This window comes from Streptomyces sp. HB132 (genome assembly GCF_016909575.1).
GTDB lineage: Bacteria > Actinomycetota > Actinomycetes > Streptomycetales > Streptomycetaceae > Streptomyces.
On the sequence record NZ_JAFBGA010000017.1, the window covers coordinates 115,344 to 168,000 of the forward strand.

The 52,657-nt window shown below is 70.1% G+C and carries 56 protein-coding genes, 7 pseudogenes and 1 riboswitch (1 of these 64 running past the window's edge); of the genes and pseudogenes, 25 read left to right on the forward strand and 38 right to left on the reverse strand.

The features are described 5' to 3' along the window. Together sigJ and JOC24_RS28255 are read left to right on the forward strand one after the other, a co-directional pair. A protein-coding gene (sigJ, locus tag JOC24_RS28250) for an RNA polymerase sigma factor SigJ (RefSeq protein WP_205023240.1) crosses the window boundary here: on the forward strand, window positions 1–247 show its final stretch. The gene continues 638 nt to the left of window position 1, outside the view; 247 of the gene's 885 nt are visible here — the last part of the coding sequence; its start codon lies off the left edge, out of view; it ends in the stop codon at window positions 245–247. 270 nt (window positions 248–517) lie between these two features. After that, window positions 518–1,285 carry a GntR family transcriptional regulator gene (locus JOC24_RS28255; protein WP_205023241.1) on the forward strand — a complete coding sequence of 256 codons (768 nt, stop codon included), beginning with the start codon at window positions 518–520 and terminating at the stop codon, window positions 1,283–1,285. Between the two features lie 211 nt (window positions 1,286–1,496). On the opposite strand, the gene JOC24_RS28260 is transcribed toward JOC24_RS28255, so the two are convergent. The 3 genes from JOC24_RS28260 to JOC24_RS28270 form a co-directional block, all read right to left on the reverse strand. Further along, window positions 1,497–2,654: an ROK family transcriptional regulator gene (locus JOC24_RS28260; protein ID WP_205023242.1), complete on the reverse strand. Its 1,158-nt coding sequence runs from the start codon at window positions 2,652–2,654 to the stop codon at window positions 1,497–1,499. Window positions 2,655–2,774: 120 nt separating this feature from the next. Further along, window positions 2,775–3,425 carry a response regulator gene (locus JOC24_RS28265; protein ID WP_205023243.1) on the reverse strand — a complete coding sequence of 217 codons (651 nt, stop codon included), beginning with the start codon at window positions 3,423–3,425 and terminating at the stop codon, window positions 2,775–2,777. Window positions 3,426–3,429: 4 nt separating this feature from the next. Further along, on the reverse strand, window positions 3,430–4,599 hold the full coding sequence (locus JOC24_RS28270; protein ID WP_205023244.1) for a sensor histidine kinase: 1,170 nt from the start codon (window positions 4,597–4,599) through the stop codon (window positions 3,430–3,432). Window positions 4,600–4,707: 108 nt separating this feature from the next. Here JOC24_RS28270 and JOC24_RS28275 point away from each other — a divergent pair. The 3 genes and pseudogenes from JOC24_RS28275 to JOC24_RS28285 all read left to right on the forward strand — a co-directional run. Then, a pseudogene (locus JOC24_RS28275) lies at window positions 4,708–5,504 on the forward strand (ATP-binding cassette domain-containing protein); the annotation flags it as partial. 9 nt (window positions 5,505–5,513) lie between these two features. Then, window positions 5,514–6,215: pseudogene (locus JOC24_RS28280) on the forward strand (ABC transporter permease); the annotation flags it as partial. 129 nt (window positions 6,216–6,344) lie between these two features. Then, window positions 6,345–6,782: a hypothetical protein gene (locus JOC24_RS28285; protein WP_205023291.1), complete on the forward strand. Its 438-nt coding sequence runs from the start codon at window positions 6,345–6,347 to the stop codon at window positions 6,780–6,782. A 162-nt stretch (window positions 6,783–6,944) separates the two neighbouring features. Here the strand turns inward: JOC24_RS28285 and mug are convergent. The 6 genes and pseudogenes from mug to JOC24_RS28315 form a co-directional block, all read right to left on the reverse strand. Then, window positions 6,945–7,484 (reverse strand): annotated as a pseudogene (mug, locus tag JOC24_RS28290) (G/U mismatch-specific DNA glycosylase); the annotation flags it as partial. Between the two features lie 19 nt (window positions 7,485–7,503). Further along, a complete protein-coding gene (purB, locus tag JOC24_RS28295; protein ID WP_205023246.1) occupies window positions 7,504–8,946 on the reverse strand; it encodes an adenylosuccinate lyase in 1,443 nt (480 codons plus the stop codon). A gap of 220 nt (window positions 8,947–9,166) precedes the next feature. Continuing rightward, complete coding sequence (locus tag JOC24_RS28300; RefSeq protein WP_205023247.1) at window positions 9,167–10,006, reverse strand: SGNH/GDSL hydrolase family protein; 840 nt, start codon at window positions 10,004–10,006, stop codon at window positions 9,167–9,169. A 277-nt stretch (window positions 10,007–10,283) separates the two neighbouring features. Continuing rightward, window positions 10,284–11,303, reverse strand: a complete 1,020-nt coding sequence (locus tag JOC24_RS28305; RefSeq protein WP_205023248.1) for a hemolysin family protein — start codon at window positions 11,301–11,303, stop codon at window positions 10,284–10,286. Further along, complete coding sequence (locus JOC24_RS28310) at window positions 11,300–12,637, reverse strand: hemolysin family protein (protein ID WP_205023249.1); 1,338 nt, start codon at window positions 12,635–12,637, stop codon at window positions 11,300–11,302. The genes JOC24_RS28305 and JOC24_RS28310 overlap by 4 nt, the downstream gene beginning before the upstream one ends. 209 nt (window positions 12,638–12,846) lie before the next feature. Then, complete coding sequence (locus JOC24_RS28315) at window positions 12,847–13,266, reverse strand: GNAT family N-acetyltransferase (protein WP_205023250.1); 420 nt, start codon at window positions 13,264–13,266, stop codon at window positions 12,847–12,849. A 323-nt stretch (window positions 13,267–13,589) separates the two neighbouring features. Between JOC24_RS28315 and JOC24_RS28320 the strand changes: the two genes are divergently transcribed. Both JOC24_RS28320 and JOC24_RS28325 read left to right on the forward strand, forming a co-directional pair. Then, window positions 13,590–13,817, forward strand: a complete 228-nt coding sequence (locus JOC24_RS28320) for a hypothetical protein (protein ID WP_014157595.1) — start codon at window positions 13,590–13,592, stop codon at window positions 13,815–13,817. Beyond that, on the forward strand, window positions 13,814–14,185 hold the full coding sequence (locus JOC24_RS28325; RefSeq protein ID WP_031094113.1) for a hypothetical protein: 372 nt from the start codon (window positions 13,814–13,816) through the stop codon (window positions 14,183–14,185). The genes JOC24_RS28320 and JOC24_RS28325 overlap by 4 nt, the downstream gene beginning before the upstream one ends. Before the next feature lie 10 nt (window positions 14,186–14,195). On the opposite strand, the gene JOC24_RS28330 is transcribed toward JOC24_RS28325, so the two are convergent. From JOC24_RS28330 to bioB, 4 genes are all read right to left on the reverse strand, one after another. Next, window positions 14,196–14,891 (reverse strand): class I SAM-dependent methyltransferase, encoded by a 696-nt coding sequence (locus JOC24_RS28330; RefSeq protein ID WP_205023251.1) that lies wholly within the window; start codon window positions 14,889–14,891, stop codon window positions 14,196–14,198. Between the two features lie 79 nt (window positions 14,892–14,970). Then, the gene (gene bioD, locus JOC24_RS28335) at window positions 14,971–15,660 is read right to left on the reverse strand and encodes a dethiobiotin synthase (RefSeq protein ID WP_205023252.1); all 690 of its coding nucleotides are present in this window, start codon (window positions 15,658–15,660) and stop codon (window positions 14,971–14,973) included. Window position 15,661: 1 nt separating this feature from the next. Beyond that, window positions 15,662–16,966, reverse strand: a complete 1,305-nt coding sequence (locus tag JOC24_RS28340) for an adenosylmethionine--8-amino-7-oxononanoate transaminase (RefSeq protein WP_205023253.1) — start codon at window positions 16,964–16,966, stop codon at window positions 15,662–15,664. Then, window positions 16,959–18,122 carry a biotin synthase BioB gene (bioB, locus tag JOC24_RS28345; protein WP_205023254.1) on the reverse strand — a complete coding sequence of 388 codons (1,164 nt, stop codon included), beginning with the start codon at window positions 18,120–18,122 and terminating at the stop codon, window positions 16,959–16,961. Before bioB ends, JOC24_RS28340 begins: the two co-directional genes overlap by 8 nt. 144 nt (window positions 18,123–18,266) lie before the next feature. On the opposite strand from bioB, the gene JOC24_RS28350 reads away from it, so the two are divergent. Further along, window positions 18,267–19,415, forward strand: coding sequence for an 8-amino-7-oxononanoate synthase (locus tag JOC24_RS28350; RefSeq protein WP_205023255.1), 1,149 nt, complete (start codon window positions 18,267–18,269; stop codon window positions 19,413–19,415). On the opposite strand, the gene JOC24_RS28355 is transcribed toward JOC24_RS28350, so the two are convergent. Both JOC24_RS28355 and JOC24_RS28360 read right to left on the reverse strand, forming a co-directional pair. Next, entirely contained in the window at window positions 19,408–19,614 is a 207-nt protein-coding gene (locus JOC24_RS28355) for a DUF397 domain-containing protein (protein ID WP_205023256.1), read from the reverse strand. The two genes, JOC24_RS28350 and JOC24_RS28355, sit on opposite strands and share 8 nt — an antisense overlap. Continuing rightward, on the reverse strand, window positions 19,551–20,501 hold the full coding sequence (locus JOC24_RS28360) for a helix-turn-helix domain-containing protein (RefSeq protein ID WP_205023257.1): 951 nt from the start codon (window positions 20,499–20,501) through the stop codon (window positions 19,551–19,553). Before JOC24_RS28360 ends, JOC24_RS28355 begins: the two co-directional genes overlap by 64 nt. A 222-nt stretch (window positions 20,502–20,723) precedes the next feature. On the opposite strand from JOC24_RS28360, the gene JOC24_RS28365 reads away from it, so the two are divergent. Further along, on the forward strand, window positions 20,724–21,155 hold the full coding sequence (locus JOC24_RS28365) for an ATP-binding protein (RefSeq protein ID WP_205023258.1): 432 nt from the start codon (window positions 20,724–20,726) through the stop codon (window positions 21,153–21,155). 35 nt (window positions 21,156–21,190) lie between these two features. On the opposite strand, the gene JOC24_RS28370 is transcribed toward JOC24_RS28365, so the two are convergent. Continuing rightward, window positions 21,191–22,105, reverse strand: a complete 915-nt coding sequence (locus JOC24_RS28370; protein ID WP_205023259.1) for a LysR family transcriptional regulator — start codon at window positions 22,103–22,105, stop codon at window positions 21,191–21,193. A gap of 72 nt (window positions 22,106–22,177) precedes the next feature. On the opposite strand from JOC24_RS28370, the gene JOC24_RS28375 reads away from it, so the two are divergent. Further along, entirely contained in the window at window positions 22,178–22,819 is a 642-nt protein-coding gene (locus JOC24_RS28375; protein ID WP_205023260.1) for a LysE family translocator, read from the forward strand. A gap of 18 nt (window positions 22,820–22,837) precedes the next feature. Here JOC24_RS28375 and JOC24_RS28380 read toward each other — a convergent pair whose 3' ends face one another. The 3 genes from JOC24_RS28380 to JOC24_RS28390 all read right to left on the reverse strand — a co-directional run bounded on the left by JOC24_RS28380 (window position 22,838) and on the right by JOC24_RS28390 (window position 24,800). Beyond that, complete coding sequence (locus JOC24_RS28380) at window positions 22,838–23,308, reverse strand: C40 family peptidase (RefSeq protein ID WP_205023261.1); 471 nt, start codon at window positions 23,306–23,308, stop codon at window positions 22,838–22,840. Between the two features lie 28 nt (window positions 23,309–23,336). Then, a riboswitch (cyclic di-AMP (ydaO/yuaA leader) is annotated at window positions 23,337–23,415 on the reverse strand. A 433-nt stretch (window positions 23,416–23,848) separates the two neighbouring features. After that, window positions 23,849–24,157, reverse strand: coding sequence for a hypothetical protein (locus JOC24_RS28385; RefSeq protein ID WP_205023262.1), 309 nt, complete (start codon window positions 24,155–24,157; stop codon window positions 23,849–23,851). 7 nt (window positions 24,158–24,164) lie between these two features. Then, complete coding sequence (locus JOC24_RS28390; protein ID WP_205023263.1) at window positions 24,165–24,800, reverse strand: ATP-dependent Clp protease proteolytic subunit; 636 nt, start codon at window positions 24,798–24,800, stop codon at window positions 24,165–24,167. A gap of 86 nt (window positions 24,801–24,886) precedes the next feature. Here JOC24_RS28390 and JOC24_RS28395 point away from each other — a divergent pair, with 86 nt between their 5' ends. Beyond that, window positions 24,887–25,195 carry a type II toxin-antitoxin system Phd/YefM family antitoxin gene (locus tag JOC24_RS28395; protein WP_205023264.1) on the forward strand — a complete coding sequence of 103 codons (309 nt, stop codon included), beginning with the start codon at window positions 24,887–24,889 and terminating at the stop codon, window positions 25,193–25,195. A gap of 243 nt (window positions 25,196–25,438) precedes the next feature. On the opposite strand, the pseudogene JOC24_RS28400 reads toward JOC24_RS28395, so the two are convergent. Together JOC24_RS28400 and JOC24_RS34070 are read right to left on the reverse strand one after the other, a co-directional pair. Next, window positions 25,439–25,908, reverse strand: a pseudogene (locus JOC24_RS28400) (thioesterase family protein); the annotation flags it as partial. Window positions 25,909–25,911: 3 nt separating this feature from the next. After that, window positions 25,912–26,229, reverse strand: a pseudogene (locus tag JOC24_RS34070) (helix-turn-helix domain-containing protein); the annotation flags it as partial. 69 nt (window positions 26,230–26,298) lie between these two features. Here JOC24_RS34070 and JOC24_RS28405 point away from each other — a divergent pair. Continuing rightward, complete coding sequence (locus JOC24_RS28405) at window positions 26,299–26,817, forward strand: SMI1/KNR4 family protein (protein WP_205023292.1); 519 nt, start codon at window positions 26,299–26,301, stop codon at window positions 26,815–26,817. Between the two features lie 510 nt (window positions 26,818–27,327). Here JOC24_RS28405 and JOC24_RS28410 read toward each other — a convergent pair. The 3 genes and pseudogenes from JOC24_RS28410 to JOC24_RS28420 form a co-directional block, all read right to left on the reverse strand. Continuing rightward, a pseudogene (locus JOC24_RS28410) lies at window positions 27,328–27,747 on the reverse strand (transposase); the annotation flags it as partial. Window positions 27,748–28,003: 256 nt separating this feature from the next. Continuing rightward, the gene (locus JOC24_RS28415; protein ID WP_205023265.1) at window positions 28,004–28,798 is read right to left on the reverse strand and encodes a nucleotidyltransferase domain-containing protein; all 795 of its coding nucleotides are present in this window, start codon (window positions 28,796–28,798) and stop codon (window positions 28,004–28,006) included. Window positions 28,799–29,105: 307 nt separating this feature from the next. Continuing rightward, a complete protein-coding gene (locus JOC24_RS28420; RefSeq protein WP_205023266.1) occupies window positions 29,106–30,035 on the reverse strand; it encodes an NADP-dependent oxidoreductase in 930 nt (309 codons plus the stop codon). Window positions 30,036–30,234: 199 nt separating this feature from the next. On the opposite strand from JOC24_RS28420, the pseudogene JOC24_RS34075 reads away from it, so the two are divergent. Then, window positions 30,235–30,684 (forward strand): annotated as a pseudogene (locus tag JOC24_RS34075) (cupin domain-containing protein); the annotation flags it as partial. After that, complete coding sequence (locus JOC24_RS34080) at window positions 30,670–31,056, forward strand: helix-turn-helix transcriptional regulator (RefSeq protein WP_307792769.1); 387 nt, start codon at window positions 30,670–30,672, stop codon at window positions 31,054–31,056. The pseudogene JOC24_RS34075 and the gene JOC24_RS34080, both read left to right, overlap by 15 nt. Window positions 31,057–31,347: 291 nt before the next feature. On the opposite strand, the gene JOC24_RS28430 is transcribed toward JOC24_RS34080, so the two are convergent. Together JOC24_RS28430 and JOC24_RS28435 are read right to left on the reverse strand one after the other, a co-directional pair. After that, window positions 31,348–31,677 carry a branched-chain amino acid transporter permease gene (locus tag JOC24_RS28430; protein WP_205023267.1) on the reverse strand — a complete coding sequence of 110 codons (330 nt, stop codon included), beginning with the start codon at window positions 31,675–31,677 and terminating at the stop codon, window positions 31,348–31,350. Further along, complete coding sequence (locus JOC24_RS28435) at window positions 31,670–32,425, reverse strand: AzlC family ABC transporter permease (RefSeq protein WP_205023268.1); 756 nt, start codon at window positions 32,423–32,425, stop codon at window positions 31,670–31,672. Before JOC24_RS28435 ends, JOC24_RS28430 begins: the two co-directional genes overlap by 8 nt. Before the next feature lie 62 nt (window positions 32,426–32,487). Between JOC24_RS28435 and JOC24_RS28440 the strand changes: the two genes are divergently transcribed. Then, the gene (locus tag JOC24_RS28440) at window positions 32,488–32,946 is read left to right on the forward strand and encodes an Lrp/AsnC family transcriptional regulator (protein WP_239581104.1); all 459 of its coding nucleotides are present in this window, start codon (window positions 32,488–32,490) and stop codon (window positions 32,944–32,946) included. A gap of 344 nt (window positions 32,947–33,290) precedes the next feature. Here the strand turns inward: JOC24_RS28440 and JOC24_RS28445 are convergent, their stop codons facing one another. After that, complete coding sequence (locus JOC24_RS28445; RefSeq protein WP_205023269.1) at window positions 33,291–34,286, reverse strand: ABC transporter permease; 996 nt, start codon at window positions 34,284–34,286, stop codon at window positions 33,291–33,293. Between the two features lie 107 nt (window positions 34,287–34,393). Between JOC24_RS28445 and JOC24_RS28450 the strand changes: the two genes are divergently transcribed. The 8 genes from JOC24_RS28450 (at window position 34,394) to JOC24_RS28485 (ending at window position 41,412) form a co-directional block, all read left to right on the forward strand. Continuing rightward, window positions 34,394–35,014 carry a TetR/AcrR family transcriptional regulator gene (locus tag JOC24_RS28450; protein ID WP_205023270.1) on the forward strand — a complete coding sequence of 207 codons (621 nt, stop codon included), beginning with the start codon at window positions 34,394–34,396 and terminating at the stop codon, window positions 35,012–35,014. 139 nt (window positions 35,015–35,153) lie between these two features. Continuing rightward, complete coding sequence (locus JOC24_RS28455) at window positions 35,154–35,456, forward strand: urease subunit gamma (protein ID WP_124278315.1); 303 nt, start codon at window positions 35,154–35,156, stop codon at window positions 35,454–35,456. 14 nt (window positions 35,457–35,470) lie between these two features. Further along, window positions 35,471–35,782, forward strand: coding sequence for an urease subunit beta (locus tag JOC24_RS28460; RefSeq protein ID WP_205023271.1), 312 nt, complete (start codon window positions 35,471–35,473; stop codon window positions 35,780–35,782). Then, complete coding sequence (locus tag JOC24_RS28465; protein WP_205023272.1) at window positions 35,775–37,496, forward strand: urease subunit alpha; 1,722 nt, start codon at window positions 35,775–35,777, stop codon at window positions 37,494–37,496. Before JOC24_RS28460 ends, JOC24_RS28465 begins: the two co-directional genes overlap by 8 nt. Before the next feature lie 17 nt (window positions 37,497–37,513). After that, window positions 37,514–38,179, forward strand: coding sequence for an urease accessory protein UreF (locus JOC24_RS28470; RefSeq protein WP_205023273.1), 666 nt, complete (start codon window positions 37,514–37,516; stop codon window positions 38,177–38,179). Window positions 38,180–38,222: 43 nt separating this feature from the next. After that, on the forward strand, window positions 38,223–38,900 hold the full coding sequence (gene ureG, locus JOC24_RS28475) for an urease accessory protein UreG (protein WP_205023274.1): 678 nt from the start codon (window positions 38,223–38,225) through the stop codon (window positions 38,898–38,900). Continuing rightward, window positions 38,897–39,682 carry an urease accessory protein UreD gene (locus JOC24_RS28480; protein ID WP_205023275.1) on the forward strand — a complete coding sequence of 262 codons (786 nt, stop codon included), beginning with the start codon at window positions 38,897–38,899 and terminating at the stop codon, window positions 39,680–39,682. Before ureG ends, JOC24_RS28480 begins: the two co-directional genes overlap by 4 nt. Window positions 39,683–39,849: 167 nt before the next feature. Continuing rightward, window positions 39,850–41,412 (forward strand): alpha/beta hydrolase, encoded by a 1,563-nt coding sequence (locus JOC24_RS28485; protein ID WP_205023294.1) that lies wholly within the window; start codon window positions 39,850–39,852, stop codon window positions 41,410–41,412. Between the two features lie 72 nt (window positions 41,413–41,484). Here JOC24_RS28485 and JOC24_RS28490 read toward each other — a convergent pair whose 3' ends face one another. From JOC24_RS28490 to JOC24_RS28535, 10 genes are all read right to left on the reverse strand, one after another. Then, window positions 41,485–42,534 carry an NAD-dependent epimerase/dehydratase family protein gene (locus JOC24_RS28490; RefSeq protein WP_239581105.1) on the reverse strand — a complete coding sequence of 350 codons (1,050 nt, stop codon included), beginning with the start codon at window positions 42,532–42,534 and terminating at the stop codon, window positions 41,485–41,487. A 65-nt stretch (window positions 42,535–42,599) separates the two neighbouring features. Further along, on the reverse strand, window positions 42,600–43,310 hold the full coding sequence (locus tag JOC24_RS28495; protein WP_205023276.1) for a lysophospholipid acyltransferase family protein: 711 nt from the start codon (window positions 43,308–43,310) through the stop codon (window positions 42,600–42,602). A gap of 410 nt (window positions 43,311–43,720) precedes the next feature. Beyond that, the gene (locus JOC24_RS33545) at window positions 43,721–43,957 is read right to left on the reverse strand and encodes a hypothetical protein (RefSeq protein ID WP_307792768.1); all 237 of its coding nucleotides are present in this window, start codon (window positions 43,955–43,957) and stop codon (window positions 43,721–43,723) included. 275 nt (window positions 43,958–44,232) lie between these two features. Beyond that, window positions 44,233–44,619, reverse strand: coding sequence for an SRPBCC family protein (locus tag JOC24_RS28505; RefSeq protein ID WP_374104535.1), 387 nt, complete (start codon window positions 44,617–44,619; stop codon window positions 44,233–44,235). 16 nt (window positions 44,620–44,635) lie between these two features. Beyond that, on the reverse strand, window positions 44,636–44,890 hold the full coding sequence (locus JOC24_RS28510; protein WP_205023277.1) for an HU family DNA-binding protein: 255 nt from the start codon (window positions 44,888–44,890) through the stop codon (window positions 44,636–44,638). A gap of 190 nt (window positions 44,891–45,080) precedes the next feature. After that, a complete protein-coding gene (locus JOC24_RS28515) occupies window positions 45,081–45,239 on the reverse strand; it encodes a hypothetical protein (protein WP_107103313.1) in 159 nt (52 codons plus the stop codon). A gap of 67 nt (window positions 45,240–45,306) precedes the next feature. Beyond that, window positions 45,307–46,257, reverse strand: a complete 951-nt coding sequence (locus JOC24_RS28520; RefSeq protein ID WP_205023278.1) for a cytochrome c oxidase assembly protein — start codon at window positions 46,255–46,257, stop codon at window positions 45,307–45,309. 111 nt (window positions 46,258–46,368) lie between these two features. Further along, the gene (locus JOC24_RS28525) at window positions 46,369–47,394 is read right to left on the reverse strand and encodes a 6-phosphofructokinase (RefSeq protein WP_031094065.1); all 1,026 of its coding nucleotides are present in this window, start codon (window positions 47,392–47,394) and stop codon (window positions 46,369–46,371) included. A 192-nt stretch (window positions 47,395–47,586) separates the two neighbouring features. Continuing rightward, window positions 47,587–48,315, reverse strand: coding sequence for a type 1 glutamine amidotransferase (locus JOC24_RS28530; protein WP_205023279.1), 729 nt, complete (start codon window positions 48,313–48,315; stop codon window positions 47,587–47,589). Between the two features lie 34 nt (window positions 48,316–48,349). Continuing rightward, entirely contained in the window at window positions 48,350–49,588 is a 1,239-nt protein-coding gene (locus JOC24_RS28535; protein ID WP_031094061.1) for a Mur ligase family protein, read from the reverse strand. Window positions 49,589–49,702: 114 nt separating this feature from the next. On the opposite strand from JOC24_RS28535, the gene def reads away from it, so the two are divergent. Next, on the forward strand, window positions 49,703–50,257 hold the full coding sequence (gene def, locus JOC24_RS28540) for a peptide deformylase (protein WP_205023280.1): 555 nt from the start codon (window positions 49,703–49,705) through the stop codon (window positions 50,255–50,257). 50 nt (window positions 50,258–50,307) lie between these two features. Here the strand turns inward: def and JOC24_RS28545 are convergent, their stop codons facing one another. After that, the gene (locus tag JOC24_RS28545; RefSeq protein WP_205023281.1) at window positions 50,308–50,958 is read right to left on the reverse strand and encodes a TetR family transcriptional regulator; all 651 of its coding nucleotides are present in this window, start codon (window positions 50,956–50,958) and stop codon (window positions 50,308–50,310) included. 174 nt (window positions 50,959–51,132) lie between these two features. On the opposite strand from JOC24_RS28545, the gene JOC24_RS28550 reads away from it, so the two are divergent. Next, window positions 51,133–52,359, forward strand: coding sequence for an acyl-CoA dehydrogenase family protein (locus JOC24_RS28550; RefSeq protein WP_205023282.1), 1,227 nt, complete (start codon window positions 51,133–51,135; stop codon window positions 52,357–52,359). Window positions 52,360–52,657: the final 298 nt, after the last annotated feature.

The following is a 52,657-nucleotide window of genomic DNA, read 5'->3' on the forward strand; positions in this document are numbered from 1 at the left end:
GGCGAAGGCGCCGCGCAGGATCGTCGAGACCGCGGACAAGGTCGGCCGCTTCCTCCTCGCTGTGGGGCGTGAACGGTCAGCCACCACGGAGGTGCGGATCCTGGAGCTCAACGGTGGTCCCGCTCTGGTGTTCAGCGTGGACGGCGAGGTGGACACGGTGTTCCAGGCCGACGCCAGCGACGGGGTCATCCGATGCGTGTACGTCATCCGGAACCCGGACAAACTGGCAGGGGTGCCCGCAGAGTAGCGGCGCGAGCGGAAGCCCGGCCCGGCGCCCGGGAGGCTCGCGCCGAGCTTCCCGGGGGCCTTCCCTGGGGCCTTCCTGCGGCATGGGATCACCGCCGCCGCGCGAACGTCCCGTGAACGCTCTGCGGCAGTGGTCCGTTTCGCTGTGTTACGGGGCGAGGATTGGTCTTGACCAAGGTGGTTCGCCGTCCTAAGGTCTGAACGATAAGGCAGGAACCTTTAATAAAGAACGTCGCGGAAAACAAGCCACCGGGCGGATGCGGAGGACAGGGTGGGGACCACGCAGCTGGAATCGGTGCAGGAGCCGAAGTACTGGCACCTCAAGACCGTGCTCAGTGAGGCACTCGACTCGGACTTCGCGGTGGGAGAGGTCCTGCCCAACGAGCGGGACCTCGCGGCGCGCTTCGGTGTCGCCAGGGCGACGCTCCGTCAGGCGCTGGAGCAGCTCGAGCTCGAAGGCAGGCTGCAGCGACGCCGGGGCGTCGGCACGACCGTCGCCCCGCCCCGGGTCGGAGTGGCCGTCGCCACCGCACAGCACGGCTGGGCGGGCGACGACACGGACGAGGCGTGGCAGCCCACCGAGTGCACGACCACGACGGCGCCTGCCGCCATCGCCCTCATGCTCGACACGGACCCCGGAGGGCTTGTGCACGTGGTGCGCCGCATCCGTGTCGCCCAAGGGCAGGCCGTGGCGGCGGAGCTCCTGTACGTGCCGACGTCGTCGGTGCCCGAACTCTCCGCCATCGAAGCGCCGTCCGGACCTGTCCGGGCCCGAAGTGTGCTGAGGGAACTGCACCGCCTCGACCTCGACGGCCAAGACCGCTCGGTCGAACTGGGGTCGGCGCGCGCGGACGACGCCAAGGAGCTCGACCGACTTCCGGGCGCCCCCGTTCTCGTGGTCACCACCCGTTACCTCGCCGCCGCCGGGACGGCAGCCGTCTCGGTCGCCACGTACCGGGCCGACACCTGCCGGCTCACCTTCGGGGATTCGGGCGCGTTGGAGATCAGCCACGCCGAACAGGAGCGCAAGGCCTCCTGATGCCTTGCAGGCCTCCTGGTGTACAGGGGGGCAAGCGAGCCTTCAGCGCAGGCACTCGCACCGAGGTCCTGACACGGTGTGGTCGAGTTACCACCTGGCTGTCGGCCCCTGTCGGCCCCTGTCGGCCCCTGTCGGCCCCTGTCGGCCGCGCGGTCGCCCGTGGCGCCGGCCGTACGGTCGTTTGTGGTGTCGGCCGTACGGCCCGTCGCTCTCAGCGGCGGGCCGTCACCGTTCCCTCCACAGCGAAGAGCTGCTCCTCCACGTGGTCGAGCGCCAGCCGAAGAGCACCGGTGGCGACGGCCGCCTCTCCAAGGAGTGACAGTGCCACCCTTGGCGGCCGCAGGCAGTAGCGGGCGAGCTCCTCACGGAGCGGGTCGAGGACACCGTCCAGGCCGGCGGCCCACCCGCCGATGACCACTACCTCCGGATCGAGCGCCAGCACCAGGGCCGCCACATCGTGCACAAGCCGTTGAATGAAGCGTGCGACCGCCGCCTGTGCCCCGGCGTCGCCGTCCCTGGCCTTGGCGAAAACGGCGGCGACGGCCTGCTCGTCCAGAGGGACGAGTGGCGTGTCCGTCGTGGACAGCAGGCGTTCCGGTGTGACATCGCGGCCCAGAAGATGCAGTGCGCCGATCTCGCCGGCCGCGCCGCCGAAACCACGGTGCAGACGACCTCCGATCAGTGCACCCGCGCCGGGGCTCAAGCCCGCCAGGACGAAGACGATGTCGTCCGACTCGGTCGCCGCTCCCTTCCAGTGTTCCGCCACCGCGGCGGCGTTGGCGTCGTTCTCCACCAGGACGTGGCACTTGAACGAGCGCCGCAGCCTCTCGCCGAGCGCGAGTCCGGTCCAGTCCGGCAGCGCCGTCCCCAGCCGTACGGTCCCGTCGGCCTCGACGATGCCCGGGCTGCCCACGCCGACCGCGCGCAGGCTGCTCCGCTGCACGCCGGCACGACGCAGCACATCGGCGATCATGCCTCTGACCTGGTCGAGTCTGTCATCCGCGGACGCCGTTTCGGAGACGTCACGGGAGCCCGCGCAGACGATCCGGCCGTCCAGCCCGGACAGCAGGGCCGAGATCCGGTGCGGGCCGATTTCGATGCCCAGCAGGTACCCGGCCTCTGCGCGGAACCTGAACCGTCTGGCGGGGCGGCCCTGACGCCGTGTTCCGCTCTCGTCGGGAAGTGCCTCGACCACGAGGCCCGCACCGATGAGCCCCTCCACGACACCTTCGACTGTGGGACGCGACAGGCCAGTGATCCGGGTGAGGTCCGTGAGCGTGGGCGAATCCGCCCCTCGCAGGGCGTGCAGCACCACCGCGGAATTGATCCTCCGCAGCAGGGACGGGTCCCCACCGGTCAGCCTGCCCACCGTGTGTCCTCCCAGGTCGTGCGCATGTCTGCCGGATCGTACTCGCTGACCCCGACCTCGGCGACCAGCACCCGGAGAGAGGCGTTCGGAGCCTGTTCGCGGCTCCGTGGGCGACCTCGGTCAGCGCGGAGTCACGAAGCCGGACTCGTAGGCGGCGATCACCGCCTGAGTGCGGTCCCTGGCTCCCAACTTGGCGAGCACAGCGCTGACATGTGTCTTGACCGTCTCCACGCCCACGATGAGCTTGCCGGCGATCTCCGCGTTGGACAGCCCCTGCGCCATCAGTCGGAGCACCGCCGCCTCGCGGTCCGTGAGTGCAGCCCGGTCCATCGCGGCCCGCGCCTTGCCGGTGCCGTACTCGGCGGCGAGCTGCCGGACAGCAGCGGGGAACAGCAGCGACTCGCCTTCCGCCACCAGCCGTACGGCGTGCACGATCTCCGCGGGCCGGGCCCGTTTGAGCAGAAACCCGTTGGCGCCCGCGCGCAGAGCCTCGTAGACGTACTCGTCGTTCTCGAACGTGGTCACCACCAGGATCTTCGGCGGATCGGCGACGGTCCGCAGCACCGTCCGGGTCGCCTCGATGCCGTCCATCAGCGGCATGCGTACATCCATGGCCACGACGTCCGGCCGGAGCCGGCTCACCAGGGGAATCACCGCCGCACCGTCGGCGGCCTCACCCACCACTTCGATGTCGGGTTGTGATTCCAGAACCACGCGCAGTCCCGCACGCACCAGGGGTTCGTCGTCGACCAGAAGAACGGTAACCGGCATCCGGTCAGCGTATGCGGTCCATCGGGAGGGTCGCGTGCACTCTCCATTCCCCCTCGCACGGGCCGGTACTTGCCTCGCCGCCCAGCAGGGCGGCCCGCTCCCGTATGCCTCTGAGTCCGCTGCCACCCCCCGGGCCACGCGGCTTCCCTGCGAGGGGGTTGGCCACTTCCAGCTCCAGCCTTTCGTCCGCCGCGGAGATTCTCACCCGTACGGGAACTGCACCGGCATGACGCAGCACGTTGGTGAGTGACTCCTGCAGAATCCGGTAACCCTCGCGGGACACCGGGCCCGGCACGAGTGCCAGCGCGCCGGTCACCTCCGCGTCGATCCTCGCCCCGGAGCCGCGTGCCGACTCCAGCAGCCGGTCTGCCTCGGCCAGGGTGGGACGCCCGCTGACGGGCACGTCGGCCTCGCGCAACACCCCGAGGACGCGCTCCAGATCGTCCAGTGCGTTGCGGCCCGTCTCCTCGATGGCGGCGAGTGCCCGCGCGGTGAACTCCGGGCTTCCCGCTGTCCTGGCAGCTCCTGCCTGTACCACCGCGACCGTCAGCGCATGCCCGATCGAATCATGAAGCTCGCGTGCTATCCGGTTGCGCTCCAGCAGTTGTTCGGTGCGCTCCTCCAGAGCCGTCATCCGCTCGGCCGGCGATGGCCCCAGTAGTCCGCGGGCTGCTGCCGTGACCACCTCACCGCACAGGACGACCAGCCCGAGAAGAAGCAGGATCGGCAGGGGAGCGAGCAGGGCGCACCACCAGCCCGGCTGAACACCGAGGGCCGGCCAGTCGTCGCTCAGGTTCGCACCGAACGACCCCCGCACGAGATCGACCGCCGTCGCGGGCAGGCGGACCGTCGCGAAGCAGGCCACTGCAGCGAGGACCAGCCGCACCTCCAGCCAGGCAACGGTTCGGCAGCGATCTGTCCATGTTCTGGCAGGTCCCACGGCGATCGGCGCACCGGGGCCCTTCTGTTCGGGCTTGAGGAGCAGTTGGGCCTGAACTCCTTCGGCGGTGCGCATCGCGGGAAGCAGCCCGACAGGTATCACGAAGAGGAATGGCATCCACGGTTTGTCCGGGGAGATGAACAACCACACGCTGGCCATCGCGGCCGGAATGAGCAGGTGCAGCCATCGACTGTAGGTGGCCGGTCCGGCCAGCATTGCGAGGAAGCGGCGCATGCCGCAATCGTGCCAGGGCAGACCGGGGGGCGGCTCCCCCGGGAGAGGGAGGCGGTCCACTCGAGAGTGGGAGGCCGCGAACCGGGGGCCGAGGGTCAGGCTGAGGTCATGACCAGCATCGACGTGCACGAGCTCACCAAGGAATACGGATCCACCCGCGCGGTGGACCACCTCACGTTCAGCGTGCGCCCCGGCCGTGTGACGGGCTTCCTCGGGCCCAACGGCGCGGGCAAATCCACCACCATGCGCCTGGTCCTCGGCCTGGACCGGGCGACCGCTGGTTCCGCCACGTTCGGTGGACGGGCCTACGCCTCACTGCGCAATCCGCTGCGCCGGGTCGGTGCCTTGCTCGACGCCCGGTCGGCACATGGCTCGCGCACCGCCCGCGATCACTTGCTCGTGCTGGCCGCCAGTAACGGCACAGCGAGCAGCAGGGTCGAAGAGGTACTCGTGGAGGCCGGTCTCGGCTCCGTCGGGAGGCGGCGGATCAGAGCGTTCTCGCTCGGGATGCGACAGCGGCTCGGTATCGCCGCGGCGCTTCTCGGCGATCCAGAGGTGGTGATGCTCGACGAGCCGTCGAACGGGCTGGACCCGGAGGGCATCATCTGGATCCGAGAACTGATGCGGAAGCTTGCCGGCGAAGGCCGGACTGTCCTGGTCTCGAGTCACCTGATGAGCGAGACTTCCTCGTTCGCCGACCACCTGGTCGTCCTCGGCAAGGGGGGACTCCTTACCGACACACCCAGCCGGCGCAGGGCGACAGCGGGCACTTGACGGTCGACGGAGCCACGGCGGAGGAAATCGGTGTCCTGGCCGCCCACGAGGGAATCCCACTTCTCGAACTCAGCGCTGAGCGCGCCACGCTGGAAGAGGCCTACCTCGATCTCACCTCGAGCGAGACGGACTCCGAGTGGATCAAGATCAGGTCCGTGCGGTCCGTTTCCGGGTCCCGCGTGGCGGTTTTCGCCGTCACCCTCTTCGTGACCGTGCTCGCCGCTTCCACCGTCGGGCAGGCGGAAGCGGACAGTGCGGGTAACGACTCCTTGTTCTCCGCCTTCTACGCGCTGAACTTCGGCCAGATCGCCGCCATCAGCTTCGGAGCGACCGCTCTGTCATCCGAGTTCCTGAACGGTGCCCTACGGATGTCGCTCGCGGCCGTCCCCAACCGCAGCGTCCTCCACGTGGCGAAGATGACGGTGGTCGGTGGGCTCGCCCTGGTCGTAGGGCTGACCACAAGCTTCGCCACATTTCTGGTGGGGCAGCTCTTCATGGGCGAGTACGCGATCCGACTGGGGGAACCAGGCGCACTGCGTGCCGCGTTCGGAGGCGGCGTCTATCTCGCTCTGATGGCTTTGCTCGCAGCGGGCCTGACAGCGTTACTACGCAGTGCGGTTGCCGTACTCAGCCTGCTCATCCCCTTCATTCTGATCGTCTCCTTCGTGGCCGGGGACATAGCGGGAGGCGCCGCCCAGTATTTCCCCGACCGAGCCGGGCAGTTGGTGTTCCACGCGCATCATGAGGGCAGCCTCGGACCGTGGACCGGGCTGGCGGTCACCGCAGGGTGGGCGGGTGTCGCGCTGGCAGCGGGCTGGTGGAACCTGCGGAAGCGGGACGCCTCAGCCGCTACGGCGAAGTGGGCGCCGCTCGCCTGCCTCGCAGGTCGTCTGCTCGGCTTCCAGGATCTGACGAGGGAAGGGCCGGCCTGGGGGAGGCCATGTGTCAGTGCGGGAAGGTTTACTGACGGTATGACCACCGCACATCACCTCCGCCTCATCGACGGGATGCGCTCCAGGGGCTTTCCCCTGGAGCGGATTTCGTCGGGCTCGGGAGTCAGCGGACCTGGCTACCACACGGCGCTTCTCACCGGCGAGCACGGCCACGAGGAGAGAGACGGGGCAGATCGCGCAGAAGACCGGGTGCAGTGCCTGGCGGAACACGACGCGCTGCTCACGCTACTCACCCTGCGCTGGGGAGAACCACACGTCATCAGCTTGTGGAGTGCGCAGGAACGGATGACGGCAGGGGAGGTGATAGCCGAACCCTGGGCTGAACCAGTCGCGAGTTGTGAGTATCTCCAGTTGTGGCGAGCGGAGGGCCGGTGGGTTGCCGTAGTGCTCTACCAAGGGGATGACCGGTCGGGCTGCGAGTTGGGGGTTCTGGTCACTGTGGTCGACCCGCCCTGAGTGACAGGGGGACCCGGTCGGCTCTGGTCACTCGGCCTGCTGGTCACCCGGCCCGCTCTGGTCGCCCGGTCCACAGAGCGATCTCGCGGCACTTCCCGAGTGCGCCCCGAGCAAGTCCGGCGGCGGTTCCAGCAGTCGTCGGTGGGCGGGAAGCCAGCCGGACGAGTTCCGGCCGGCCGCCGCCAGCAAGCGGGCGTACTCGTCCGCCATGGTCTGCACGGTCCAGTGCGCGTTCAGCCCGCTCGGATTGGGCAGCGCCCAGACACGGGAGCCGCCGACGGTCCGTTCCTGCGGGCCGATCCGCGCACGGCGATCGCCGAAGGCGGTGCGATAAGCGGTGACACCGACGACCGCGAGCCACAGCGGGCGCAGTTCTTCCACCTTGGCCGAGAGCACTCTGCCGCCTTCACGGAACTCCTCCGGGCCGAGCTCGTCCGCCCGCGCCGTGGCCCTGGCCACCACATTGGTGATTCCCAGACCGAAGCCCAGAAGTTGTTCCTGTTCCGACGCTTTCAGCTGCCTCGGTGTGAAGCCCGACCGGTGCAGTACCGGCCAGAACCGATTGCCTGGATGGGCGAAGTGGTGCCCCGTGGCGGCAGTCGTGAGGCTGGGGTTGATTCCGCAGAAGAGCACACGCAGACCGCCCGCGACCACGTCCGGTACGACGCGATCGCGGGCGGCCTGGAGCTCCTCGGGTGTCATCCTGCAGTGGTGGCAGCCGTCAGAGGATGGAGCCGGGGGAATACGCGGCAGCCTCCGGGTGCTGCTTGGTGATCTGCTCGATCCTGCGGACCACCGACGCGACCTGGCCGCCCGCCGCACCGGTGAACGACAGCTTGTCAGCCATCAGGGCATCGAGCTCGTCGCGGTCGAGCGGGATCCGCTCGTCGGCGGCCAGCTTGTCCAGCAGCTCGTTGCGCTCCGCACCCTGCTCCCGCATGGCGAGCGCCGAGGCTACCGCGTTCTCCTTGATGGCCTCGTGCGCGACCTCGCGGCCGACCCCGGCCCGCACCGCGCCCATCAGCACCTTGGTCGTGGCCAGGAACGGAAGGTAGCGGTCCAGCTCACGCGCCACGACCGCGGGGAACGCACCGAACTCGTCGAGCACCGTGAGGAAGGTCTCCAGCAGACCGTCGAAGGCGAAGAAGGCGTCCGGCAGCGCGACCCGGCGGACCACGGAGCAGGACACGTCGCCCTCGTTCCACTGGTCACCCGCGAGCTCGCCCGTCATCGACGCGTAGCCGCGCAGGATCACCATCAAGCCGTTCACGCGCTCGCAGGAGCGGGTGTTCATCTTGTGCGGCATCGCCGACGAGCCGACCTGGCCGGGCTTGAAGCCCTCGGTCACCAGTTCGTGTCCGGCCATCAGCCGGATGGTCTTGGCGACCGACGAGGGAGCGGCGGCCAGCTGGACCAGCGCCGTCACCACGTCGTAGTCGAGGGAGCGGGGGTATACCTGGCCGACGGAGGTGAAGGCGTGCGCGAACCCGAGGTGCCCGGCGATGCGCTGCTCCAGGTCGGCGAGCTTGTCCGCGTCGCCGCCGAGCAGGTCGAGCATGTCCTGCGCCGTGCCGACAGGCCCCTTGATGCCGCGCAGGGGGTATCGGCCCAGCAGATCCTCCAGCCGGCCGTAGGACACGAGCAGCTCGTCCGCGGCGGTGGCGAAGCGCTTGCCGAGCGTCGTCGCCTGCGCGGCGACGTTGTGCGAACGACCCGCCATGACCAGCTCGCCGTACTCCGCCGCGAGCTTGCCGAGCCGCGCCAGTACCGCCACGGAACGGTCGCGCATCAGCTCCAGGGAGAGCCGGATCTGCAGCTGCTCGACGTTCTCGGTGAGGTCACGGGAGGTCATCCCCTTATGGACCTGCTCATGGCCGGCGAGAGCGTTGAACTCCTCGATGCGGGCCTTCACGTCGTGCCGGGTGACCTTCTCGCGCTCGGCGATCGAGACGAGATCGACCTGGTCGATCACTCGTTCGTAGTCGGCCAGCGCGGCGTCGGGCACATCGATCCCGAGGTCCTTCTGAGCGCGCAGCACCGCCAGCCACAGCTGACGTTCCAGCTTCACCTTCTGCTCGGGGGACCAGAGGACGGCCAGCTCCGTAGAGGCATAGCGGCCGGCCAGGACATTGGGGATGCGAGGCTTCGCAGACACAGCAGTCACGTGTCCCGATTCTACTGGCGGTTTCTGCAGGTCTGCGCCGCGGGCTGGTTTGTGCTTTCCCACAAGGCACTCGCCTCCTCGTGCCGGCGTGGCTTCCCGGTGCGCGGACCCCGAGTCCCGCGGACAGGGCTCCGGCGTCAGTCGGCGCGTTCGTCCTGGGCGGGACGCAGCCGAGTTCGAGCAACCGAGAGGTGGTACCCGGCCGCCTGCCGCGATGCGATCAGCCGTCGAGCCGACGCCACCCCGTCACCGGTCCGGGGGTCGTGGCCCCGTCCTGTGGAGAGATCCAGAACGCCTTCCCCAGCCCCGCGTCGAACTGTGAGCCGGCCCGGCCGTCACCGGACGAGCGCCCGGTCAGACGCCGTCCGATCCACGGCATCAGATGCTGCCGGGCGAACCGGACGTCATCGATCCGCCGCTGCGCCCACCGTGCGGGCGCCGACGCGGGCATCGGGGACTGCCAGTCACTCTCGGCGGGCAGCCCAAGCGCCTGCCAGACCGCCTCCGCGACCCTCCGATGGCCTTCGGCCGTCAGGTGCAGCCTGTCGACGTCCCACATACGCGGATCGCCCAGTGACGGCGCACCGTACAGGTCGGCGACCACCGCACCATGCCGCTCGGCCAGGTCGCCGATCAGAGTGAACAGTTCCTCCATGCGCGGACGGAAGCGTTCCATGACCGGACCGTTACGGCCGGGGCTCCGCATGAGCACCAAGGTCTTGCACGAGGGCGCGAGACGCTCCACCGCCTCCTCCAGCCGGCCGCGGACCATACCCATGTCGCACTTCGGCCGCAGGGTGTCGTTGAGCCCGCCGACGAGCGTGATCACATCCGGCTGCAACGCCGCGGCGACCCCGACCTGCTCGTCGACGATCTGGCCGATGAGCTTTCCCCGTACGGCGAGGTTGGCGTACCGGAACCCGGGCGTACGGGCCGCGAGGCGGGCGGCGAGGACATCGGCCCACCCGCGATAAGAACCATCGGGCAGCAGATCCGACATGCCCTCGGTGAACGAGTCGCCGACCGCGACAAGACTGGTGTAGGAGGCATTCAATTCCATGGCGAGGCCGATCGTACCGCGCCGGTGGTCACTGGGCAGGATTCGTGGAGCGTCGACCCCCAGGACCCAGGGCAGAGGGCCCGGAGCCGGGGTCGGGAAAGCGCGGAAAAGGGGCACGACCACATGGCCGCGCCCCTACTCGCACCGTCCGCGACGATTACTTGAGCCGGAGCCGGAGCCGGAGCCGGAGCCGGAGCCCCGAGCCGGAGCCCGTACGTGACGGCCCTGGCCCCGGCCCGGTCGGAGTCTTCACGCCGTCGCGGCCTCGACTCGTTCGTCAGCGGGCCTGGGGCCTGCCCACGAGCTCGCGCAGCACGTCCTCCATCGTGATCATGCCCGCCAGCCGGTCGTCCTCGTCGAGCACGGCAGCCAGGTGCGTCCGACTCCGGCGGAGTGCGGTCAGCACGTCATCCAGAGGCGTCGCCGCACGCACCCGGGCGATCGGTCGCAGAGCGGTCACCGGGAACGGCACATCGCGCGGAGCGGCGTCCAGGGCGTCCTTCACATGGAGGTACCCGATGATGCGGTGCTCGCTGTCCATCACGGGGAAGCGCGAGAAGCCGGACTCGTGCGAGAGCCGTTCCAGCTCCTCCGGGGTCGTGCCGACCCTGGTGTACAGAACCCGGTCGACCGGGAGGAGCACGTCCCGGACCGGCCGCCGGCCCAGTTCCAGCGCGTGGCGCAGACGGTCCGCCGAGCGGTCGTCGACGAGCCCGGAATCCTCGGCGTCCTTGACGAGGCGGGCGAGTTCGTCGTCGGAGAAGGTCGCGGAGACCTCGTCCTTCGTCTCCACCCGGAGCAGCTTGAGCAGGGCGTTGGCGAAGGCGTTGATCGCGAAGATCACCGGCTTCAGCGCCCTGGCCAGCGTCACCAGGGGCGGTCCGAGCAGCAGAGCGGTGCGGGCGGGCTCGGCCAGTGCGATGTTCTTCGGCACCATCTCGCCCAGCAGCATGTGCAGATACGTCGCCACGGTCAGCGCGATCACGAACGAGATCGGGTGGACCAGTCCGTGCGGTACCCCCACCGCGTCGAAGACGGGCTCCAGCAGGTGGGCGATGGCAGGCTCGGCGACGATACCCAGCACCAGCGTGCAGAGCGTGATGCCCAGCTGAGCCGCCGCCAGAAGCGCCGACACGTGTTCGAGGCCCCAGATGACGCTGCGGGCTCTGCGGTTCCCGGCCTCGGCCTCGGGCTCGATCTGACTGCGGCGTACGGAGATCAGAGCGAACTCCGCGCCGACGAAGAAGGCGTTGACCACCAGGGTCAGCAAGCCGATGAAGAGCTGGACGGCGATCATCGTTCGTCCACCTCCGGCTCGTCGTCACCGGGCAGGGGCGCGTGGAGCAGCGCGCGCGCGGCGCGGTGCCCCGAAGCGTCCACCACGTCGATCCGCCAACCCGTGAGCTCGACGGTGTCGCCGACCACCGGAATCCGGCCGACCTCCGTGGCGATCAGCCCGGCCAGTGTCTCGTACGGTCCGTCCGGCACCCGCAGTCCGATCGTGCGGAGCTGGTCCGTGCGGGCCGCTCCGTCCGCCGACCACAGCGTGCGGCCGTCAGCGTCCTCGCCCGCGGCCGCGAGGTCGGGGGTCTCGTGCGGGTCGTGCTCGTCCCGCACCTCGCCGACGACTTCCTCCACGATGTCCTCCAGCGTCACCACTCCCGCCGTGCCGCCGTACTCGTCGATGACGACGGCCATGGCCAGTTTCCCGGAGAGGCGGTCCAGCAGGCGGTCCACGGTCAGGGTCTCCGGCACGAGCAAGGGCTCGCGGAGCATGTCCGAGACCCGCTTACGGGGCCGCTGCTCCGCAGGAATGGCCAGTACGTCCTTGATGTGCGCGACGCCGACCACCGTGTCCAGGCTGCCCCGGTAGACGGGGAACCGGGAGAGGCCGGTCGCCCGGGTCGCGTTCGCGACGTCCTCGGCGGTCGCCTGTACCTCCAGGGCCGTGACCTGCACGCGGGGTGTCATCACGTTCTCCGCGGTCAGTTCGGACAGGTTGAGGGTGCGCACGAAGAGTTCCGCGGTGTCCGCCTCGAGAGCGCCCTCCTTCGCGGAGTGGCGTGCCAGGGCGACCAGCTCCTGCGGGCTGCGCGCCGAGGCCAGCTCCTCGGCCGGTTCGAGGCCGAAGCGTCGCACCATCCGGTTCGCGGTGTTGTTGAGATGGCTGATGAAGGGCCGGAAGACCGCCGTGAACGCGCGCTGCGGTGCCGCGACCGTGCGTGCGACCGCCAGGGGGGAGGAGATCGCCCAGTTCTTCGGGACGAGCTCACCCACCACCATCAGGACCACGGTGGACAGTGCGGTGCCGATCACGAGCGCCAGCGAGGAGGACACGCCGGGCGACAGCCCGGTCGCCTCCACAGGTCCCCGGATCAGCGCGGCGATGGACGGCTCGGAGAGCATGCCCACGACCAGGTTGGTGACGGTGATTCCGAGCTGAGCGCCGGAGAGCTGGTAGGTGAGGCTGCGTACGGCCTTGAGAGCTCCCGCCGCACCTCGGTCCCCTCGCTCGACGCTCCGTTCGAGCTCGCCACGTTCCACTGTGGTGAGAGAGAACTCGGCCGCCACGAACACGCCGCAGACGAGGGAGAGCAGGAGCGCCACGAGGAGCAGGAGCACTTCGGTCATCGGTTCACCTCCGTCCCATGGTCGGGCAGGGGCAGAGGGATCGCGCGATGTCGGCGGTATCGACTACTGGGGGGCTCGCCCATGGGCGGACGCTCACACCTTTCGAATGGGTCGGACGGTCGAGGATTCATAGTAAAGGATCGGCAAAAAGGCCCGTCCGGTGTGCGGTTCGTGGTTTGTCGCAAGTGTCCGGCGGACCCGGTCGCGTGTCAGAGAGACCTGACCCAGCGCCGCCAGTGGTCCTCGCGATGGTAGCCAGCCGCGCCCCATGCGTGGTGGGCCCGCTCGTTGGACTCCAGGACCATGGCGTCGATCCGCCGCCCGCCCAGGGCGAGGAATCTTCGCTCCGCGGCGTCCAGCAGCGCACGGGCGACGCCCTGTCGGCGATGCCCGGGGTGTACGGCGAGGCGGTACACGGAGCATCGCCATCCGTCGAAACCGGCTATGACGGACCCGACGACCACGTCGTCCCGCGCTGCGAGGAGGAGGGACTCGGGATCCCGTGCGATGAGCCGGGTCACCCCGTCGTGATCGTCGGTGATGCTCGTGCCCTCCGCCGCCTCACGCCAGAACCGCAGGACAGGATCGACGTCGGCGAGGGTCGCGCAGCGGATGCTGAGATCGGTCATGATTCGAGCCAACCAGAGTGTCCGGGGGGAAAGCGAGCGCTTACCGGTGCCGGGCGGAGGCAGTGGCGGATGGGCGGCGTAGTCGCCGCCTCGAACCGCGGCGTACCCACCCCGCCGTAACCGTTCGTCCCGCGCGAGGGGCCACAGCCGCACAGCCGAAGGCCGGCCCGCCCCGTGCAAGGGCAACCCAGCCACACAGCCGAAGGTCGTCCCGCCTGCTCGGGGCGCCCTCGCCGCACCGCGGAAGGCCGCTCACCACGGCGCCCGCAGGTTCCGGCCCGTTCCCCTTGCGAGCGCTAGCGCACTCGCGCTAGCGTGATGCCGTGCCCAAGACTCAGCTGAACGTCCGCGTGGACGAGGCCACCGCCGAGGCGGCGCGGCAGCGCGCCCTGCAGCGCGGGATGAGCGTGAACCGCTACATAGAGGAGCTCGTCAAACAGGATGCCGGCGAGGTGGGACACACCTTCGTCGAGGCCGCGGCCGACTTCATGAAGCAGTACGAGTCGGTGTTCGCCGAGGAGTTCGGCCCGGAGCGCGAAGGCACCCGTTGAACCTGCAGATCGACCTTTCCTGGCTGCTCATGGTCGCTGAGCACAAGACGCCCGGTGATCCGCAGGTCGTGGACTGGGGTGCACTCGTCGCCGCTGTGAGCCGGCACGAGGCGGAGATCTTCGGCAGCCCCGTCTACAGCGACCCGCACTCCCGGGCAGCCGCCATGCTGCAGCTGCTGCTCCATGTGCCCGCGCTCGAGCACTCCAACGCGATGTTCGCCTCGGCCGTCGCCTACGGCTACCTCGTCGCCTCAGGGCTGAAGGTCATCACTTCTCCCGAGCAGGTGCGCGATCTGGCCCGGCTCGTGAAGGAAGGCAAGGCCGACGTCCGGGCCATCGCCGACGAGCTGCGCCGGTGGAGTCTGTGACCGGATCTCCTCAGCCGGCCTCCGCCGAGCGGTCCACCACACCGGACCGGCGGGCCACGCCGAGCACGCACGGGGAACTCGGCAGCTGCACGCCCCGTTCCGGGATACGGAACCTGCGGTACAGCCCCAGCTCGAATCCGGCCTCCTCAATTGCCGCGACCGTGTCCCGCGCCGTGTGACAGCCCCCGAAGAGCAGCGGCCAGAGTGTGCGGTCCGCCGCACGCTGTGTCGTCGCCAGCGTCCGCCCCGGAGCCAGGGTGTGCTCGAGGAAGCGCAGTTCACCGCCCGGCCGCAGCACACGCTTGATCTCCGCCAGAGCCCGGGGCAGGTCCCTCACCGTGCACAGGACCAGCGAGGCGACGGCCGCGTCGAACGCCTCGCTCTTGACCGGTAGTGCCTCCGCCATGCCCGGCACCACGTCGACCGGCACGTCCGCGTGTCGCGCCGCACCGGACGCCAGCTGCCGCAGACTGCGCTCGGGCTCGATGGCCACCACTTCGGACACGGCTCCGGGGTAGTGCGCGAAGTTGAGACCGTTGCCCGCGCCGATCTCGATGACACGGCCGGAAAGGCCCGAGAGGAGTTCTTCGCGGCGCTCCGCCACACCTCCCTTGAGATCCGCGGTCACGCTCAGCCGGGCGTAGAACCGGGCGAATACCGGGTGGTGTACCGCGTCGCGGGGGACGGGTGTGCTGCGCCGACGCATGATCGGACCTCCTCGGAGGGCACGGGCACGTGGGTACGGCTCTCCTTCGATTCTCCCCCGTACGGGCCCGCTCAGCCGCTCATCCGGCGGGGCGTTTCCCGCCGAGTTCGGGTGACAGCCAACTCGCCGCCCGCGCCCGGAAGTCGGCCGGCGCCAACGCTCCCGCCCCGGCCGGGACCGCCCCGAGCAGTGGGGCGCCCGCCGCGACCGGGAGGTCGTCGATGTTGCACCGCGATGCCAGATCCGGCTCGGCCGGCATGCTGCCGACCACCACCCCGCGACACGCGAGTCCTCGCGTCCGCAGCGCCTCCGTCGTCAGCGCGGTGGAGTTGAGGGTCCCCAGGCCTGCCGGCGCCACCACGAGGACGGGTGCCGCCATCAGCCGCGCGGCGTCCGCGAGCGTGGACCCCTGCCCGTCGTAGCGGACGAGCAGCCCACCCGCCCCCTCGACCAGCACCAGGTCGTGCTCCGTCGCCAGCTTCTGGGCGGCTTCGGCGATCTCGTGCGGTCGTACGGGCGGGAGACCGGCTCGGCGCGCGGCTGTCCCGGGTGCCAACGGTTCCGGGAAGCGCGCCAGTTCGACCGCGGTGACATGAGCGCCCGCAAGGCGTGCCACCTCTGCGGCGTCTCCCGGCTCGCCCGGGGCGAGGCCGGTCTGCGCGGGCTTGAGGACCGCGACCCGCAGGTCCCGGGAGGCGGCCGCCACCGCCGCGGTCACGATCGTCTTGCCGATCTCGGTGCCCGTACCGGTGATCACGAGAATCTTCATCTCAGCCCTCCCTCGCCGCGGCGCACACGGCCCGGCAGATGCGCGCCACATCGTCGTCGCCCGTCACATAGGGCGGCATCGTGTAGACCAGATCACGGAACGGGCGCAGCCAAACGCCCTCGCGGACCGCGGCCCGTGTCGCGGCCTCCATGTCCACCTCGTGGTCGAGCTGCACCACCCCGATCGCGCCCAGCACCCGGACGTCGCGTACGCCGGGTACTTCGGCGGCCTCGGCCAGCCCCTGGCGCAGGCCCGTGCCGATCCGTTTCACCTCGAGTTCCCAGTCCTGGCCCAGCAGCAGATCCACGGATGCGCAGGCCACCGCCGATGCCAGCGGGTTACCCATGAACGTCGGCCCGTGCGCCAGCACAGGGACGTCTCCGCTCGAGATGCCCTCTGCGACCCGGGTGGTGCACAAGGTCGCCGCCAGTGTCAGATAGCCGCCGGTCAGCGCCTTGCCGACACACATGACGTCCGGGGACACACCGGCGTGCCCGGCTGCGAACAACTGTCCCGTGCGGCCGAACCCGGTCGCGATCTCGTCGAACACCAGCAGCACGTCGTTCGCGTCGCACGCCTCGCGGAGCACCCTCAGGTACGCGGGGGAGTGGAAGCGCATCCCGCCCGCACCCTGCACCACGGGTTCCACGATCACCGCTGCCAGTTCGTCGGCATGGGCGGCCACCAGCTCCCGCAGATGCCGCACGTAGGCGTCGTCCGGATCGGCGTCGAAACCGTCCGGTGGGGCGTCGGCGAAAATCTGCCGGGGGAGGGACCCCGACCACAGCTCGTGCATCCCTCCGTCGGGGTCGCACACCGACATGGGCTGCCAGGTGTCGCCGTGATAGCCACCGCGCCAGGTGAGAAGCCGGCGCTTGGCGGGCCGCCCGGCCGAACGCCAGTACTGCAGGCACATTTTCACCGCGACCTCGACGGAGACGGACCCCGAGTCGGCGAGGAAGACGTGCTGCAGAGGCTCCGGGGTGATCTCCACGAGCCGGGCCGCCAGCCGGACGGCGGGCTCGTGCGTGAGCCCGCCGAACATCACATGGCTCATCCGGTCCAGCTGGTCACGGGCGGCCTCGTTGAGCACCGGATGGTTGTAACCGTGCACCGCCGACCACCAGGACGACATGCCGTCCACCAACTCACTCCGGCCGTGAACGGGTTCGGCGAGCCGGAGACGCACCCCGGACGCGGACTCCACGACCAGCGGCTCCTGCCTGCCCGGCATCGGGCCGTAGGGGTGCCAGACGTGGGCCCGGTCCAGGGCGCGGAGTTCCGCGGGGCTGAGCTGATCAGGCATTGGGAGCGAGGTCCGTCCCGGCGCCTCGACGGCGGACCGACACCAGGTCCGTGCGGGCCGCAAGGGCCTCGGAAGGCTCCGGACCGCTTCCGGCAGGGTCGCCGCACGGAGCGCAACCGCCCTCGTGCGAACCGCAGCCGTCCCCGGCCGGCGCCCGGTGCCCGGGGAGCGTCGTCGTCGCCGCTCCCTCCACCTCGAAGCCGGCGTCCGCGATCATGTCGAGGTCGGTCTGTCCGGACTGGCCCTCGCTCGTCAGGTAGTCGCCCAGGAAGATGGAGTTGACCAGATGCAGGGCGAGCGGCTGCATCGAGCGCAGATGGACCTCGCGACCGCCCGCGAGCCGCACCTCGACGTCCGGGCACACGAACCTGACCATCGCCAGGATGCGCAGGCAGCGCTGCGGAGTGAGGTGCCAGTCCTTCGCCAGCGGGGTCCCCTCCATGGGGATCAGGAAGTTCACCGGCACGGAGTCGGGATCGAGCTCACGCAGCGAGAAGACGACGTCCACCAGGTCGGCGTCGGTCTCGCCCATCCCGGCGATCAGACCGGAGCACGCCGAAAGTCCGGCGGCCTGGGCCTGCTGCACGGTGTCCACCCTGTCGGCGTACGTGTGGGTGGTCGTGATGTCCCCGTACGTACCCTCGGAGGTGTTCAGGTTGTGGTTGTAGGCGTCCGCGCCGGCAGACCGCAGACGGTCGGCCTGACCCTCGGAGAGCAGACCGAGGCAGGCACACACCTCGACGTCCTCGTGCTGCTCCTTGATCGCCTCGATCGTCTGCGACACCCGGTCGACGTCACGGTCGGTGGGCCCCCGGCCGCTGGCCACGAGGCACACCCGTTTGGCGCCGCCCGCCACCCCCGCGGCTGCGGCCTTCTTCGCCTCGTCCGGTTTCAGCCAGGTGTACTTGAGGATCTCGGCCTTGGAGCCGAGCCGCTGCGAGCAGTACGAGCAGTCCTCGGGGCAGAGCCCTGACTTCAGATTGACCAGATAGTTCAGCTTGACGCGCCGGCCGAACCACTGGCGGCGCACCTTTCCGGCCGCGGCCACCACGTCGAGCAGTTCGTCGTCGGAGGTCGCCAGCACGGCGAGCGCTTCGTCACGGGTCGGCAGTTCGCGCCGCAGCCCCTTTTCCACCAGCGTGTTCAGCAGGTCCATGGCGTTGATCCTGACGCACAGCACCGCCATCGGCCAAGGAGGAACCGGACAATAGAGGCGTCCGATGCTGTGTGCATTGCCACACCCTGGCCTGTTGCGCACCCGGTTAGGGTCTGTGAGCTGCCTACAAAAAGGGACCCACCCATGTCCTACGCCCCGTTCGACTGGACCGACGACGAGGCCCGGCGCCGTGCCGGCGCCGGACTCGTCCGGACGCTGCGCCCCAGGGCCGCCGGGACGGAACTGCTGGACCTCGCGAGCAACGACTACCTGGGTCTGAGCCGTAACCCCGAGGTCACCGCTGCCGCGGCCGAGGCGGTACGGACGTGGGGCGCGGGCGCCACCGGATCGCGGCTCGTCACGGGAACCACCGCACTGCACGCCGAACTCGAGCGCGAACTCGCCGCGTTCTGCGGATTCGAAGCGGCCCTGGTGTTCTCCTCCGGCTACGCGGCGAACCTCGCCGCGCTCACGGCGCTCACCGGGCGCGACTCGCTGATCGTCTCCGACGCGGGCAACCACGCCTCGATCGTCGACGGCTGCCGGCTGTCCCGGGCCGGCATCACCGTCGTGCCGCACGCTGATCCCGACGCCTTCCGCGAAGCCCTCAAGGCGCACGGTGGACGGGCGCTGGCCGTGACCGACTCGGTCTTCTCGGTGGACGGCGACGCCGCACCGCTGGCCGGGCTCGCCCACGTCTGTCGCGACACGGGCGCAGCCCTCGTCGTGGACGACGCGCACGGGCTGGGTGTCCTGGGTGAGGGCGGGCGCGGAGCACTCGCGGCCGCAGGGCTCGCGGGCGGCGAGGGGGTCGTCGCCACGCTCACCCTCTCGAAGTCGCTCGGGAGTCAGGGCGGAGCGGTGCTCGGGCCCGCCCGGGTCATCCGCCATCTGGTCAACACGGCCCGTACGTTCATCTTCGACACCGGCCTCGCGCCCGCGGCCGTAGGGGCGGCTCTGGGGGCACTTCGCCTGCTGCGCCGAGAACCCGAACGCGCGTCGAGGGCACTTGCCGTAGCCGTCGAACTGCACCGCAGGCTGTCGGCGGCCGGACTCACAGCGGTGTACCCCGACGCCGCCGTCGTGTCGGTCCGTGCCCCCTCGGCGGAGTCGGCGGTCCGCTGGGCGGCCGACTGCCGCGCGGCGGGTCTCGCGGTGGGGTGTTTCCGGCCGCCGTCGGTTCCTGACGGGATCTCCAGGCTGAGGCTGACCGCCCGGGCCGACCTGACGCCAGGCCAGATCGAGCAGGCCGTGAGTACCGTCCTCGCGACGGCACCCCGGCCCGTCAGCTGACCGGGCTGCCGCCCAGTCCGGCGACGAAGGACGTCCAGGCCGTGGCCGAGAAGCGCAGCGGCGGAAGATCCGTGTCCTTGGAGTCGCGTACGGTGAGCCGGTCACGGCCGAGGGCCGCGGTTTCCACGCAGTTGTTCATCCCCGTGCTGCGGCTGCTGCGGCGCCACCTGGGCGTGGGCTGTGCGGGACGGTCGGACATGATGCCCCCTCGGGCGGTCGAAGTTCCGCCTGACCACCGCGACCTGCTGCGGCGATGAGGTCCAGCGAACGCTCCGGCGACAGCGCGTGAGCCTGCATCGTGCGGAAGGCCGAGCTGTACGCCTCGAGGTCTTCTCTCCGCTCCAGATAGAGACTACTCGTCAAATGGTCAAGAACGACCACATCCAGATCAGAAATGGTCGGAAAGGAGAAGATGACGAAGGGGCCTGTGAGGCCGATATAGCTACCGCTCTCGAACGGGAGCAACTGAAGCGTCACGTTGGTCAGTTGAGCGGCACGCTCCAGATGGCGCAGTTGCTCGGCCATGACCCGGGGGCCGCCGACCTCGCGCCGCAGGACCGCCTCGTCGAGCACGGCACTGAGCCGCAGCGGCCGGGACTTCTGGAGGACGCTCTGCCGGGCGAGCCGGACCTCCACCAGCGAATCGAGCTGTGCGGGAGGCAGACCGTCCAGCGAGGACCGGGTCACGGCTCGCGCGTAGTCGGCGGTCTGCAGCAGACCCGGGACCACCGAGGTCTCGAGCGTGCGGGCGGTATCCGCCTGCGACTCCAGGCTGATGAAGTCGCGGTACTGGGGCGGAATGAGCCCGCGGTAGGCATGCCACCACCCGCTGCCACCGCCACCGGCCGAGCCGGCGAGATCCTGGAGCAGCGAGCGCAACTGCCGGTCCTCGACCCCGTAGGCGTCCAGCAGCCGGGTCACGTCGCCGGGCGTCACCCCGCTCGCCCCCGTCTCGATCCGGCTCACCTTCGACTGGTGCCAGCCCAGCATCCCGGCGGCGTCCCGACTCGTGAGTCCCGAGGAGTGACGCAGGCCGCGCAACTCCTCCCCGAGCTTGCGGCGTCGTACCGCAGGGCCGTTCCGCATGGTGTCCTCCCGTCGTGCGGACCCGCCCGGCGGGTCCGGCTCGGAAAGGGGCCAGTGTTGCGCCCGGACACGGCTCAGGTGGCGCGGTTCACCGTAATGGGCGACAGATATATGCATATCTTGGTGGATCGCCGTCACGGAGGGCGGCATCGGTGGCAGTCTTGCGCGAAGCACGATCCAGGCCGGCCGCGGGCCGGTCAGGCGGGAAAGGGACGCTTCGCCATGGCAGACCAGCAGGAAGCAACCGTCACTCTGACGAGCGATCCGGCCTCGGTCTCCGCGGCCCGGAGATACGTGGCCCGGGTGCTCACCCAATGGGGTCTGGCCGAGGACGGCGACACCGCCGACGCCATCCGGCTGATCGTCTCCGAACTCGCCACGAACGCCGTCCAGCACACCTTCGGGCAGTCGCCCACCTTCACCGTGGACCTCCGGCTCGACCGGGACATGGAGTTCTACCTCGGTGTGACGGACAGTCACCCCCGCTGGCCCCAACGGCTTCCCGCCGCGGTCCGGCAGGACAACGGCCGCGGCATGGTGATCATCCGGGCCCTCACCAGGGAGCGCGGCGGACGCCTGAGCGTCAGCCCCACCCCGGACGGGGGCAAGACCGTGTCGATCGCCCTGCCCTGGCCGGTCCCCGCGCAGGCCTGACCGCGAGCCGCACGATCGGGGCGGGACCGGCGCTCCTACGCGCCGGAGACCCGGCCGAAGCCACTCCGCAGCAGAGCCGTCAGCGTCGTCGCCGCCGCGGTGTTCCTGTCCCCCCGGTGCACCACGGAGATCGTCCTGCGGAACGCGGGGGGTTCCAGGCGCCGGACGGCGAGGGGCGCGGGGGACATCGCGGCGACCATCTCCGGCACCACCGCCACCCCTAGGCCGGCACTGACCAGGGCGCACACCAGGGCGTAACCGGGCGACTCGCACACCACTGCCGGGGTGGCCCCTGCCTCGGCCAGCGCACGCTCCACCCCGCGCCGCGGCGGATGCTCAGGCGCACTGCTGATCAGCGGACGGCCCGCGAGTTCGGCCACGGGGAGAGGCCCGCTGCCGTCGGACAGCATCTGGCCGCGCGCGGTGACCAGTACCAGCTCCTCGACCAGCAGCGGTTCGTCCGAGAGTCCCGCGGGCAGGGGATCGGCCGCCGCGGGTTCGTACGCGTGGGTGAGCGCCAGGTCCACGTCCCCCGCGGCCACCGCGGCGACCCCGGCGGGCGGCTCGTAGTCCGTGACGGCCAGCTCCACGTCGGGGTGCGCGCGACGGAACGCGGTGAGCACCGGCGGCAGCAGATGGACCCCGGCCGTCACGAATGTGCCGACCCGCAGACGGCCGCCCGACAACCCCGTGAGCCGGGCCAGCTCGTGCCGTGCCTGATCCATCTCGTCCAGTACGCGTCTGGCGCGCCCGGCCAGCAGCTCACCGGCGGCTGTCAGCCGCGCTCCGCGGTGGTGGCGGACGAGGAGGGCTGCTCCGGCCTCCCGCTCGAGCTTCGCCAGCTGTTGCGAGAGCGCGGGGGCGGTGTAACCCAGTCGCGCTGCCGCCCGGGTGATCGAGCCGGCCTCGGACACCGCCACCAGGGCGGCCAGCCGCGTCGGGTCGTACATTAAGCGTTCCTTTTGGCAGACCCATGAGATTGCAAGTACATGCTAAAGGCAGGCAGCGTCCATGGTGGACCCATGGACGCACAACTGCTCGCTTTCGTCGCCGTGGCGGCGGGAATGGTCGCCCTGCCGGGCGCCGACTTCACCGTGGTCGTACGCAACGCGCTCGCATCCCGGACGTCCGGACTGGCCACCGCGGTGGGAGTGGCCGGCGGACTGCTGGTGCACACCGCGCTGGCCGTCGCCGGACTCGCCGCCGTGCTCGTGACGATGCCCGTCCTCTTCCGCACCGTCCAACTCCTCGGCGGCGCGTACGTCCTCTACCTCGGCCTCAGCGGCCTGCATGCGATGAGGCGGCGGACCACCACCGGAGCGGGTGCCGAGGAGGGCCCCGGGGTGGCGACGCCGTCGGGGCCCGGGCGCTCGTTGCGCCAGGGCTTCCTGACGAACGCGCTCAACCCGAAGGCGCCCGTGCTCTTCCTCAGCCTGCTGCCGCAGTTCGTCCCCGACGGCCGGCCACCTCTGCCCAGGACACTGCTGCTGGCATCGGTGGTCGTCCTGCTCGCGCTCGTCTGGTTCCCGGCAGTGGCCCTGCTGGTGGACCGGCTGGGCCGGTGGCTGCGCCGGCCGCGTACCGCCCGGGTGATCGAGGGCGGCAGCGGCACGGCGCTCACCGCGTTGGGGCTCCTGCTGGTGACGGGGCCCCTGCTGCGCTGAACCAGGGCGGAAGGCGTGTCAGCGGACCCTCCCGTACCAGACGTTGCCGGACCAGATCCTCTCCAGTCGGACCACGGCACCGGCCTTCGGCGAGTGCCAGATCCTCCCGCTGCCTGCGTAGATCCCTACGTGGTACACACTGCGGCCCGCATGGAAGAAGACCAGGTCGCCGCGTTTCCGCTGCGACCTGGAGATGTGGCGGGTCTTGTTGTACTGCTGCTGCGCCGTGCGGGGAAGTTTCTTGCCGGCCTTCTTGAACGAGTAGAGCGTGAGTCCGGAGCAGTCGAACCGGTTGGGGCCCGTGGCTCCCCAACTGTAGGGCGCACCCTTCTTCGAGGCGGCGATCTTCAGTGCCTTCGTCGAGTGGACGGCGGCCTCGGCGTCGTTCACGAGACCTGGGGCCAGCATGGTGGTGCCCACGGCGAATGTAAGGACCGAGGCCGTACCGACCCGGGCGAAAAGAGACGGGACATGAACCTGCGCAGTCATGCGCAACCCTTCGTCAGCCGCCTGTGAAGGATGACCTGTCGGGTTCGGGCTGGCGAAGTTGCCCGGCCGCGCGATGCGGCTTCACCCCGAGGGCCGTCCGGATCTCCGGCCGGCCCGTTGTGCTCGGGTCCTCCACTCCTGCCGATCCACTCCTGTCGACCAGGCATCCGGACGGCGGCAGGACTCGGCGTCCGCCCGGACCGCCCCGCCGCGGTGGCGGGGGCTTGTCGTCCCAGGGATCTTTACGCACGCACTGCCGGATTTCCTGGCTGGAGTGGCCATATGTGAGAGTCCCCACGGCTGATCCGATCGGGTGGACGCGGTCGGCCCGGAGTCGTCAGGGCGACACCTGACCAGCCGTGGACCAGCGGCGGAACGAACCGTTCCGCTCAGTGTCCGCGCTTGGTGCGCAAGTTGGGCCGTCCCTCGTGCGGGGGATCACCTACGCCGATCGAGCGAGTGAAACTCGTCGGCTGGTCGGGCGTGTCGTAAGACGGCGCCGAAGAGCCCACGCCGCAGGCGGGTCGGGCCCGCGGGAGCTCAACTCGACGGCGCGGGAGGCACGGAGACCCGCCCTGCTCGGCGCTCCCCGTCCAGCAGGCGCAGCGCCCTGGCCAGAGTGCCCGCGTGGATCTGCGACTCGCCCCGCTCGTGCATCGACACGAGTGAGTCGCGGAGGGCGGTGGCCCGGGATGCGAGGGCCTGGGCTGCCCGGAGCGCTCCGTACGTGTCGCTGCCGCGTGCCGGGTTGATGCGGCCGAGCTGGTCGAGCACTTCCAGGTAGCAGTCGATGAACTCGGCCTCGGCGCGGGTCAGTGCGGGAAGCGGCGGGAACTGGGGTGGGAGCATCGGGCGTTCACCTCGCGGGATGCGGCGGCTGGGACGGTGTGCGGTTCTCCACGACGTGGTCCACCAGCCCGAACGCCAGGGCGGCCGAGGCGTCGAGGACGGTGTCCCGTTCGATGTCGGCGCTGATCCGGCCCGCGGAACGACCCGTGTGACGGGCCAGCATGGCCGTGAGAAGCTCGCGTTCGCGCATCAACTCACGGGCCCGGATCTCGAGATCGGAGGGCCGGCCCTGCACCGGCTCGTCGAGAGCGGGTTGCTGGATGACTACCCGCGCTCCCGGCAGGGCATGTCGGCGTCCGGGCGCGCCGGCCGCGAGCAGGACCGCCGCGCCGGAACCCGCCTGGCCGAGGCAGAAGGTCTCGACCTCGCAGGCGACGTAGCGCATGGTGTCGTAGATCGCCGTCATGGCGTTGAAGGAGCCACCGGGCGAGTTGATGTAGAGGGAGATGGGCCGGTCGGGGTCCGTGTGCTCCAGGTGCATGAACTGCGCGACCAGGTCGGTGGCCGCGGTGTCGTCGACGGGTGTGCCGAGGAAGACGATCCGTTCGGACATCAGCTTCGAGTAGGGATCCATGCTCCGGGATCCGTAGGCGGTGCGTTCGGTGAACTCGGGCAGAACGTAGCGGGCGGCGGGACGGAACATGCTGATGCCTCTCCTCGGACTTCGGACTGCGCGGAATCGAAGTACGTCGAAAATGTACAGGACGTACAGGAGGTTAGAATGGGGTCATGGCCTACGAGATTCCGGTGACGCAAGCCCGGGCGGAGCTAGCCGATCTGATCAACCGCGTCGTCTACGGGGGTGAACGTGTGGTGGTGACGCGACACGGAAAGCCGCTGGTCGCTTTGGTTTCCGCCGCTGACCTGCAACGACTCGAGGACGCAGCGGCCGAGGGGACCGAGGCGCAAGAGGTTGCTGCCGAGGAGCAGATGATCAGCTCGGTTTCCACGTTCCGCTCGGTGCCGTCCGCTCCGGGCGAACGGCACCGCTTCGGCATCGCCGCGGAGCACCGCGGTCACGAGGAGCGGGACCACTGACACCGCCCGTCTGCGCGGAGCCGCCGTCCGGCGGCCCGGGGTTCTCCCAGCCTGCTCGATCGGGCAGGCACGGCCCGGCGGTGGATGGTTGCGGCAGTGGATGTGCCGTGATCCCGTATCCGTGGGTGAGTTCCACCGGCTGCATTCGGGCGCGGCGCGGATTCCGTCGGTCCGGGTCCGGGTGCGGGCAGCGGCGGAGCCGGCGGCTGCACGCGCGCGTATCGACGGTCAGCGGGCGCGAGTTCAGCCCTGGGTCAGCGGGCGGACCGTGAGTGTCTGCTCGGCGTGACCGACGGGTCCGTCGACGTCGTGCAGGACGCTGCTGGTGAGCCCGTGCCCCGTCGGGCCGAAGGTGACGGTGGTGTCCAGGCCGGTCCACGGACCGTTGGGCCGACGGTGCAGATGGATGGTCAGGTCGAGGTTCGGGAACATCCAGGCGGTGGGGTCCTGCTGGACCGCGATGCCGTTCGCGGTGTCCACGAGCGCGATGTACGAGGCGAGGGCGCTGCTCGGCTCACCCGCGACAAGGTCGACGCGTGCCGACACCCACGCCGTCGTGCGGCCCTTGCGCTGCGGGGGTACGCGGCGGACGTCGATGAAGGAGATGTAGCCACCGTCCCATTCCTTGTCCATCGGGCGCGGACGACCGGGCGGCCATGGATGATCACGACGGCTTCGACGAGTTCGATGGTCCGGCCGGGGCGGAGGGTCTCTGTTTCGGTCGGCTTGGACTTCCCGATCTCCTTGATCTCGCGGCGCTCGGGCAGGGTGAAGGTCTTCGGCCGACCGCCGGAGTACTTCGGATGCAACGAGTCGAAGCCGTCGGCGTTGAAGGTGTGGATCACGTCCCGCACCCGGTCATCGATGGTGAACGACACCTCGGCGATCTTGGCCGCCGGCATGCCCTGGGCGGACAGCAGCACCATCTGGGCCCGCCGCCAGGTCACCACCGACCCGGTACCGCGGCGGATGACCCGCAACAGCGGTCGCCCCTCGTCATCGCCGATCTCCCGCACGCGCGCACGTCCGCTCACGTGATCATTCTGTCGGCCTGTCCCGGGCCGGGCGGCGCAGCGCGACGCCGGGCTCCTACGATTGCAGTCATGGCACGCTTTGAGGATGTGCAGGCCGCCTTCTGGAAGCTTCGCAGCAGTTACGGAGTGCACCAGCCGCTGACTGATGAGGCCGTGCGCAAAGCCGAGCGACTGCTCGGTGTCACTCTCCCCATTTCGCTCCTTGACCTGCTGCGCGGTCAGAACGGGGGAGAGTCCGCAGCCGACCGGGGCGCCTTCCCGACAGACCGCCCGACTTCCTGGAGTACCGATCACATCCCCTTCGACCACTTGATGGGCATCGGCGAAGACGAACGCACAGTCTCTCTGCTGGACAGTCCGTACCTGACGAACGAATGGGGACTGCCCGGGCCTGCCGTGCTTCTCTCAGGCGACGGGCACTACTGGATTGCGCTCGACTACCGGGCATCCGGCCGACACGGGGAACCATCGGTGACGTGGTTCGACGCCGACTGCAACGAAGAGCTGGCCCTCGCCACGGACTTCCGATCCTTCGTCGAAGGTCTCACCTCCACCAGTGACTTCGACAGCGAAGACGTACCCGACTGACGTCTGACCGTGGAAGGCATTGCCCATCGGTGACACGCCACCAATTGAGACGTCCCAGCAGGGCGAACGTTGCCTGATGCGGCATTAGCGGCCGTTCCGGCCCATGGGAGCGTTGAGCGGCTGGTTCGGGTTCCCGGCTGCAACCGGCAGACACCTGAGGGAATCCGGCGGTGCCGTCGATCGGCACTCTGCAATGCTTCCCGGCACTGCAAGCGCGGTCGCAGTTCAGGGCCGAGTGGTTAGGGTGCCCCTGATGTCGGATGTCCTGCTGTACCGCGAAGTCACGTGACCCGGTCTCGTCGTTCTGCCGGCGCAGCATCAGATCACGCTGGGGGGACGAATTCGGATGCTGTCAACTCTGGTCGGTGCCTCAATCCTGTTCTTCGGGGGCTCGCTTCTCGGGAACTTCTGGAACCTTGCAGGGGGACTTCTTGAACGCGTCTCCGATTTCGTGGACCCCCGGAGCGGCCACCGTGAACACCGTCAGAGCATCCGGCGTGTTCGTTGTCCTCATCGGGATGATCTGGATGGCATCGGGCCTACGAGAGATCTTCTGGTGAGTCTGCGGTAGCACATGAGGTCGCAGGCGATGCTCGTGAAGGCGAGGAAGCGCTCGGCTTTGCGCTCGTAGTGTCGGCGGCGGCCGGCGAGCCAGGACATGGTGCGTTCGATGGTCCACCGGTGGCGCCCAAGTCGCTGTGATGGCTCGATTCCTTTGCGTGCGATGCGTTGCCGAGTGCCGCGCCGACGTAGCCATTGCCGCAGGTGGGAGTAGTCGTACCCCTTGTCGGTGTGGAGCCTTTCGGGCTTGCGGCGGCGCGGCCCTCGGCGGGAGCGGATCGGCGGTATCCCTTGCACGAGAGGGAGGGCCTGGCTGTCGTGCAGGTTCGCCGCTGATATTGCGACGGAGAGGGGCAGACCGGTTCGCTCGGACGTAGATGATGGCTGCGAACACCGCCTCATCATCGATGTTCGCGACCCCGCCACCCTGCGGGCGCACCCGAGCCGGAGGCAGCAACGGCCTTGCTGTCTCTCACAGTCCGTCCGGAACGATTCATCTCCGCCGTCCACTCCGGTGCAACTGCCAACTGACCATGCAGGACAGAGTCTGAGACACAGTTCTCTTGCTGGTCATGTGACGGAGGCTGTTACGGGCCGCCGAACGGTGGGCGGCGAGGCGACCCGGTCAGCTCGCCTGATCGGTGACTTCGTGGAGGTACTGCATGGCGAGCTTCTCTGCGTGGCGGCGGCGTTCGATCGCCGCTCCTGTGTCGTCGAGCCACCGCCGGTAGAGCTCGATGCCGGCGAGGAGTGCCCGACCGGCCTCGTGCCGGTCGTAACCGCACAGGGTTGTCCGAAGGTCGCGCGCCTCATCCGGTGCGATCGATTCGAGGTGGCGTACGCCGCGAGGTGATGCACCCACTCGTATGGTGGCCAGGGGGCCCAGCACGGCCTCGCGCAGGTAGCTGAGAAAGCTGATGACCTCGAACAGTTCACCGCGGCCGAGTTTCGTCGCACCGTAATGCACCCAGATCCAGAACCTGTCCTCGATCCACTGGAGGTCGGGCGACGGGGTTGTCGGCGGTTGCTCCGCGAGCGAGGTGGCCAGGACGGCGTCTCGGTCCCACAGGATGTCCAGGTCCTCGACGCGCTCGACGAAGTCGAAGGCCCGCACGAACTTGAAGTCGACATGGAGCAGGGGCGGCCCGACAAGCGTGATGATCAGGCGTGGTTCGCCGACGTGTTCCCCGGTGAACCCGGCCACCAGCGGGGCCCATTGGCCGATCAGCGTGAGACGCTCCTCCATGACCGCATCGAATGCCTCGTCGTCGATGACCACGACCAGATCGACATCGGAGTAGATGTCGGGGTGTCCACCCGCAATCGATCCCGCAACGGCAACACCGGTCACTCGAGGATCCTGCTGGATCCGGGGAAGCACGTCGTCGAGGAACCGGCTGTGCAGGGCGGGGACGTCCATGGCATTCCTTCCGATCGGAACAAAGTTTTGCAACGTACCACGCCGTCGGCCGCACTCACATCGAAATAACGGCCGCAAAGCCGACGGAATCGGAGACGGATTCCTCGCGGACGGATGACGGGGCCGATCGGAAGGGAGGCCCGCACGTGCGGTCCACTCCCTCAGGAGTGGGGCATCCGTTGGGTGATCCCGTTCTTCTCGATCGTCGTGGACGCCGTGGAGCGTGCTCGCCGGGCGACAGCTCGGCGTTGGGAGCTGGAACTTCTAGTCGGGCTCGAGGACCGGCAACAGTGTGCGGCCTCCGGTCTCAGGGGATGATCACGACCTTGCCGCGGATACGGCCGGCTTCGCTGAGGCGGTGGACGTCCGCGAGGTCAGTCAGCGGATGTGATGCGCTGATGTCGAGTGCGACCGTCCCCGCGTCGACGAGTTCCACGAGCGCCGTCAGGTGCGCTACATCGTTGCGGGCGACCATGTGCATCGCCCGCACCCCCGCGTCAGCAGGCGGTTCGACAGGGGTTGCGATAGATACGATCCGCCCGCCCGGCCGTACCGCAGCTGCCAGAGCAGCGGCATCACGCGAAGTCAGGGGAACGAGATTGAGCAGAGTGTCCACGGGGTCGTCGAGCGCGTCGGCGACCGGCCCGGCGGTGTAGTCGATCACGTGGTCCGCCCCATGCCGCCGGACAGCCTGGTCGCTGCGGGCGCCGGCCGTGGCAATCACCTCGGCTCCAGCGTGCTTGGCGAGCTGCGTCACGAAGCCGCCGACCCCGCCCCCCGCGCCGTTGACCAGCACGCGCTGGCCGGCAACAACTTTCCCGTGCTCGAACACCTCCTGCCAAGCCGTCAGTCCCGCCACTGGCAGGGCGGCGGCGCGCGTGAGAGGAACGAAGGCCGGTGCCGGAACCAGCAGTGCACCCGGCGCCCGAACGTAATCGGCGGCCGCGCCCGCGCCTTCCAGCCGCCCGACGACCCGGTCGCCGACGGTGAACCCCTCGGTGCCTGGGCCGATCTCGGCGACCGTACCGGCGACGTCCCAGCCCAGCGTGAAGGAGAGATCGACGGGAAGGAACGCCTGCAGCAGGCCGGCGCGCAACGCGGCCTCGGTGGGGTTGAACGAAGTCGCCGCGACGCGGACGAGAACTTCACCGGAGCAGGGACGTGGCCGAGGAACGTCGTCGTAGCGGATCACGGACGCATCGCCGAACGCGTGGATACGCGCGGTCTTCATCTTCATGCCGTGAACCTACGGGCCGCACACCGGGACGATCCATGCGCCAGGCTGTCCTGTTCATGCGCGTGCGTCTCATGCGTACGCTCGACCCATGGATGTGCTCAGCGACGTGATCACTGTGGCGCGAACCGGCCGACCCCGGTCTGCGCACGTGCGATGGCATGCGCCCTGGTGACAGCAGTTCGCGTCCGTACCGGGGTCGGCGGGCTTCCAGGTCATCCTGGAGGGCCGCTGCTGGCTCCTGTGCCCCGGCGCCGATCCGGTCGAACTGGGTGCGGGCGATGTGCTGTTCCTGCCGCACGGCACCGGGCACACCTTGGCGGACGACCCGGCAACCGCGATCGCAGCCGCTGCTTGTAGCCCCGACGACGCCGAGGTACCAGGGCCCCACGCATCGGACAGCGTCGACCGGTTCGGTCAGGGCGGTGCCATCACCGTGGTGCTCTGTGGCGCCTACCAGCTCGACCCGTCGCGAGGCCACCCCTTGCTGCTGACCCTGCCGAACGTGATCCACCTGCCGGCCGATCCGGCCCGCCACCCCGAACTGCATGCCGCCGTGCAGCTCCTGGCCTCCGAGGTGGGCAACCCGCGCCCGGGCATCAGCGCAACCGCGCCCGCGCTTCTGGACACCCTCCTGATGTACATCCTGCGTATCTGGCTTGCCGAACACCCCACTCGCGACGGCAACGGCTGGGCTGCGGCACTCAACGACCCGCCGATCACCGCAGCCCTCCACGCAGTCCACCGAGATCCGGCAGCGCCGTGGACCGTGGCGAAACTCGCCGCGGAAGCCGGCCTCTCCCGCGCGACATTCGCCAGGCGCTTCACCTCGATGGCCGGTCAACCGCCCCTCGGCTACCTGACCTGGTGGCGACTGACCATGGCAGCCCGCCTTCTACGGGAGACGGAAGCGACCTTGAGATCGATCGCAGCCCAAGTCGGATACACCTTCGAGTTCGCCTTCGCCAACGCGTTCAAGCGCACGTACGGGCTGGCCCCCGGCACGTACCGGCGGAGAGGATGATTCGGCTACGAGGACGCTGAGCGCGTTCACATGCACGCGACCGGGCACCTCCAGGTGTACGCCAACACGACAGTGGGGAGCGGCACGGGGTCTCGGGCGGCAGGTTCCCTATCCAGAGGCCCGTCGGCTCGTCCAACCCGGCACGACAAGGGCGGGACCCCGAACGACTGCCGGACCGCGCTCCACGGGGCTCGCCGGTGCCCGCGGCGTCCGGCGGGAGCTGTTCCTCCCGGCCGTGCGGGCCGGGTGGACGTCGAGGGGGAGCGGGGGAGTGCAGCAGTTCCACGCCGCCTACCGGGCGAAGACGGTGCTGGCCAGGGCGACGTGGACGGCGGTGCCGCCGAGGATGCTGAGCAGCGCGTTGCGGCGCCACAGGTGCAGGCCGATCGTGACGGCCAGGGCCACGAGCGGAGCCAGGGCCCGGGGATGAGACGCGGGCAGGTCGCGCAGGCAGTAGACGACCAGGATGATCATGACACCGGCCGGAATTCGGGTACTGAGGTGCTGGACGGTGCTGCTGGCACGCAGAGGTGCGAGCGCGGCGAAGGGCAGGGCGCGCAATGCCCAGGTGACGGCGGCGGAGACCATGATCGCCGCGATGGCGTAGCGGGTGTCAGGCATGGCGGGGCCTCCTGCCGGTCGCGAGGTGACGGGCCACGAGCCCTGCGGTGAACAGGGCGAAAGCAGCCGGGAGCATCTGGTCGGGGAAGAGTGCCCGGGCGGCCAGGGCGCTGAGGAGCGCGAGCACAGGGGTGGGAAGGTCGCCGCGCAGTTCCCGCAGCGCGTCGAGGGCGAGGACGGTGAACAGGGCGGTCAGGGCGAAGTCCAGGCCGGTGACGCCGTCGGGGATGAGCGAGCCGAGCAGGGCGCCGGCGGTCGCACCGCCGACCCAGTACAGGTGCAGGAAGAACTGCAGCGAAAGGATGCGCCGACCGGACCAGGAGCGGGCCTCCTCGGCAGCGGTCATGGCGTACGCCTCGTCGCAGAGCGCGAAGGTGCTGTACGTCCGGCCGAGGCGTCCCCTCACGCGGTGCAGGGGGAACGACAAGGCGTAGAACACGTGCCGGACGTTCACCATGAAGGACGCCAGCGCGATCGTCGCGAGTGGGGCCGCCGCGGTGACCATTCCGATGAGCAGGAACTCGAACGATCCGCCGAAGACGACCGCGGCAGACAGGACCGCCCACCACGGGTCGAGGCCGGACCGCACGGCCAGCGCTCCGAACGCAAGGCCGAGCGGGACGAACCCCAGGCCCGCCGACAGGGAGCCCGTGAAGGCGTTCCGCGCGTCGCGGGGCGGCCGGGGTCCGGAGGTGGAGGCGGGGGCGGGCCGGTACCGGCCGCCGAGAGCGGCCGAAGTTATTCGCATGCGGATATTTTAGAAAGAATCGGGCCGCACATGGTTGCGAATAATGACCGTACGATCGCGCTATGGGCAATGAAGTAAGCATGGATGCGCTTGATCGAGAAATTTTGTTCCACCTGCGTCAGGACGGGCGACTGACCAACGTCGAGCTGGCCAAACGGGTCGGCCTGACTCCGCCCCCGTGCCTGCGTCGGGTCAAGCGCCTGGAAGAAGCCGGCGTCATCACCGGCTACCGGGCCGTCATCGACCCGGAAGCCCTGGGGCGCGGGCTGGAGGTCCTCGTCGACGTCGAGATCTACGCCCAGGACCGCAAGAGCTTCGAGGAGTTCGAGTCCACGGTGGCCTCCTACGAAGAGGTCATCGAGTTCCGCCGCATGTACGGGCGCCCCGACTACTTCATCCGCGTCGCGGTCGCCGACCACGCCGCCTACGAAGCTTTCCTCACCGGCAAGTTGAGCGGCCTGCCCGCCGTGTTGCGACTCGAATCCCATCTCACCATGAAGAAGATCGCGGCGGATGACTGACCCGCGCGCCATCCGCCTCTCGGCAGCCGGGCCGATGAGCTCGTCCATGGTCACGGACATGGCCGTCACCTTCGGCGGCTGCACGCATCGCCCCGACCGCTGCGGTTGAGCAGCCGGGCCCATCGGACATCCCCGGCCACCCGGTCTCACGACGACGGGCGATGCCGTCCTCACGCCTGTCGTCCATCGAGCGGTGACGACAGGCGTGACGGACCCCGAAGAGCCCGGACACCATGGCCTGACGTCGCCGATCCGAGCGGGGCGCATGGCGACATCTGACAGGATGTGCCGGTCGCGAGGTTTCCTCGCGACCGGTCTCGCCCGCGCCGGGCTGGGCCGTCGGCTCAGCCCGTGAGCGCTGGTTCACGATGGTGACCTGGGGCCTCTGTCGTGTCGGCCGCGTCCGGCTTCCGGCGGCCGCCGATCACCACGGCGACCAGGCCCAGTGCTGCCCACGCCGCCAAGGCCGGCGCGGCCGTGCCCACGGCGGCACCGTCGAAGAAGGCGACCGACCTCAGCAACGAGCCGCCCGCGCCCGGCGGGAGCAACTGGCCGATCGCACCTACCGGTTCGGGGAGCATCTCGGGTGCGCTCGTGACACCCGAGAAGGAATTGCCGAGCAGGACCATCAGCAGCGCGCCCACGCCGATGCCTCTGGTGCCGAGCAGCGCCGCGAGTCCTCCTACGGCCGAGGCCATGGCCAGCACGGTGAGGCCGATGACGCCCGCTTCGGTCAACCAGTCACCCGTGACCACGCCCAGCCAGCTGTGCGCGACCGCTGTGGCGACGACCCCCACGAGCCCGGAGGCGCCGACAAGGGTCAAGACCGCCCTGGTGCCCCGCAGCTTCATGACGGTCACCATGGCCCCGGCGGCGACGCCGGCCAGAGACAGCGGAAGGATGCTCGCACCGAGGGCGGCGCCACGCGGATCCGGCCCCGGTGCCGCGACGACGTCGGTGACGGGCAGCGCGGTCCCGGTGGGAGCCGCGCCCTTGGCCGCCTCGGTCAGCAACTGGGCGGCGACAGGACTCGCCGCCGAGGCGGTGAGCAGTTGCGGCCCCTTCTCGGTGACCACGAAGGCGCCGTATACGGCCCGGTCCTCGATCGCCTCGCGCGCAGAGGCCGTGTCGTCGTAGCGGTGGATCTCGAAGGCGCCCCCGCGCTGTTCGAGCTGCTTCCGCATCTGATCGGCGGCGGGTGCGGCACCCGCGATGCCCACGGGAAGGTCGCGCGGGGCGATCCGGGCAGCGGGCCACGAGAAGGCCCAGAGGCTGATCGTCACGATCAGGGGGACGAGGAGGATGACCGCGACCGCGCGGCGGTTCGGCGCAGCAGGCATGACGACTGCCTCAATTCAAAGAGAAGGATCGTTCGTTTTACTTGCGGGCCACTGTCCCGCCGGCGTCCGGGCTTGTCAAGAAGGAACGTTCGTTTTACATTGTGGTCATGGCACGCGTATCCCAGGAACACCTCGATGCCCGCCGTCGGCAGATCCTCGCCGGTGCCGCGCGCTGCTTCGCCCGCAACGGTTTCCACGGCACATCGATGCAGGGCGTGCTGAAGGAGGTGGGGCTGTCCGCGGGCGCCGTCTACCGCTACTTCGCGGGCAAGGAGGACCTGATCGCGGCCATCGCCGACGACGCCTTCCTCAGCATCCGCCGGGCGTTCGCGGAGGCTGCCGAGCTCTCCCCGCCGCCCACCCCCGACGTGTTGCTGGGCAGGGTGCTGCGCGGGGTCTTCGAGGGGCAGGTGTACGGGATGGAGCGTCGCACGTGTGCCGCGCTCATTGTCCAGGTGTGGGCCGAGACGATGCGTGACGACCGGCTTGCGAAGACGCTCGAGGACGGTTACGCGGGAATGCGGGTGGCCTGGGCGAAGCTGGTGGATGCCTACCGGGCGGCCGGGATCATGCACTCCGACGTGCCGGCCGATGACGTCGCCCGCACCCTGATCGCCACCGCGCAGGGTTTCCTCGCGCAGGAGGCGCTGTTCGGCGGAGCCGAGCCCCGTGTCCTGGAGAACGGGCTGCGCGGACTGATGTCCATCGATACGCAAAAGATCAGTTAACGCGCCGGAAAAACTTCCGCCCTAACGTGCAATACCTGGCCGCGGAACCCTCTTCAGCCTTCAACGGAGTGTTGAAGGCGGGATAGGGTCCCGCTGCGTCCGGGGCAGGTACCGGGCGGAAGACGAAGAGGGTGGAAGCGTGCAACTGACTCCGCACGAACAGGAACGCCTGCTCATCCATGTGGCTGCCGATGTCGCGGAGAAGCGCAGGGCGCGTGGACTGCGGCTGAATCACCCCGAGGCGGTCGCGCTGATCACCTCCCACCTCCTCGAGGGTGCCCGCGACGGTCGGACCGTGGCCGAACTGATGGCCTCCGGCAGGAAGGTCCTCACCCGCGACGACGTCATGGACGGCATCCCGGAGATGATCCACGACGTCCAGGTCGAGGCCACCTTCCCGGACGGAACCAAGCTGGTCACCGTCCACGAACCGATCGTCTGACGGGGGAGCGGCCGATGATTCCCGGAGAGATCCTGTACGCGCAGGACCCGGTGCCGCTCAACGAGGGGCGCCCCGTCACCCGTCTCACCGTCCTCAACGCCGCGGACCGGCCCGTCCAGGTCGGCTCGCACTACCACTTCGCCGAGGCCAACACCGGCCTGGACTTCGACCGCCGCGCAGCCCGCGGGCTGCGGCTGAACATCGCCGCCGGAACCGCCGTGCGCTTCGAGCCCGGAATCCCCGTCGACGTCGAACTCGTCCCGCTCGCAGGTCTGCGCATCGTCCCCGGTCTGCGCGGCGACACCGGAGGTCCCCTCGATGCCTGAGCTCAGCCGCCCCGCGTATGCCGACCTGTACGGGCCCACCACCGGCGACCGCATCCGGCTCGCCGACACCGACCTCGTCGTGGAGATCGAGGAGGACCGCTCCGGCGGTCCCGGACGGGCCGGTGACGAGGCCGTGTTCGGCGGCGGCAAGGTGATCCGCGAATCGATGGGCCAGGCGCGGACCACCCGTGCGGAAGGTGCCCCCGACACCGTCATCACCGGCGCCGTCGTCATCGACCACTGGGGCGTCGTCAAGGCCGACATCGGCATCCGCGACGGCCGGATCACCGGAATCGGCAAGGCCGGGAACCCGGACACGATGGACGGGGTGCCCCCGGAACTGGTCATCGGGCCCGAGACCGAGATCATCGCGGGCAACGGCAGGTTCGTCACCGCCGGCGCCATCGACGCGCACGTCCACTTCATCTCGCCGACCCTCGTCGACCAGGCCCTCTCCTCCGGGATCACCACGCTGGTAGGCGGTGGTACGGGCCCGGCCGAAGGCACGAAGGCCACGACGATCACCCCGGGCCCGTGGCATCTTGCCCGGATGTTCGCGGCGCTGGAGGGCTACCCGGTCAACATCGGTCTGCTCGGCAAGGGCAACACGATGTCACGCGAGGCCATGCACTCCCAACTGCGTGCCGGAGCGCTCGGTTTCAAGATCCATGAGGACTGGGGTGCGACCCCAGCCGTCATCGACGCCTGCCTCGGGGTGTGCGAGGAGACAGGCGCCCAGTTGGCCATCCACACGGACACGCTCAACGAGGCCGGCTTCGTCGCCGACACGCTGGCCGCCGTCGCGGGGCGCTCGATCCACGCCTACCACACCGAGGGTGCGGGCGGCGGGCACGCTCCCGACATCATCAGCGTGGTCTCGGAGCCGTACGTCCTTCCCAGCTCGACCAATCCGACCCGGCCGCACACCGTCAACACGATCGAGGAGCACCTCGACATGCTGATGGTCTGTCACCACCTCAATCCCGCAGTGCCGGAGGACCTGGCCTTCGCCGAGTCCCGTATCAGGCCCTCGACGATCGCTGCCGAGGACATCCTCCACGACCTCGGAGCCATCTCGATCATCTCCTCGGACTCCCAGGCGATGGGCCGCATCGGCGAGGTGATCCTGCGCACCTGGCAGACCGCCCACGTGATGAAGCGGCGACGCGGCACGCTGCCGGGCGACGGTTCCGCCGACAACCACCGGGTGCGTCGCTATGTCGCCAAATACACCATCAACCCCGCGGTCGCCCAGGGCCTGGACCGGGAGATCGGCTCCGTGGAGCCCGGCAAGCTCGCCGACCTCGTGCTCTGGGACCCGGTCTTCTTCGGCGTCAAGCCGCAACTGGTGCTCAAGGCCGGCCAGATCGCGTACGCGCAGATGGGCGACGCCAACGCCTCGATCCCGACCCCGCAGCCGGTCATGCCCCGCCCGATGTTCGGTGCGGTGGGCCGGGCCCCCGCCGCCAACTCGTTCAACTTCGTCTCCTCGGCCGCCATCGAGGCCGGGCTGCCCGAGCGCCTGGGCCTCGGCAAGGAGTTCGTGGCCATCACCAGTACCCGTGGCGTCACGAAGGCCGACATGCGGGAGAACGACGCCCTGCCCCGGGTCACCGTCGATCCCGACAGCTTCGCCGTCACCATCGACGGTGACCCGGTCGAACCCGCCCCCGCCGCCGAACTGCCCATGGCCCAGCGCTACTTCCTCTTCTGAGCGCAGGACGGCACATCATGACGACACGCGCAGCCCTGCTCGTCCTCGCCGACGGCCGGTTCCCCGCCGGTGGCCACGCCCACTCCGGAGGCGCCGAGCCGGCCGTCAAGGCGGGACACATCCAGAACGCCGAGGACCTGGCGGCCTTCTGCCTGGGACGCCTCCACACCACGGGTCTCACCTCCGCGGCCCTCGCCGCAGCGGCGGCCCACGGCCTGGACCCTCTCGCCCTCGACGAGGCAGCCGACGCCCGGACACCCTCGCCCGCCCTGAGGAGCGTCGCCCGCAAGCTGGGCCGACAGCTGATGAGGGCGGCGCGAGCCACCTGGCCGAGCACCGAACTCGCAGCCCTCGCCCAGGCCCGGCCGCGCGGCGCCCACCAGCCCGTGGTCCTCGGGCTCACAGCACGCTCCGCGGGCCTGGGGCCCGCCGACGCCGCCCACTGCATCGCCTACGAGACGGTCAGCGGCCCGGCCGCCGCGGTGGTCCGCCTGCTGTCCCTGGACCCCTTCGAGGCGACCGCGGTCCTCGCCCGGCTCGCCCCCGCCCTCGACCAGGTCGCCGAACAGGCCGCCGAGGCCGCACGGCACGGCATCGACGCCCTGCCCGCCGCCTCCGCCCCGCTGCTCGACATCTCGGCCGAGGCCCACGCGGCCTGGCCGGTCCGCCTGTTCGCGTCCTGAACGCCGGAACTCACCCCGCCCGTCATCACCAGGAGCCGCACCCATGCATCTCGACCACGCACACCACGGCCCCGCCGCCGTCAGCGCCGACGCCGCACGCCCCGACGGCACCCGTCGCGCGCTGCGCATCGGCCTCGGCGGCCCGGTCGGCTCCGGCAAGACGGCCACCGTCGCCGCCCTCTGCCGCGCCCTGCGCGACCGCGTCTCCATCGCCGTCGTCACCAACGACATCTACACCCGCGAGGACGCCGCCTTCCTGCTCCGCAACGCAGTCCTGCCACCCGAGCGCATCCAGGCCGTGGAGACCGGCGCGTGCCCGCACACCGCCATTCGTGACGACATCTCCGCCAACCTCGAAGCGGTCGAGGACCTGGAGGACTCGGTGGGCCCCCTCGATCTGATCCTCGTCGAATCGGGCGGCGACAACCTGACCGCCACCTTCTCCAAGGGGCTCGTCGACGCTCAGGTCTTCGTGATCGACGTCGCGGGCGGTGACGACATCCCGCGCAAGGGCGGCCCGGGTGTCACCACCGCCGACCTGCTCGTCATCAACAAGACCGACCTCGCCCCGTACGTCGGCTCCGACCTGGACCGGATGGCCCGCGACGCCGCCGAGCAGCGCGGCCGGCTCCCCGTGGTGTTCACCTCCCTCACCGGTACCGACGGTGTGGCACCCGTCGCCGACTGGGTGCGGGAGCGGCTCGCGGACTGGGCCGCGTGAGCGTCTCGGCCACCGCCCGGATCACGGCGGTCGCCGACGGACGGGGCGGCACGGCACTTCCGGTGCTGGAGAGCGACGGGCCGCTCGCCGTGCGCCGGACCAGATCGCCGGAACCCGCGTACGCGCGCGTCACCGTGGTCGGCGCGATGAGCGCGCCCCTCGGCGGCGACCGGCTCGCCATCGAGGTCCGCGCCGAGGACGGCGCCCGGGTGACCGTGGACTCCGCGGCCGCCACCGTGGCGCTGCCGGGAGCGGGCCCCGACGCCGTACCCGCCTCGTACGACGTGTGGCTGAGGGTGGGGGAGCGGGCGGAACTCCGCTGGCTCCCCGAACAGCTCGTCTCCGCCCGCGACAGCGAGCTGGACATGACCACCCGGGCCGAACTCGCGGGAAGCGCACGCCTGGTGCTACGCGAGGAACAGGTCCTGGGCCGTCACGGCGAACGCACCGGGCGGCTCACGACTCGCCTCACGGTCCGAAGATCCGGACGGCCACTGCTCGACCAGCACCTGGCGTACGGGCCGGGTACGCCCGGGGGATGGGACGGCGCGGCCGTCCTGGGCGGTCACCGGGCCGTCGGGCAGCTGCTCGTCGTCGACCCGGCATTCGACGACCGGCCTCCCGCGCCGCGGCTCCTCGGCCCCACCGCCGTGCTCACCCCGCTCGCGGGCCCCGCTGTCCTGGTCACCGCGGTCGCCGCCGACGCACGCCTGCTACGTGCGGTGCTGGACGACGCGCTGGAGGACCTCCAGAAGGGATCAAAGGTCCCGAACGGAGGCTGAGTTCGCTGAGCGGGACAGTGAGCACCGGTTATTGGTTCGGTAAAGAAACATGCCTACGCCCTGTTCTCAGCAACCCCACAGACGAAAGGATCCTCCTGGACACGGAGACGACGCGCCGCCACCGGCGGCGCACACGCAGGGGGAGGTTCCACTTGAGACGCACAGCGATGCTCGGTTCGGCCGGCACTCTGATCGCGGGCACGCTCATAGCGGGGGCGATAGCCGCACCGGCCGCCGGTGCCGACAGCCGGCACCACGGCGACAGGGAGGCCCGTGGCGCCCAGATCGCCGCGGCCCGTGCCGCGAAGGCCGGGATCGACTGGACGGACTGTCCGGCCGACTGGGCGATCGCCGCACCCATCCAGTGCGGCTGGGTGAGCGTTCCCCTCGACTACGCCAAGCCGGACGGCAAGCAGATCAAGCTCGCGGTCGACCGGCACGTCAGCACCGGCACGAAGGACGAACGCCAGGGCGCGCTCGTCTACAACCCCGGCGGCCCCGGCGGCTCCGGCATGGCGTTCCCGAAGCGCATCGTCACGAAGAACCCGATCTGGGCGAAGGCGGCCAAGGCATACGACTTCGTCGGGTTCGACCCGCGCGGTGTCGGCCACTCGGCCCCGATCTCCTGCATCGATCCGCAGGAGTTCGTGAAGGCCCCGAAGGCCGATCCGGTGCCGGACAGCGAAGCCGACAAGCGGGCCCAGCGCAAGCTCGCGGCCGAGTACGCCGACGGCTGCGCCGAGCGCAGCGGCGACATGCTGCCGCACATGACCACGCCCAACACCGCCCGCGACCTGGACGTCATCCGTGCCGCGCTCGGTGAGAAGAAGCTGAACTTCCTGGGCGTCTCCTACGGCACCTATCTGGGCGCGGTCTACGGCACGCTCTTCCCGTCGCACGTGCGCCGCATGGTCGTCGACAGCGTGGTCGACCCGGCGAAGGACAACATCTGGTACGAGGCCAACCTCAACCAGGACATCGCCTTCCAGACGCGATGGAACGACTGGAAGGCGTGGGTCGCCGAGAACGACGCGGCCTACCACATCGGTGACACGCCCGAGAAGGTCGAGCAGGCGTGGCTCACGCTGCGGGCCGCTGCCAAGGAGGACCCGATCGGCGGCGTCGTAGGCCCCGCCGAGCTCATCGGGTTCTTCCAGAGCGCGCCGTACTACGACTCCGCCTGGGCGCCCACGGCCCGGATCTGGAGCGACTACCTGGGCGGCGACACCCAGGCGCTGATCGACGCCGCGGCACCCGACCTGTCGGACACCGCGGGCAACATCAGCTCGGAGAACGGCAACGCCGTGTACACGGCGGTCGAGTGCGCCGACGCCAAGTGGCCCACCAGCTGGAAGAAGTGGGACCGCGACAACACCCGGCTGCACCAGGAATACCCGTTCATGACCTGGGCCAACGCCTGGATGAACCTGCCCTGTGCGACCTGGTCGTCCAAGCAGCAGACGCCGCTGGACGTCCGCACCGGCAAGGGCCTGCCTCCGGTGCTCATCGTGCAGTCCACGCGCGACGCCGCCACCCCGTACGAAGGCGCCGTCGAACTGCACAAGCGCTTCAAGGGCTCCCGTCTCATCACCGAGAAGGGCGCCGGCTCGCACGGTGTCACCGGCCTGGTCAACCCCTGCGTCAACGAGCGAGTGGACACCTACCTGCTCACGGGGAGGACCGACCGGCGCGATGTGACGTGCACCCCGCACGCCACGCCGAAGCCGTGACCACCTGACGTGAGCGGGCGGCCGATGACGTACGGCGGCCGCCCGTTCACCCCCTCCCGCGGGGCGCCGCGCTCACGCCTTCCGGTCGAACCGATCCAGCCAGGCGTCCTCCGCCGCGTAGTCGAAGAGCGCCTCGCCGTAGCCGCGCACCATCTTCGGGAAGACCTCCCTCCAGTCACGTCCGTCGAGCTGTGCGACGAGCTGTTCGACGGTCCGCGGCAGTGACCGCTCATACCCCGTCACCGGGCGGTAGCCCAACTCCTGTTCGGCAGCCGACATGTCGTAGACGACAGGATGCGCGCCGCTCCACGGGGTCTCACCCACACCGCCTTCCGGCGGCGCGCCGTCGACCAGCACCGTCTCGGTCTCCAGACCGAGCACGCCGTCGACCGCCGCACCGATCTCCGCGACGGTCGGAGCCTGCGGGTCACCCGCGTTGAGCACCCGGGCGGCCGGCCGCAGAGCGGCGAGCCGTATGAGTTCGGCGATGTTGGACACGTGCACCGGATGGAAGCGGCTCGCCCCGCCGTAGGCGAGGACCCGTCGCCTGCGCCCGTCCAGAAGGCGCTTGACGAAGTACAGCTCGCGCGGTGTGCGGCAGTGTTCACCGTGCACCGCGCCCGCCCGCAGCAGAGTCACCGGCAACGCGTCGCCCGCCGCGAGCAGTTCCCGTTCCAGCGCGGCCTTCCGTGTCCCGTACGTCGAGTCCCCGGGCGCCACCGTGCGCTGCGTCTCCGGGATCGGCACCGGATACCGGGGGAAGCCGTCCGGCTCGCCCTGTGTGTCGAAACTGCGGCCCTGCTCGTCCTCGTACACCGCTCCGCTGGAGACGACGACCGCGGACCCGGCCCGGCCCGCCAGCCCCGTGAGTTGCGCGGCGTGATCCCGGCCGAAGGCGACCATGTCGACGAGGACGTCGCAGCCGTCTCCGAGCGCGGCCGCCAGGGCTCCCTCCTCCTCGCGGTCGAGTGCGAGGAGGCGGACGCCGTCGCTCCAGGTGCCGTCCCGGCCGCCCCCGCGCGAGGCCGCGGTCACCTCCCAGCCGTCCGCGGCCAGAGCCCTCACCGCGGCCCGCCCGATCTGTCCCGTCGCGCCCAGCACGAAAGCCCGTCCTCTGCTCATGCGGGAAACGCTACGGCCGCCGCGGTCGCGGGAACAGGAGGATCTGCCGGCAGCGAATTCCCCTCTCAGCGCGAGCGGCGCGGGAACTTCTTGGCCTCCTCGGCCTGCGAGGCCTTGGCCTTGACCGCGTACTCGTCGACGTACTCCTGGCCGGAGAGGTTCAGGATGGCGTACATGATCTCGTCCGTCACCGCCCGGATCGCCGCCTTCTGGTCCTCCAGGCCGGCGTATCGGGAGAAGTCCAGCGGCTCCCCGAAGCGGATCGTGACCCGCTTCACCTTGGGCACCTTCTGCCCGGGCGGCTGGATCTCGAAGGTGCCGACCATCGCACAGGGGATGACCGGGACCCCTGCCCGGATGGCCATCACGGCGACCCCGACCTTGCCCTTGTACAGCCGCCCGTCGTGCGAGCGGGTGCCTTCCGGATAGATGCCCAGCAGCTCCCCCTTGCTCAGCACCCCCAGCCCTTCACGGATCGCCGCCTGCCCCGCCTCCTTGCCCGACCGGTCCACCGGAATCTGCCCGATGCTGTGGAAGAACGCGGCGGTCAGCTTGCCCTTGATGCCGGGGCCGGTGAAGTACTCGGCCTTCGCGAGGAACGTGATGCGGCGCTTCAGGATCGCGGGCATCAGGAAGTGGTCGGAGAAGGAGAGGTGGTTCCCGGCGACGATGGCCGCGCCGTCGGCCGGAATGTGTTCCAGTCCCTCGATGCGTGGCCGGAACGTCAGGCGCAGCAAGGGGCCCAGCACGACATGCTTCAGGACGTAATAGAACACAGCTTCTCTCCTCGTCTTCCGGACCGGGCCGGTGAGTCTCCCGGACCGGTCCGGTCGCCGCGTTCTGCCAGGTCACGCATGGTGTTGTTGCTCTTGGCCGGCTCGGTGGCGCCGCCCGCCGCGGTCCGGCCCCTACGGAACGGGTACCCGTTCCTCGCCGCCTTAGCTGATGGGCCATCAGTCGATGGTCCTTACGAACCCGGCGCCTCTCCGCGGTGATCGATCGTAGCCCTGATTCGCTTGCTACCGGGAAGTCGCACGGAACCGGAGCCGCCGAGACCCGGCAACGGGCCACGGAAGGGCCCCCGGACTGCCCCGGAGGACCCCTCGGGACCCGCCCCGCTTCGCGTCGGGTTCGTAGCGGCGCAGGATGATGAGCATCAGGCAGACGTACGGGTTCAGCGGTGTGATCATCCAGGTGTGGCCGAGCCGCCGATACGGAAAGCCGCCTGGGTGATGGCCGGTTCGCGACCGATGAGCATGAACGCCCGCACCCGACACAGGGTGCGACCAGGCGCCACGGTGCCGGACCGCCGTGCCGGTCCCGAGGTCACGAAGAGGTTCGGCGCGCAGACCGGCGGGGCGAACAGGACCAGGCCGGCGAAGCCGGTGAGGCCGGCCGATCCGAGGAGCGCGGCACCCTGCACCGCGAGCAGGGTGCCGACGTCCGAACCGCCGCCGGAGGGCCGACGTCCGAGCGGTCGAAGACACCGTTGACCTGAGCGATCACCCGGATCAGCACGATGTACGCGGACATCCCGGTGATCGACCCGGCCGCCATCACCGGTACGCCGCCGGCCCCGCGTACCTTGCCGTGGACGATGCCGCGATCAGGCACGCGGCGAACAGCGGAGGGACGGGGCGCAGCGCACGCACCGGCTCGCGCGTGGCCCGCCCACGCTCGTCCGCGCAGAGGAGACCGTCACCCGCGCACCAGGCGCCCCAACGCCCACCGCGCCGGTCCCGCGTAGGCGGCGAGAGCGACGGCGGGCCCCTCGATCCGGAGCGTCGTGGCCGATCCGCCCGGCCGGTGCGTGACCTCGTGAAACAGGCGCAGACGCACCGGTCCGACGCGAACCCGCCACGTCCACCGCCTCCGCTCGTCGTCCACGGACTCGACGACGAAGGCCGCCCTGACACCGAACAGGGAGACGATCTCACCCCGGGTGCCCGGTACGATCCGTTCGTCGTCCACGTGAACCGCCCTGATCTGCGGCGACCACGACGGCCAGCGCGCCGGGGTGACGTAACGCAGCCACACGTCCTCGGCCGACGCGCGCCCTTCGGCGCGCAGCGTCATGACCGCCATCGGCCCGGTACCCGGATCAGCCGGCCTGGTCGTGCACGAACTCGTTGAGGGCCTTGCCCGGCCGCAGCGCGGCCTCGCCGCCGACGGTGTGGAAGCTGCCGAAGCCGACCATCGTGACCGTCCTGCCCGCCTTCAGCGCCTCGGCGATGGCACCTGCCTCCGCGACCGTGCCGAACACGGCGTCGACGACCCGGCCGATCTGGTCGGCCGGCAGCTCGCCGCCTTGCGCGGTCTTCCGCCCGATCGCCTCGACCAATCCTGACCTGTCCATGCGCAGCACCCTCTTCCCGCCGACGATGACGCGCGACGGACACGGCCCCGCCCGCGGGTACCGGCCGGCCCGTGGTCCGCCACACGATGCCCTCAGGGTGTCATCGTGGAGGCGTCCCCGCACGGCGGCGGGCGGCACGGCTCACCTGCGGTGGGCAAACCGTCCGGAACACCCTGCCAGGGCTCGTGCCTCAGGTGTCGCGGGTGGCGAGCATCCCCAGAGTGGCGAGGCCGAGGACCACCCAGCCGAACCAGAGCCAGCCATTGCTCCCCAGGGCCACCGTGTACGCCGTCACCGCGACCAGCGCGCCGACGGTGAGCACTCCCATGGTCTTCGTGGATCCAGGCATGAGCACACGCTCCTCACCCGGCCGCACGGCCGTTGAGGCCATGGTCACCCCTCAGGCGTGTCCACCGCTACTGTCCGCGCGCCTGCAATGAGGCGAGATAGGCGTTGTACGCCTTCAGCTCCTGGTCGCCGTCCCGGTCGGCGGCACGGTCGGAGCGCTTGGCCGTCCGCTGCTCGGAGCGGTACCACTGGAAGACCAGCGCGATCAGTACCAGCACGGAAGGGATCTCGCTGAACGCCCAGGCGATGCCGCCGGCCGCGGACTGGTCGGACAGGGCGTCGAGGCCGAGCGAGGCCGGAGGATTCTCGTACGCCTTCACCATCGGCTGGCTCGCCATCATCAGCGCGATCCCGAAGAACGCGTGGAACGGCATGCCCGCGAAGAGCTCCAGCATCCGCATCACGTAACCGGGCCGGTGCGGGCCGGGGTCGACGCCCATGATCGGCCAGAAGAACACCAGGCCGACCGCCAGGAAGTGCACCATCATCGCGATGTGCCCCGTCTTCGATCCCATCAGGAAGTCGAACAGCGGGGTGAAGTAGAGCCCGTACAGGCTCGCGATGAAGAGCGGGATCGTGAACACGGGATGCGTGATGATCTTCATGTAGCGGCTGTGCAGCAGCTTGAGCAGCAGCTCGCGCGGACCCGTGCGGCCCCGCCCCGCCACCGGCAGCGCCCGCAGGGCCAGCGTCACCGGGGCGCCGAGCAGCAGCAGGATCGGCGACACCATGCTGATCACCATGTGCTGCACCATGTGCACGCTGAACATGACCATGCCGTAGTCGTTGAGCCCCGTGCACATCACCAGGGCGATGGACAGCACGCCGATGACGAAGAACACCGTCCGGTTCACCGGCCAGCCGTCGCCCCGGCGACGCAGTCGCACGACTCCGTAGCCGTACAGGGCGAGCGCGAGGACGCAGCCGATCAGGAAGAACGGGTCCGCGGAGAACTCCAGCCCGCGTCCCAGCGTGAACGGCGGCAGATCCATGTTCGTGCCGTGCCCGCTGTGATCCATCTGTTCACTCCTGCTGGGGACGTCCCCGTTTCGTGCCGGTTGTCCGGTCCAGACTAGAACCGCCCCCGGCCGCGGATGCGGCCGGGGGCGGTTCACGGGGCGTCGGGACGGTCAGAGCACGACCTGAGCCTCGGCGTAGCGCTCGGCGGGGACCGTCTTCAGGGTCTCCACGGCCGCTGCCAGCGGGACCATCGTGATGTCGGTGCCGCGCAGCGCCGTCATCATGCCGAACTCACCGCGGTGAGCGGCCTCCACCGCGTGCCAGCCGAAGCGGGTGGCGAGGACACGGTCGTAGGCGGTGGGGGTGCCGCCGCGCTGCACGTGGCCGAGGATCACCGGGCGGGCCTCCTTGCCGAGGCGCTGCTCCAGCTCACCGGACAGCTGCGTCGCCACGCCGGCGAAGCGCTCATGGCCGTAGATGTCCTTCTTGCCCTGGCTGAACTCCATGGAGCCCTCCCGGGGCTTCGCGCCCTCCGCCACGACCACGATCGCGAACTTCTTGCCGTCCGAGAAGCGCCGGCCGACCAGTTCCGTCAGCTCGTCGATGTCGAAGGGCCGCTCGGGTACGACGATGGCGTGCGCACCGGCCGCCATGCCCGAGTGCAGTGCGATCCAGCCGGTGTGCCGCCCCATGACCTCGACGATCAGCACGCGCTGGTGCGATTCGGCCGTCGTCTTCAGCCGGTCGAGAGCCTCGGTGGCCACTCCGACGGCCGTGTCGAAACCGAAGGTCACGTCGGTGGACGCGATGTCGTTGTCGATGGTCTTGGGCACACCGACGATGGGAAGGCCCGCCTCGGAGAGGAGGTTGGCGGCCTTCAGGGTGCCTTCGCCGCCGATCGGGATGATCGCGTCCAGGCCCAGGTCCGCGACATGGCCCTTCGCCCGCTCCACGCCGTCACGCAGATGCGCGGGCTGGACGCGGGAGGAGCCGAGGATCGTGCCGCCGCGGGCGAGGATGCCGCCGACCGCGTCGAGGTCGAGCTTGCGGTAGTCGCACTCGAGGAGGCCCTTCCACCCGTCGTGGAAGCCGATGACCTCGTCGCCGTGGTCGACCACCGCGCGGTGCACGACGGAACGGATGACGGCGTTGAGGCCGGGGCAGTCGCCGCCGGAGGTGAGCACACCAATTCGCATTGCCCGGGAAACCTTTGCAACGTGGGCCGACGCCGGACCACGTCGTCCGGTTGGATCCCCGCCACCCTACCGGCGCGGGGTGGCCGGACCGAACCCACTGTCCGACTGCTGGACGTCCACGGGATGTACACCCGGGCCACACACGCGTGGACCGGCCTCTCCAGGGAGGGGCCGGTCCACGCGGGAACTGTGTCAGGCCGGCTGGGTCGCCGCGGCGATCCGCTCGGCGCGCAGCGCCTCGTACCAGCGGTCGTCGCTCGGCGGCAGCGCGTTCACGTCGAGCGCCAGCTTCAGCAGGAGGTCCGCGATCAGCGGGTTGCGTGCCAGAACGGGCCCGTGCATGTAGGTGCCGAACACGGTGTCGTTGTACGCGCCCTCCGTGCCGTCACCCGTGCCGTTGCCCCGGCCGAGCCGCACCCGCGCGAAGGGGCGCGCCGCCGGACCGAGGTGCGTGATGCCCTGGTGGTTCTCGAACCCCGTCAGCGGGGGCAGACCGAGATTCGGATCGATGTCCCCGAGCACGTCGCCGACGCACCGGGCACCCTCACCCCGGGTCGAGACGACGTCGAGCAGCCCGAGGCCGGGCTCGCGCTCGCCGAGGTCGTTGATGAACTCGTGGCCGAGGATCTGGTAGCCCGCGCAGACGGAGAAGATGATCGCGCCGTTCGCCGCGGCCCTGTTCAGTCCGCCGTCACGCCGCAGCCGCTCCGAGGCGAGCCGCTGCGGCCGGTCCTCACCGCCGCCGATCAGATAGATGTCACCCGACGTCGGGATGGGCTGGTCGCTGCGCACGTCCACGCGCGACACGTCGAGACCGCGCTGGCGCGCCCGGCGCTCCACCACCAGGGCGTTTCCCTGGTCGCCGTAGGTGCTGAGGAGGTCGGGGTAGACCCACACCAGCCGCAGGCTGTTGTTGCTCATGCTTCGTCCTCTCCGGGGGTTGCCCGCGCGGGGGTCAGTTGCCGACACGACGGCGCAGATCCTGGAAGGCGGTGTAGTTGGCGATGACCTCGATGCGCCCGGGCGGTGCCATCTGGACGGCCTCGTCCAGGGTCTCGCAGACGCGGAAGTCCAGTCCGGCCACTTCGAGACGGACCGCGAGGTCCAGCTTGCGGTCACCGAGCACGAAGATCGGGTGGCCGTAGAGCTGGGTGTAGTCGACGTCCCACAGCCAGGAGGTGTCCGTGCCGTCGGCGCCGCGCGCGTTCACCGAGAGGATGACCGGGGTGGGCGGCGGGTCGATCAGGGAGAACGTCTCGAGCCAGCCCGCCGGGTTCTTCGCCAGCAGGAGCCGGAGCTCACGGCCGAGAAAGGTGACGACGTCGTAGCGGCCCGCCACGGCCTGCACCTGGTACATGCGCTCCAGGGCGACCTGCGGCGGCACACCGAAGACGGCCGCCACGGCGGCCGAACTCGTGGCGTTGGCCTTGTTGGCCCGGCCCGGCAGCTGGAGGTGGATAGGCCACGCGGAACCGTGCGGGTCCAGGACGTAGTCACCGTTCAGCGCCCAGCTCGGGGCGGGGCGGCGGAAACCGCACTCGCCGCAGAACCAGTCGTCCCCTGGGCGCTGCATCACGCCGCCGCAGGACGGGCAGGACCAGGCGTCGTCCTTCCACGCCTGCCCCGCCGCGACCCACACCACGTTGGGCGAGGAGGAAGCTGCCCAGACGATGAGCGGGTCGTCGGCGTTCGCCACGATCACGGCCTTGGAGCCCGAGAGGCCCTCCCGCCACTTCTCCGCCAGCATCCGGGTCTCCGCCGCGCGGTCCAACTGGTCGCGGGAGAGGTTGAGCAGCGCGATCACCTTCGGCGTCGTGTCGCGTGCCACCCCCGCGAGGTACTTCTCGTCGACCTCGATCACGCCGTACCGCGCGTCCGAGCCCCCTGCCAGGGCGGAGGTGATCCCCGCCGGCATGTTGGCCCCGAGCGCGTTCGACACGACGGGCCCTGCGGCCGTCAGCGCCTCCGCGATCAGCCGAGTGGTCGTCGTCTTGCCGTTCGTCGCGGACACGAGGATCACGTCCAGGTGCTGCGCCAGCCGCCCGAGCAGGTCGGGGTCGAGCTTGAGCGCCACCCGGCCGCCGATCACCGATCCGCTGCCGCGCCCCGCGGCGCGCGACACCGCCGCCGCGGCCTTGCCCGCCGTCACGGCGAGCTTGGCCCGCGGCGACAACGGCTCCGTGTTGCCTGCCATCGTCCTAGATCCTCCTTGCGTAAGTCCGCGCCCAGCCTATCGATGTCCGGCGCGACGACAGCACCTCGGCACCACGGGGAACGTGGAGGTCACGTGGAACGTACGCTTCTCCCCATGCGAAACCGCCCGATCCCCGGCAGTTCCGGACGCGTTCGTGCCATGAGCCTGTTCGGCGCCCCGGCGCTCCACCGCCCGTGCGACGACGTCACCGACTTCGGGCCGTCGCTCGCCCGGCTGGTGGAGGACATGTTCGCCACCATGTACGCCGCGAACGGTGTGGGGCTCGCCGCGAACCAGATCGGCGTGCCGCTCAAGGTGTTCGTCTACGACTGTCCCGACGACGACGAGGTCCGGCACCTGGGCCATCTCGTCAATCCCGTACTTGTCGAGGCGCACGGGATCACCGTACGCGGACCGGAGGGCTGCCTGTCCCTTCCCGGGCTCGAAGCCGGCACCCCGCGTTTCGACCACGCCGTGGTGGAGGGCCGGACGGTCACCGGCGAGCCGGTGCGGATCACCGGCACCGGCTGGTTCGCCCGCTGCCTGCAGCACGAGTGCGACCATCTCGACGGCAGGGTCTACACCGACCGGCTCACGGGGCTGCGCCGCGCCAGGGCGCTGCGCGCCGTGCGGCGCTCGCCCTGGGGCCGTACGGCGGTGTCAGGCTGACGCGGGCCCCGGACCCCCGGACACCGAGGGCCCGGGTCCTGGGCGGCCGCTCAGAACCCCTTGCCGCCGGGCAGGTCGCCGGCCTCGGCCAGCCTGCCCCACAGCAGGTCGGCGAGGCTGCGTACCAGCTGCTCGCGCGAGCACGGCCGGTCGCCCAGCCACCAGTCCCCGGCCGCGTGCATCATGCCGACGATGCCGTGGCCCCAGATGCGGGCCATCTGCTCGCTCTCCGGTCCGAGGTCGACCCGTTCGACGATCACCTTGCCGAGCTCCTCGCCCAGGCGGCGCAGCAGCGGGGCCGAATGCCGGCCGACGTCGAAACCGTGCTCGGGGGAGGGGGCCGCGTCGTCGGACGGGTGCATCAGGAAGCGGTAGACCTGCGGGCGGGCCTCGATCGCCGCGAGGTAGGTGTCCAGGGTCGCCTCGACCCGTTCGCGCCGCTCGGACGGGGCGTCGAGCGCGGCCCGCAGGGCGCTCAGCAGGGCGTCGGTGTGGCGCTTGGCGAGCGCGCGGTAGAGGCCGCCCTTGTCACCGAAGTGCCGGTAGAGGATGGGTTTGGTGATCCCGGCCTCCGCGGCGATGGCGTTCATCGACGCCTGCGGGCCGTCCCTGAGCACCACTCGGTCCGCGGCTTCGAGCAGCTCCCGTCGACGGCGTTCGGCTGCCGTCCGCTGCCGTTCCGCCCCTCGTGTGGTCTCCATGTCGTTTCTCCCGCCCCGCCCAGCTGTCCAGCGATCTCGTCACGCCCGGGCAACGTAACACCCTGCTCTGCCACGCACGGATCCGCAGCTGAGCGGTTGACAGAAGCTACTTGCTGGTAACAGACTGTTGTTACCGCTGGTAACAGATGGATCCGGAAGCGCATGGAGGGAATCATGGCCGAGTTCACGCTCGAGCTCAACGACGACCAGAAGCAGGTCCGTGACTGGCTGCACGGATTCGCCGCCGATGTGATCCGGCCTGCCGCTTCGGAGTGGGACGAGCGTGAGGAAACGCCCTGGCCCGTCATCCAGGAGGCGGCCAAGGTGGGCATCTACTCCCTCGACTTCTACGCCCAGCAGTTCTTCGACCCTACGGGCCTCGGCATACCCATGGCCATGGAGGAGCTCTTCTGGGGTGACGCCGGCATCGCCCTTTCGATCGTCGGCACGGGTCTGGCCGCCGTCGGCGTCCTCGCCAACGGCACCGAGGAGCAGATCGGTACCTGGATCCCCCAGATGTACGGGGACGCCGCAGATGTGAAGGTCGCCGCCTTCTGCTCCTCGGAGCCGGACGCGGGCTCGGACGTGGCCTCGATGCGTACCCGCGCGGTGTACGACGAGGCCAAGGACGAGTGGGTGCTCAACGGCACCAAGACCTGGGCGACCAACGGCGGTATCGCCAACGTCCACGTCGTCGTCGCCGTCGTGGACCCGGAGCTCGGTTCGAAGGGCCACGCCTCCTTCATCGTCCCGCCGGCCACCCCCGGCCTCTCGCAGGGGCAGAAGTTCAAGAAGCACGGCATCCGTGCCTCGCACACGGCCGAGGTCGTCCTCGAGGACGTCCGCATCCCCGGCCACTGTCTGCTCGGCGGCAAGGAGAAGCTCGACGAGCGCCTCGCCCGGGCGCGTGAGCGTGCCAGGACGGGGGGCGAGCGCGTCAAGAACGCGGCGATGGCGACCTTCGAGGCGTCCCGCCCCGCCGTCGGCGCCATGGCGGTCGGTACGGCTCGTGCCGCCTACGAGGTCGCGCTCGACTACGCCAGGACCCGGACCCAGTTCGGCCGCCCGATCATCGACAACCAGGGCATCGCCTTCCAGCTGGCCGACATGCGTACGCAGATCGACGCGGCGCGGCTGCTCGTCTGGCGTGCCTCCTGGATGGCGAGTGCGGGCAAGCCGTTCACGGCGGCCGAGGGCTCGATGTCGAAGCTCTACGCGAGTGAGACCGCCAAGACGGTCACCGCGCAGGCGGTGCAGATCCTCGGTGGCAACGGCTTCACCCGTGAGTACCCCGTGGAGCGCATGCACCGGGACGCCGCGATCTACACCATCTTCGAAGGCACGAGCGAGATCCAGCGCCTGGTGATCGCCCGGACCCTGTCGGGAATGCCGATCCGCTGAAGGCTGTCCCGTACTCCCCGGTGGATCGGCGCGCGGCGTCGCATGTGGTGCGTCGCAAGGCGGAGGGATGTCCGCATACCGGATGTATTCGGGCGTTCCGGGGGCGCGGCGAGGTGCCGTAGCTGTAGTCGTGCGCCCCGGGGATCACGGGGCAGACCTCAGTCGCTGCCCGACCTGGTCGCGGCGTCGCGGGGGGGGGGGGGGGGGCCCGCGCGCGCGCCCCACCCCCCCCCCCCCCCCCGGCACCAGCAACCGCGCCAGGCTGCGGCTGCGCCCCGCCCGAGCCCCCCCCACCCAC

Bases quoted from the DNA above. Each gene is read 5' to 3' on its own strand.
- JOC24_RS28395 (WP_205023264.1), top strand. From the start codon at position 24,887: ATGGCCTACGAGATTCCGGTGACGCAAGCCCGGGCGGAGCTAGCCGAT.
- JOC24_RS28520 (WP_205023278.1), bottom strand. From the start codon at position 46,257: ATGGATCACAGCGGGCACGGCACGAACATGGATCTGCCGCCGTTCACG.
- JOC24_RS28360 (WP_205023257.1), bottom strand. From the start codon at position 20,501: ATGCGGAACGGCCCTGCGGTACGACGCCGCAAGCTCGGGGAGGAGTTG.
- JOC24_RS28380 (WP_205023261.1), bottom strand. From the start codon at position 23,308: ATGACTGCGCAGGTTCATGTCCCGTCTCTTTTCGCCCGGGTCGGTACG.
- JOC24_RS28355 (WP_205023256.1), bottom strand. From the start codon at position 19,614: ATGTCCGACCGTCCCGCACAGCCCACGCCCAGGTGGCGCCGCAGCAGC.
- JOC24_RS28445 (WP_205023269.1), bottom strand. From the start codon at position 34,286: ATGCCTGCTGCGCCGAACCGCCGCGCGGTCGCGGTCATCCTCCTCGTC.
- bioB (WP_205023254.1), bottom strand. From the start codon at position 18,122: ATGGACCTGCTGAACACGCTGGTGGAAAAGGGGCTGCGGCGCGAACTG.
- JOC24_RS28270 (WP_205023244.1), bottom strand. From the start codon at position 4,599: ATGCGCCGCTTCCTCGCAATGCTGGCCGGACCGGCCACCTACAGTCGA.
- JOC24_RS28340 (WP_205023253.1), bottom strand. From the start codon at position 16,966: ATGCCTGATCAGCTCAGCCCCGCGGAACTCCGCGCCCTGGACCGGGCC.
- JOC24_RS28510 (WP_205023277.1), bottom strand. From the start codon at position 44,890: ATGGACAGGTCAGGATTGGTCGAGGCGATCGGGCGGAAGACCGCGCAA.
- JOC24_RS28550 (WP_205023282.1), top strand. From the start codon at position 51,133: ATGGCCGAGTTCACGCTCGAGCTCAACGACGACCAGAAGCAGGTCCGT.
- JOC24_RS28370 (WP_205023259.1), bottom strand. From the start codon at position 22,105: ATGTACGACCCGACGCGGCTGGCCGCCCTGGTGGCGGTGTCCGAGGCC.
- JOC24_RS28440 (WP_239581104.1), top strand. From the start codon at position 32,488: ATGGGCAATGAAGTAAGCATGGATGCGCTTGATCGAGAAATTTTGTTC.
- JOC24_RS28265 (WP_205023243.1), bottom strand. From the start codon at position 3,425: ATGCCGGTTACCGTTCTTCTGGTCGACGACGAACCCCTGGTGCGTGCG.
- JOC24_RS28450 (WP_205023270.1), top strand. From the start codon at position 34,394: ATGGCACGCGTATCCCAGGAACACCTCGATGCCCGCCGTCGGCAGATC.
- JOC24_RS28405 (WP_205023292.1), top strand. From the start codon at position 26,299: ATGGCACGCTTTGAGGATGTGCAGGCCGCCTTCTGGAAGCTTCGCAGC.
- JOC24_RS28430 (WP_205023267.1), bottom strand. From the start codon at position 31,677: ATGCCTGACACCCGCTACGCCATCGCGGCGATCATGGTCTCCGCCGCC.
- JOC24_RS28315 (WP_205023250.1), bottom strand. From the start codon at position 13,266: ATGACCGATCTCAGCATCCGCTGCGCGACCCTCGCCGACGTCGATCCT.
- JOC24_RS28390 (WP_205023263.1), bottom strand. From the start codon at position 24,800: ATGTTCCGTCCCGCCGCCCGCTACGTTCTGCCCGAGTTCACCGAACGC.
- JOC24_RS28490 (WP_239581105.1), bottom strand. From the start codon at position 42,534: ATGAGCAGAGGACGGGCTTTCGTGCTGGGCGCGACGGGACAGATCGGG.
- JOC24_RS28310 (WP_205023249.1), bottom strand. From the start codon at position 12,637: ATGACCGAAGTGCTCCTGCTCCTCGTGGCGCTCCTGCTCTCCCTCGTC.
- JOC24_RS28545 (WP_205023281.1), bottom strand. From the start codon at position 50,958: ATGGAGACCACACGAGGGGCGGAACGGCAGCGGACGGCAGCCGAACGC.
- JOC24_RS28505 (WP_374104535.1), bottom strand. From the start codon at position 44,619: ATGGCGGTCATGACGCTGCGCGCCGAAGGGCGCGCGTCGGCCGAGGAC.
- JOC24_RS28285 (WP_205023291.1), top strand. From the start codon at position 6,345: ATGACCACCGCACATCACCTCCGCCTCATCGACGGGATGCGCTCCAGG.
- def (WP_205023280.1), top strand. From the start codon at position 49,703: ATGCGAAACCGCCCGATCCCCGGCAGTTCCGGACGCGTTCGTGCCATG.
- JOC24_RS28415 (WP_205023265.1), bottom strand. From the start codon at position 28,798: ATGGACGTCCCCGCCCTGCACAGCCGGTTCCTCGACGACGTGCTTCCC.
- JOC24_RS28385 (WP_205023262.1), bottom strand. From the start codon at position 24,157: ATGCTCCCACCCCAGTTCCCGCCGCTTCCCGCACTGACCCGCGCCGAG.
- JOC24_RS28350 (WP_205023255.1), top strand. From the start codon at position 18,267: ATGTCCTACGCCCCGTTCGACTGGACCGACGACGAGGCCCGGCGCCGT.
- JOC24_RS28525 (WP_031094065.1), bottom strand. From the start codon at position 47,394: ATGCGAATTGGTGTGCTCACCTCCGGCGGCGACTGCCCCGGCCTCAAC.
- JOC24_RS28305 (WP_205023248.1), bottom strand. From the start codon at position 11,303: ATGATCGCCGTCCAGCTCTTCATCGGCTTGCTGACCCTGGTGGTCAAC.
- JOC24_RS28300 (WP_205023247.1), bottom strand. From the start codon at position 10,006: ATGGAATTGAATGCCTCCTACACCAGTCTTGTCGCGGTCGGCGACTCG.
- JOC24_RS28515 (WP_107103313.1), bottom strand. From the start codon at position 45,239: ATGCCTGGATCCACGAAGACCATGGGAGTGCTCACCGTCGGCGCGCTG.
- JOC24_RS28375 (WP_205023260.1), top strand. From the start codon at position 22,178: ATGGACGCACAACTGCTCGCTTTCGTCGCCGTGGCGGCGGGAATGGTC.
- JOC24_RS28465 (WP_205023272.1), top strand. From the start codon at position 35,775: ATGCCTGAGCTCAGCCGCCCCGCGTATGCCGACCTGTACGGGCCCACC.
- ureG (WP_205023274.1), top strand. From the start codon at position 38,223: ATGCATCTCGACCACGCACACCACGGCCCCGCCGCCGTCAGCGCCGAC.
- JOC24_RS28485 (WP_205023294.1), top strand. From the start codon at position 39,850: ATGCTCGGTTCGGCCGGCACTCTGATCGCGGGCACGCTCATAGCGGGG.
- bioD (WP_205023252.1), bottom strand. From the start codon at position 15,660: ATGAAGATTCTCGTGATCACCGGTACGGGCACCGAGATCGGCAAGACG.
- JOC24_RS28530 (WP_205023279.1), bottom strand. From the start codon at position 48,315: ATGAGCAACAACAGCCTGCGGCTGGTGTGGGTCTACCCCGACCTCCTC.
- JOC24_RS28535 (WP_031094061.1), bottom strand. From the start codon at position 49,588: ATGGCAGGCAACACGGAGCCGTTGTCGCCGCGGGCCAAGCTCGCCGTG.
- JOC24_RS28365 (WP_205023258.1), top strand. From the start codon at position 20,724: ATGGCAGACCAGCAGGAAGCAACCGTCACTCTGACGAGCGATCCGGCC.
- JOC24_RS28470 (WP_205023273.1), top strand. From the start codon at position 37,514: ATGACGACACGCGCAGCCCTGCTCGTCCTCGCCGACGGCCGGTTCCCC.
- JOC24_RS28420 (WP_205023266.1), bottom strand. From the start codon at position 30,035: ATGAAGATGAAGACCGCGCGTATCCACGCGTTCGGCGATGCGTCCGTG.
- JOC24_RS28460 (WP_205023271.1), top strand. From the start codon at position 35,471: ATGATTCCCGGAGAGATCCTGTACGCGCAGGACCCGGTGCCGCTCAAC.
- JOC24_RS28435 (WP_205023268.1), bottom strand. From the start codon at position 32,425: ATGCGAATAACTTCGGCCGCTCTCGGCGGCCGGTACCGGCCCGCCCCC.
- JOC24_RS28330 (WP_205023251.1), bottom strand. From the start codon at position 14,891: ATGCGTCGGCGCAGCACACCCGTCCCCCGCGACGCGGTACACCACCCG.
- JOC24_RS34080 (WP_307792769.1), top strand. From the start codon at position 30,670: ATGTACATCCTGCGTATCTGGCTTGCCGAACACCCCACTCGCGACGGC.